At 64.8% G+C, this 55,381-nt stretch carries 56 protein-coding genes (2 of these 56 only partly in view); 31 read left to right on the top strand and 25 right to left on the bottom strand.

Features of this window, described 5'->3' with window-relative positions:
* On the bottom strand, window positions 1–481 hold the 5' portion of the coding sequence (locus tag QU44_RS03795) for a class I SAM-dependent methyltransferase (RefSeq protein WP_033920155.1). It extends 251 nt beyond the left edge of the window; only the first 481 of its 732 coding nucleotides appear in the window; its start codon is at window positions 479–481; its stop codon lies beyond the left edge, outside the window.
* A gap of 89 nt (window positions 482–570) precedes the next feature.
* On the opposite strand from QU44_RS03795, the gene mutM reads away from it, so the two are divergent.
* The 3 genes from mutM to dnaA all read left to right on the top strand — a co-directional run bounded on the left by mutM (window position 571) and on the right by dnaA (window position 3,561).
* A complete protein-coding gene (gene mutM, locus QU44_RS03790; protein ID WP_033920154.1) occupies window positions 571–1,383 on the top strand; it encodes a bifunctional DNA-formamidopyrimidine glycosylase/DNA-(apurinic or apyrimidinic site) lyase in 813 nt (270 codons plus the stop codon).
* 97 nt (window positions 1,384–1,480) lie between these two features.
* Complete coding sequence (gene rpsT, locus QU44_RS03785) at window positions 1,481–1,744, top strand: 30S ribosomal protein S20 (protein ID WP_033920153.1); 264 nt, start codon at window positions 1,481–1,483, stop codon at window positions 1,742–1,744.
* 389 nt (window positions 1,745–2,133) lie between these two features.
* A complete protein-coding gene (gene dnaA / locus QU44_RS03780) occupies window positions 2,134–3,561 on the top strand; it encodes a chromosomal replication initiator protein DnaA (protein WP_081987853.1) in 1,428 nt (475 codons plus the stop codon).
* Between the two features lie 241 nt (window positions 3,562–3,802).
* Here the strand turns inward: dnaA and trpS are convergent, their stop codons facing one another.
* From trpS to secB, 3 genes are read right to left on the bottom strand one after another with little or no spacing between them, the layout of a single operon-like run.
* Entirely contained in the window at window positions 3,803–4,810 is a 1,008-nt protein-coding gene (gene trpS / locus QU44_RS03775) for a tryptophan--tRNA ligase (RefSeq protein ID WP_033920152.1), read from the bottom strand.
* 16 nt (window positions 4,811–4,826) lie between these two features.
* Window positions 4,827–6,386: a murein biosynthesis integral membrane protein MurJ gene (gene murJ, locus QU44_RS03770; protein ID WP_033920151.1), complete on the bottom strand. Its 1,560-nt coding sequence runs from the start codon at window positions 6,384–6,386 to the stop codon at window positions 4,827–4,829.
* A gap of 51 nt (window positions 6,387–6,437) precedes the next feature.
* Window positions 6,438–6,959, bottom strand: a complete 522-nt coding sequence (secB, locus tag QU44_RS03765; protein WP_033920150.1) for a protein-export chaperone SecB — start codon at window positions 6,957–6,959, stop codon at window positions 6,438–6,440.
* A gap of 206 nt (window positions 6,960–7,165) precedes the next feature.
* Between secB and QU44_RS03760 the strand changes: the two genes are divergently transcribed.
* The 4 genes from QU44_RS03760 (at window position 7,166) to QU44_RS03745 (ending at window position 11,389) form a co-directional block, all read left to right on the top strand.
* On the top strand, window positions 7,166–7,786 hold the full coding sequence (locus tag QU44_RS03760) for a Tim44 domain-containing protein (RefSeq protein WP_033920149.1): 621 nt from the start codon (window positions 7,166–7,168) through the stop codon (window positions 7,784–7,786).
* Window positions 7,787–7,811: 25 nt separating this feature from the next.
* A complete protein-coding gene (mltA, locus tag QU44_RS03755) occupies window positions 7,812–9,068 on the top strand; it encodes a murein transglycosylase A (protein WP_033920148.1) in 1,257 nt (418 codons plus the stop codon).
* A complete protein-coding gene (locus QU44_RS03750) occupies window positions 9,049–9,633 on the top strand; it encodes a Smr/MutS family protein (RefSeq protein ID WP_033920147.1) in 585 nt (194 codons plus the stop codon). Before mltA ends, QU44_RS03750 begins: the two co-directional genes overlap by 20 nt.
* A gap of 91 nt (window positions 9,634–9,724) precedes the next feature.
* On the top strand, window positions 9,725–11,389 hold the full coding sequence (locus QU44_RS03745) for a putative bifunctional diguanylate cyclase/phosphodiesterase (RefSeq protein WP_033920146.1): 1,665 nt from the start codon (window positions 9,725–9,727) through the stop codon (window positions 11,387–11,389).
* Here QU44_RS03745 and dapE read toward each other — a convergent pair.
* From dapE to QU44_RS03730, 3 genes are read right to left on the bottom strand one after another with little or no spacing between them, the layout of a single operon-like run.
* Entirely contained in the window at window positions 11,367–12,503 is a 1,137-nt protein-coding gene (dapE, locus tag QU44_RS03740; RefSeq protein ID WP_033920205.1) for a succinyl-diaminopimelate desuccinylase, read from the bottom strand. The two genes, QU44_RS03745 and dapE, sit on opposite strands and share 23 nt — an antisense overlap.
* A 60-nt stretch (window positions 12,504–12,563) precedes the next feature.
* On the bottom strand, window positions 12,564–14,330 hold the full coding sequence (locus tag QU44_RS03735; RefSeq protein WP_033920145.1) for a sensor domain-containing phosphodiesterase: 1,767 nt from the start codon (window positions 14,328–14,330) through the stop codon (window positions 12,564–12,566).
* Between the two features lie 57 nt (window positions 14,331–14,387).
* Window positions 14,388–15,056, bottom strand: a complete 669-nt coding sequence (locus tag QU44_RS03730) for a glutathione S-transferase family protein (RefSeq protein WP_033920144.1) — start codon at window positions 15,054–15,056, stop codon at window positions 14,388–14,390.
* 78 nt (window positions 15,057–15,134) lie between these two features.
* On the opposite strand from QU44_RS03730, the gene ccmC reads away from it, so the two are divergent.
* From ccmC to QU44_RS03700, 7 genes are read left to right on the top strand one after another with little or no spacing between them, the layout of a single operon-like run.
* Window positions 15,135–15,947, top strand: a complete 813-nt coding sequence (gene ccmC / locus QU44_RS03725; RefSeq protein WP_081987846.1) for a heme ABC transporter permease CcmC — start codon at window positions 15,135–15,137, stop codon at window positions 15,945–15,947.
* On the top strand, window positions 15,944–16,072 hold the full coding sequence (locus QU44_RS18835; RefSeq protein WP_269429158.1) for a hypothetical protein: 129 nt from the start codon (window positions 15,944–15,946) through the stop codon (window positions 16,070–16,072). Before ccmC ends, QU44_RS18835 begins: the two co-directional genes overlap by 4 nt.
* Entirely contained in the window at window positions 16,069–16,503 is a 435-nt protein-coding gene (gene ccmE, locus QU44_RS03720; protein ID WP_033920143.1) for a cytochrome c maturation protein CcmE, read from the top strand. Before QU44_RS18835 ends, ccmE begins: the two co-directional genes overlap by 4 nt.
* Complete coding sequence (locus QU44_RS03715; RefSeq protein WP_033920142.1) at window positions 16,500–18,458, top strand: heme lyase CcmF/NrfE family subunit; 1,959 nt, start codon at window positions 16,500–16,502, stop codon at window positions 18,456–18,458. The genes ccmE and QU44_RS03715 overlap by 4 nt, the downstream gene beginning before the upstream one ends.
* Window positions 18,455–18,982, top strand: coding sequence for a redoxin family protein (locus QU44_RS03710; protein WP_033920141.1), 528 nt, complete (start codon window positions 18,455–18,457; stop codon window positions 18,980–18,982). Before QU44_RS03715 ends, QU44_RS03710 begins: the two co-directional genes overlap by 4 nt.
* Window positions 18,983–18,993: 11 nt before the next feature.
* Window positions 18,994–19,386: a cytochrome c-type biogenesis protein gene (locus tag QU44_RS03705; RefSeq protein WP_033920201.1), complete on the top strand. Its 393-nt coding sequence runs from the start codon at window positions 18,994–18,996 to the stop codon at window positions 19,384–19,386.
* 37 nt (window positions 19,387–19,423) lie between these two features.
* Window positions 19,424–20,071, top strand: coding sequence for a tetratricopeptide repeat protein (locus QU44_RS03700; RefSeq protein ID WP_033920199.1), 648 nt, complete (start codon window positions 19,424–19,426; stop codon window positions 20,069–20,071).
* A 20-nt stretch (window positions 20,072–20,091) separates the two neighbouring features.
* Here the strand turns inward: QU44_RS03700 and QU44_RS03695 are convergent, their stop codons facing one another.
* Entirely contained in the window at window positions 20,092–20,883 is a 792-nt protein-coding gene (locus tag QU44_RS03695; RefSeq protein WP_033920140.1) for a DUF2189 domain-containing protein, read from the bottom strand.
* Between the two features lie 111 nt (window positions 20,884–20,994).
* Window positions 20,995–21,471 carry a TspO/MBR family protein gene (locus tag QU44_RS03690; protein ID WP_033920198.1) on the bottom strand — a complete coding sequence of 159 codons (477 nt, stop codon included), beginning with the start codon at window positions 21,469–21,471 and terminating at the stop codon, window positions 20,995–20,997.
* Between the two features lie 53 nt (window positions 21,472–21,524).
* Here QU44_RS03690 and QU44_RS03685 point away from each other — a divergent pair, with 53 nt between their 5' ends.
* From QU44_RS03685 to QU44_RS18115, 4 genes are read left to right on the top strand one after another with little or no spacing between them, the layout of a single operon-like run.
* Complete coding sequence (locus QU44_RS03685; protein WP_033920139.1) at window positions 21,525–22,496, top strand: ATP-binding protein; 972 nt, start codon at window positions 21,525–21,527, stop codon at window positions 22,494–22,496.
* Window positions 22,493–24,184, top strand: coding sequence for a magnesium chelatase subunit D (locus tag QU44_RS03680; protein ID WP_033920138.1), 1,692 nt, complete (start codon window positions 22,493–22,495; stop codon window positions 24,182–24,184). Before QU44_RS03685 ends, QU44_RS03680 begins: the two co-directional genes overlap by 4 nt.
* Window positions 24,181–25,065, top strand: coding sequence for an alpha/beta fold hydrolase BchO (gene bchO, locus QU44_RS03675; protein ID WP_033920137.1), 885 nt, complete (start codon window positions 24,181–24,183; stop codon window positions 25,063–25,065). Before QU44_RS03680 ends, bchO begins: the two co-directional genes overlap by 4 nt.
* A complete protein-coding gene (locus QU44_RS18115; protein WP_156140907.1) occupies window positions 25,062–25,202 on the top strand; it encodes a hypothetical protein in 141 nt (46 codons plus the stop codon). Before bchO ends, QU44_RS18115 begins: the two co-directional genes overlap by 4 nt.
* On the opposite strand, the gene QU44_RS03670 is transcribed toward QU44_RS18115, so the two are convergent.
* Both QU44_RS03670 and QU44_RS03665 read right to left on the bottom strand, forming a co-directional pair.
* Complete coding sequence (locus QU44_RS03670; RefSeq protein ID WP_231621600.1) at window positions 25,194–26,096, bottom strand: hydratase; 903 nt, start codon at window positions 26,094–26,096, stop codon at window positions 25,194–25,196. The genes QU44_RS18115 and QU44_RS03670 overlap by 9 nt on opposite strands.
* On the bottom strand, window positions 26,027–27,295 hold the full coding sequence (locus QU44_RS03665; RefSeq protein WP_033920136.1) for a phytoene desaturase family protein: 1,269 nt from the start codon (window positions 27,293–27,295) through the stop codon (window positions 26,027–26,029). Before QU44_RS03665 ends, QU44_RS03670 begins: the two co-directional genes overlap by 70 nt.
* 74 nt (window positions 27,296–27,369) lie before the next feature.
* Between QU44_RS03665 and QU44_RS03660 the strand changes: the two genes are divergently transcribed.
* From QU44_RS03660 to QU44_RS03610, 11 genes are all read left to right on the top strand, one after another.
* Window positions 27,370–28,476: a methyltransferase gene (locus QU44_RS03660; RefSeq protein WP_033920135.1), complete on the top strand. Its 1,107-nt coding sequence runs from the start codon at window positions 27,370–27,372 to the stop codon at window positions 28,474–28,476.
* Between the two features lie 105 nt (window positions 28,477–28,581).
* Window positions 28,582–29,508 carry a chlorophyll synthesis pathway protein BchC gene (gene bchC, locus QU44_RS03655; protein ID WP_033920134.1) on the top strand — a complete coding sequence of 309 codons (927 nt, stop codon included), beginning with the start codon at window positions 28,582–28,584 and terminating at the stop codon, window positions 29,506–29,508.
* The gene (locus QU44_RS03650; RefSeq protein ID WP_033920133.1) at window positions 29,505–30,488 is read left to right on the top strand and encodes a chlorophyllide a reductase iron protein subunit X; all 984 of its coding nucleotides are present in this window, start codon (window positions 29,505–29,507) and stop codon (window positions 30,486–30,488) included. The genes bchC and QU44_RS03650 overlap by 4 nt, the downstream gene beginning before the upstream one ends.
* Entirely contained in the window at window positions 30,478–32,034 is a 1,557-nt protein-coding gene (gene bchY / locus QU44_RS03645; RefSeq protein WP_052134296.1) for a chlorophyllide a reductase subunit Y, read from the top strand. The genes QU44_RS03650 and bchY overlap by 11 nt, the downstream gene beginning before the upstream one ends.
* The gene (gene bchZ / locus QU44_RS03640) at window positions 32,031–33,473 is read left to right on the top strand and encodes a chlorophyllide a reductase subunit Z (RefSeq protein WP_033920132.1); all 1,443 of its coding nucleotides are present in this window, start codon (window positions 32,031–32,033) and stop codon (window positions 33,471–33,473) included. Before bchY ends, bchZ begins: the two co-directional genes overlap by 4 nt.
* A 139-nt stretch (window positions 33,474–33,612) precedes the next feature.
* Window positions 33,613–33,846 carry a light-harvesting antenna LH1, beta subunit gene (pufB, locus tag QU44_RS03635; RefSeq protein WP_052134304.1) on the top strand — a complete coding sequence of 78 codons (234 nt, stop codon included), beginning with the start codon at window positions 33,613–33,615 and terminating at the stop codon, window positions 33,844–33,846.
* 12 nt (window positions 33,847–33,858) lie between these two features.
* The gene (pufA, locus tag QU44_RS03630; protein ID WP_033920130.1) at window positions 33,859–34,041 is read left to right on the top strand and encodes a light-harvesting antenna LH1, alpha subunit; all 183 of its coding nucleotides are present in this window, start codon (window positions 33,859–33,861) and stop codon (window positions 34,039–34,041) included.
* Window positions 34,042–34,183: 142 nt separating this feature from the next.
* Entirely contained in the window at window positions 34,184–35,023 is an 840-nt protein-coding gene (gene pufL, locus QU44_RS03625) for a photosynthetic reaction center subunit L (protein ID WP_033920129.1), read from the top strand.
* A gap of 11 nt (window positions 35,024–35,034) precedes the next feature.
* Window positions 35,035–36,006 carry a photosynthetic reaction center subunit M gene (pufM, locus tag QU44_RS03620; RefSeq protein ID WP_033920128.1) on the top strand — a complete coding sequence of 324 codons (972 nt, stop codon included), beginning with the start codon at window positions 35,035–35,037 and terminating at the stop codon, window positions 36,004–36,006.
* Entirely contained in the window at window positions 36,003–37,151 is a 1,149-nt protein-coding gene (gene pufC, locus QU44_RS03615) for a photosynthetic reaction center cytochrome PufC (protein WP_052134295.1), read from the top strand. Before pufM ends, pufC begins: the two co-directional genes overlap by 4 nt.
* A gap of 171 nt (window positions 37,152–37,322) precedes the next feature.
* On the top strand, window positions 37,323–38,585 hold the full coding sequence (locus tag QU44_RS03610) for a DUF3422 domain-containing protein (protein ID WP_033920127.1): 1,263 nt from the start codon (window positions 37,323–37,325) through the stop codon (window positions 38,583–38,585).
* Between the two features lie 126 nt (window positions 38,586–38,711).
* On the opposite strand, the gene hemA is transcribed toward QU44_RS03610, so the two are convergent.
* From hemA to bchF, 14 genes are read right to left on the bottom strand one after another with little or no spacing between them, the layout of a single operon-like run.
* The gene (gene hemA, locus QU44_RS03605; protein ID WP_033920126.1) at window positions 38,712–39,932 is read right to left on the bottom strand and encodes a 5-aminolevulinate synthase; all 1,221 of its coding nucleotides are present in this window, start codon (window positions 39,930–39,932) and stop codon (window positions 38,712–38,714) included.
* A gap of 15 nt (window positions 39,933–39,947) precedes the next feature.
* Window positions 39,948–40,730, bottom strand: a complete 783-nt coding sequence (puhE, locus tag QU44_RS03600) for a putative photosynthetic complex assembly protein PuhE (RefSeq protein ID WP_033920125.1) — start codon at window positions 40,728–40,730, stop codon at window positions 39,948–39,950.
* On the bottom strand, window positions 40,727–41,788 hold the full coding sequence (acsF, locus tag QU44_RS03595) for a magnesium-protoporphyrin IX monomethyl ester (oxidative) cyclase (RefSeq protein ID WP_033920124.1): 1,062 nt from the start codon (window positions 41,786–41,788) through the stop codon (window positions 40,727–40,729). Before acsF ends, puhE begins: the two co-directional genes overlap by 4 nt.
* On the bottom strand, window positions 41,785–42,075 hold the full coding sequence (locus tag QU44_RS03590; protein ID WP_033920123.1) for a hypothetical protein: 291 nt from the start codon (window positions 42,073–42,075) through the stop codon (window positions 41,785–41,787). Before QU44_RS03590 ends, acsF begins: the two co-directional genes overlap by 4 nt.
* Window positions 42,072–42,545, bottom strand: a complete 474-nt coding sequence (puhC, locus tag QU44_RS03585) for a photosynthetic complex assembly protein PuhC (protein ID WP_033920122.1) — start codon at window positions 42,543–42,545, stop codon at window positions 42,072–42,074. The genes QU44_RS03590 and puhC overlap by 4 nt, the downstream gene beginning before the upstream one ends.
* Window positions 42,542–43,174 (bottom strand): photosynthetic complex putative assembly protein PuhB, encoded by a 633-nt coding sequence (puhB, locus tag QU44_RS03580; protein ID WP_231621599.1) that lies wholly within the window; start codon window positions 43,172–43,174, stop codon window positions 42,542–42,544. The genes puhC and puhB overlap by 4 nt, the downstream gene beginning before the upstream one ends.
* Window positions 43,171–43,944 carry a photosynthetic reaction center subunit H gene (gene puhA, locus QU44_RS03575; RefSeq protein ID WP_033920121.1) on the bottom strand — a complete coding sequence of 258 codons (774 nt, stop codon included), beginning with the start codon at window positions 43,942–43,944 and terminating at the stop codon, window positions 43,171–43,173. The genes puhB and puhA overlap by 4 nt, the downstream gene beginning before the upstream one ends.
* 13 nt (window positions 43,945–43,957) lie before the next feature.
* Entirely contained in the window at window positions 43,958–45,385 is a 1,428-nt protein-coding gene (locus QU44_RS03570) for a BCD family MFS transporter (protein WP_033920120.1), read from the bottom strand.
* Window positions 45,382–46,068 carry a magnesium protoporphyrin IX methyltransferase gene (gene bchM / locus QU44_RS03565; protein WP_033920119.1) on the bottom strand — a complete coding sequence of 229 codons (687 nt, stop codon included), beginning with the start codon at window positions 46,066–46,068 and terminating at the stop codon, window positions 45,382–45,384. The genes QU44_RS03570 and bchM overlap by 4 nt, the downstream gene beginning before the upstream one ends.
* The gene (bchL, locus tag QU44_RS03560) at window positions 46,065–46,964 is read right to left on the bottom strand and encodes a ferredoxin:protochlorophyllide reductase (ATP-dependent) iron-sulfur ATP-binding protein (RefSeq protein ID WP_033920118.1); all 900 of its coding nucleotides are present in this window, start codon (window positions 46,962–46,964) and stop codon (window positions 46,065–46,067) included. Before bchL ends, bchM begins: the two co-directional genes overlap by 4 nt.
* A gap of 11 nt (window positions 46,965–46,975) precedes the next feature.
* Complete coding sequence (locus QU44_RS03555; RefSeq protein ID WP_033920117.1) at window positions 46,976–50,590, bottom strand: magnesium chelatase subunit H; 3,615 nt, start codon at window positions 50,588–50,590, stop codon at window positions 46,976–46,978.
* Window positions 50,580–52,124, bottom strand: coding sequence for a ferredoxin:protochlorophyllide reductase (ATP-dependent) subunit B (gene bchB, locus QU44_RS03550; protein ID WP_033920116.1), 1,545 nt, complete (start codon window positions 52,122–52,124; stop codon window positions 50,580–50,582). The genes QU44_RS03555 and bchB overlap by 11 nt, the downstream gene beginning before the upstream one ends.
* A gap of 4 nt (window positions 52,125–52,128) precedes the next feature.
* Window positions 52,129–53,412, bottom strand: coding sequence for a ferredoxin:protochlorophyllide reductase (ATP-dependent) subunit N (locus QU44_RS03545; RefSeq protein WP_033920115.1), 1,284 nt, complete (start codon window positions 53,410–53,412; stop codon window positions 52,129–52,131).
* Window positions 53,409–53,912, bottom strand: a complete 504-nt coding sequence (gene bchF, locus QU44_RS03540) for a 2-vinyl bacteriochlorophyllide hydratase (RefSeq protein WP_033920114.1) — start codon at window positions 53,910–53,912, stop codon at window positions 53,409–53,411. Before bchF ends, QU44_RS03545 begins: the two co-directional genes overlap by 4 nt.
* A gap of 301 nt (window positions 53,913–54,213) precedes the next feature.
* Here bchF and QU44_RS03535 point away from each other — a divergent pair, with 301 nt between their 5' ends.
* The gene (locus QU44_RS03535; RefSeq protein ID WP_156140905.1) at window positions 54,214–55,026 is read left to right on the top strand and encodes a cobalamin B12-binding domain-containing protein; all 813 of its coding nucleotides are present in this window, start codon (window positions 54,214–54,216) and stop codon (window positions 55,024–55,026) included.
* Window positions 55,027–55,067: 41 nt separating this feature from the next.
* Window positions 55,068–55,381 carry the beginning of a transcriptional regulator PpsR gene (gene ppsR / locus QU44_RS03530; RefSeq protein ID WP_033920112.1) on the top strand. 1,120 nt of this gene lie beyond the right edge of the window, so only the first 314 of its 1,434 coding nucleotides appear in the window; it begins with the start codon at window positions 55,068–55,070; its stop codon lies off the right edge, out of view.

Here is a 55,381-nt window from a genome sequence, read left to right as displayed (position 1 = left end):
GGCAATAGAAACGCCCGCCGCGCTTGAGCACGCGATGTGCCTCGCGCAGTGCCAGCGGAATATCGGTGACGTTTCGGATGCCGAACGCGATCGTATAGGCATCAAAGAATCGATCGGGGAAGCGAAGCGTCTCGGCATTCGCCTCGGTCCATACCAGCCCCGAGATGCCGCGCTTGGCGGCGCGCTGCATGCCTACTTCCAGCATCGCCGGGTTGATGTCGGCAACGGTGATCGCTGCATCCGATTCGATCATGCGAAAGGCGATGTCGCCGGTGCCGCCCGCCATGTCGAGGATCGTCTCGCCCGCGCGTGGCTTCACGCGGCGGACGAACACGTCCTTCCACACGCGATGCATGCCCGCCGACATGGCGTCGTTCATCGCATCATAATTGCTGGCGACATTGGTGAAGACTTCGCCGACTCGGGCAGTCTTGGCGGTAGCGGCGATGTCTTCATAGCCGAAGGATACTGTGTCGGTCATGCCTGCCCAAATGGCGGTTTGCGGCTGTCCTGCCAAGCCCAATGGCGAGACTTGTCGCGGCACGCGCGTGCGCCTAGCTCAAGGCCGGTATGCCAGAGCTTCCCGAAGTCGAAACCACGGTGGGTGGGCTGCGCCCCGTGCTGGAGGGACGACGAATCGTCCGCGTCATTGCCAACCGCCCCGATTTGCGCCGGCCGATGCCGGTCGATCTGGGGCAGCGGCTGACCGGTGCGCGGGTGACGTCGCTTGGGCGGCGCGCGAAATATGGCCTGGTCGATACCGATCGCGGCGACACGTTCGTCTTTCACCTGGGCATGTCGGGCCGATGGCGAGTCGATCCAAGCGAAGCCTTGCCGCACGACCATCTGGTGCTGGAAACCGACGAGGGGCGGCGGCTGGCGCTGAACGATCCGCGACGCTTCGGATCTGTCGATCTGGTGCCGACGGCTGAATTGACCGGCTGGGGTCCGTTTGCCGCGCTTGGGCCGGAACCGCTGGGCGCTGAATTTACAGCCCGGCATCTGGCAAAGGTGTTTGCCGACCGCATTTCGCCGGTGAAGGCATTGCTGCTCGATCAGCGCAATGTGGCGGGGCTGGGCAACATCTATGTGTGCGAGGCGCTGCACATGGCCGGGATCGCGCCGAGCCTGGCCGGCGGGCAAATCGCCACCCGCCGAATCGCGCCGCTGGTCGCGGCGGTGCGCGAGGTGTTGGCGGCGGCGATCGAAGCGGGCGGATCGACGCTTCGCGATTATGCGCGGCCCGACGGCGAGCTTGGCTATTTTTCGAAGCAATGGCGCGTTTATGGTCGTGAGGGCGAGGCGTGCGGCTGTGGAACGACGATTTTACGGCGTGCAGAGGCAGGGCGATCGACCTTCTTTTGTCCGCAATGCCAGCGGTAAAGGTTGACCGCTGTGGCCAGCTTCGGTAAGGGCCGCGCTTTCCCGGGCAACGGAGCTTCGTTCCACGCCCATCCCAATTAGCAGGTTCGAGGACGGCATGGCGAATACGCCACAGGCGAAAAAGCGTATCCGGCGCAACGAGCGTCGTGCGGAAATCAACGGTGCGCGCGTCAGCCGCATCCGCACCTTCGTAAAGAAGGCCGAAGCAGCGCTCGAATCGGGCGACAAGGTTGCGGCCACCGCCGCGATGGCAGCGATGCAGCCTGAACTGGCGCGCGGCGTTGCAAAGGGTGTGCTGCACCGGAACACGGCATCGCGGAAATATTCGCGCCTGACCAAGCGACTGAGCGCACTCGCCTAACAGCGATTAGCGTTGAAAGACGAATAAGCCCTGCCGGTTCGCCGGTGGGGTTTTTTGTCGTGCCTGAAAGCTTGCTGCCATTTTCAGTTGCGTTTTGCGATCGATAATCCCGAAACGAGGTTCGTCCACGAGTCGATTGGTGTCGGCTTGCTTGACAGTAGACAAAACCACATAAAAACAGCAACTTAAGGCGGATTTCCAGCATTTCCGCCACAGCACTGAGTCAAGCGTTTTATATTTCATTTTCTTGACGTCGCAGGGTTGCTCGACTCACGATCGAGTTTCTAAACAGACCTCCCGCAGCGACGATGTTGCAGGCGGGGTTCAGCGAATCTTCGCAACCAGACGGGATATAATTTCCCGGCTGAGGGGGTTTTTGACTGTTGATGATGCGTAACCGGAAGCATGTGCTTTCCGGCAAGGAAGGGGCTGTCCGCGTGAACGAGCATGACGAGGCTGGCCGATCGGCGACGCTGGCAACCGCCTGGGAACAGGTGCGTCGCAACCTGCGTGCCCAGTCGGGTGCGAAGGTGTTCGACCAGTGGCTGAAGCCGGCGGTGCTCGCTGAAACATCCGATCTCGACTGCATCCGCATCGCGCTGCCTTCGCCGTTCATGACGAACTATGTGAAAGGCCATTATGCCGAGCGGCTGCTGCTCGAGTTCCGCACGACGCTGCCCGGGGTCCGTGCGGTGTCGGTGGAGACGCTGAGCGCCGCGCCAGCGCCGCGCCGGGTGTTGAGCGAGGCCGCGCCCGTTGCTGCCCCGGTTGCGCAGGTAGTGCCCGTTGCCGAGCGGTTTGCCTTTGATCCGCGCTTCACCTTCGATCGCTTCGTTGCCGATACGTCGAACCGGGTGGCGCTTAACGCTGCCAAGGCGCTGGCCGATCGCAATCCGCCGCAGTTCAGCCCGCTCTACATCCACAGCGCGACGGGCCAGGGTAAGACGCATCTGTGCCACGCGATCGGCCATGCCTTCCAGGAAGCCAATCCGGGCGCGACCGCGATCTATATGCCCGCCGAGCGGTTCATGTTCGAATTCGTCAAGGCGGTGCGCGCGCGCGACACCTTCAGCTTCAAGGAGCGGCTGCGCGGCGTCGACCTGCTGATGATCGACGACCTGCAGTTCATCGCGGGAAAGGATTCGACGCAGGAAGAATGCTTCCACACCGTCAACGAATTCATGACGATGGGCAAAAGGCTGGTGATCGCCGCCGACCGCTCACCCCAGCATCTCGACGGGGTCGAGCCGCGGCTGGTGAGCCGGCTGGGCGCGGGGCTTGTCACCGACATCAAGCCGCCCGAGTTCGGGCTTCGCCGAGCCATATTGGACACCAAGCTGCGCGAGATGCCGCAGGTGGCGGTGCCCGATGAAGTGCTTGAGCTGCTGGCGATGCGGATCAACACCAATATCCGCGAGCTGGAGGGCGCGCTTAATCGGCTGGTCGCCTATGCCCAGTTGATCGGCGAGACCGTGACGATGGACTTCGCGCTCCAGACCTTGGGCGAAGTGCTTCGCGGGGCACAGCGTCGCGTGACGATCGACGACATCCAAAAGGCGGTGTCGGCGCATTTCGAAATGAAGCAGCTCGACCTGATCTCGGACCGCCGCGCAGTAGCGGTGGCGCGTCCGCGCCAGATCGCGATGTACCTCGCCAAGCGGTTGACGACGCGCAGCCTGCCCGAGATCGGCCGCAAATTCGGCAATCGCGACCATTCGACGGTGATCCACGCGGTCAAACGGATCGAGGATTTGCGCGGCAAGGACCGCGAGATCGACGGTGCCGTCCGCAGCTTGATGCGGCAGCTCGAGGGCTGATCGACCATAGCGTGATGGCATGACGGCGTCTTGCTAACCCATCTCGTCCGTCATTCCCGCGAAGGCGGGAATCCATAACCCCTGTACCGAATATGGATTCCCGCCTTCGCGGGAATGACGAAGAGAAGACCGTTGTTTCCGCGTAATAGTACTCGATCTGGGGGCTCGCAGCAGGCGCTACGGATTGATCCTCACCAAACGGTGCGTTGGGGTACGCCCCCTCTCCAGGGAGGGGGGTAGGTTACGCTACTTGAAGCCCCAGCGCTTCCTGCGCCGCGCGCAGTGTCGGTGCCGCCAGCGTCCTTGCCTTGTCAGCGCCCTTGCGTAGCTCGGCCGCCACTTCGTCGCGGTTCGCCAGCAACTGCTTCAGTCGATCGCGGATCGGGCCGAGCGTCGCCACCGTCAGGTCGGCCAGTGCCGGCTTGAACGCGCCGAAGCCCTGGCCTGCGAACTCGGCAGCCACCTCGTCGGGTGTCTGTCCTGCCAGCGCGGCATAGATCGTCAACAGGTTGCGCGCTTCGGGGCGCTCGGCGAGACCCGCCATCGTTTCGGGTAGCACATCGGCGTCGCTCTTGGCCTTGCGAAGTTTGGCGACGATCGTGTCGTCATCGTCGATCAGGTTGATCCGGCTCATATCCGATGGGTCGGACTTCGACATTTTCGCGGTGCCGTCGCGAAGCGACATGATGCGCGGGGCTGCGGCCGAGATCAGCGGCTCGGGCAGCGGGAACAGCTCGACGGCGAAATCGGTGTTGAACTTGGTTGCGACGTCGCGCGCGAGTTCGAGATGCTGTTTCTGGTCCTCGCCCACCGGCACGTGCGTGGCGCGGTACAGCAATACGTCGGCGGCTTGCAGCACCGGATAGGTGAACAGGCCGACACTGGCCCCTTCGCGGTTCTTGCCCGCCTTGTCCTTCCACTGCGTCATGCGGTTGAGCCAACCCATCCGCGCGGTGCCGCCGAGCAGCCAGGCAAGCTCGCTATGTTCGGGTACGCGCGCCTGATTGAACAGGATCGCGCGGTCGGTGTCGATGCCAGCGGCGATCAGCGTGGCCGCCATCTCGACCGTCGTACGCGCCAGCTCCTTGGGGTCTTGGGTTACCGTCAGTGCGTGGAGGTCGGCGAGGAAGAACAGGCAATCGTCACCGGCTTGCAGCGCGTCCTGCATCGCTACCCATTGGCGGATCGCGCCAAGATAGTTGCCGAGGTGGAGATTGCCGGTGGTCTGGATTCCCGAGACGATTCGCATGGGTTCTTCTTCTGGTTCAAACGGGGCGGCGGCGGAGCGCCTTGAGGTCCGACGGGCGATAGGCACCCGTCGCGAAACACGCAGCGGCATAGACCAGCCCGCCGCCCGCGACCAGCGCGCCGAGCCCGGCGATGCGGACCAGCACGCTGCCGGTGGTGTAGGGGTCGATCAGCCAGTCGAGCATGTAGAGTGCGCCGCCCATCACCAGCGCGGCGACCGCGAGGCGGGGCAGGCGGCGCTTGAGCTGCGCGTCGGCAACGAAATGCCCGCGCCGGCGCAGCATCCAATAGAGCAGCGCCATGTTGACCAGTGCCGACAACGCTGTTGCCAGCGGCGGCCCCATAAAGCCGATCGTGGGGATGAGGATGAGATTGCCGATCAGGTTAACCGCCACCGCGATCATCGCAAACCGCACCGGCGTTCTGGTGTCGGCGCGCGCGTAAAATCCGGGGGTGAGTACCTTGATCATCACATAGGCGGGCAGACCAATCGAGAAGGCCGACAGCGCAAGGGCGGCAGCGCTGGTATCTGCGGCGGTGAACGCACCGTGCTGGAAGATACCGCGAACGATCGGCTCGGCGGCAACCAGGAATGCAACGGTCGCGGGGAGGGTGAGGAACAGCGCGAGTTCGATTCCACGATTCTGCGTCTCCATCGCCGCCTGATCATCGCCAGCGGCGAGCATCCGCGAGAGGGTGGGCAATAGGATAGTGCCAAGGCCGATGCCGATCAGCCCCAGCGGCAACTGGTTCAGCCGGTCGGCGTAATAGAGATACGAGATCGAGCCCGCTTCGAGCAGCCCGCCTGCCAATGCGGTCGAGACCGCCAGATTGATCTGGGTCGCGCCAGCGCCGATCGCCGCTGGCAGGATCAGCCGCAGCAACTCGCGGACGTCGTTGTCAATTCGCGGCAGCCGCAGGCGAAGGCTGATGCCGGCGCGGCGGCAGGCCAGGATCAGCCACAGCAATTGCAGCGCACCGCCGACGGTAACCGCGATCGCCTGTGCGCGGGCGGTTTCATAGGGGTTGTCGCCGTGGAAAAACCACAGCGCCGCGATCATCGCGATGTTGAGCAGGATCGGTGCGGCGGCGTTGGCGGCGAACTTGCCGAGCGAGGTGAGGATACCACCGAGCAGCGAGACGATCGAGATCAGGGCCAGATAGGGAATGGTGATCCGCGACAGCGTGACGGCGAAGGCGAATTCGTCGGCGGTTGGGTCATCGAACCCGCCCGACAGCGCCAGCGTCAGCGGATCGGCGGCGATCATCAGCAGCGCGGTGAAGCCGATCAGGATCGGCAGCAGCAACGCCAACGCGCGGCCGGCAAAGTCATAGGCGGCGGCATAATCGCGTTCGGCCCCGACCTTGCGGTTGAACAGCGGGATGAACGCCGCGTTGAACGCACCCTCCGCAAACAGCGCGCGGAACATGTTCGGCAACTTGAACGCGACCAGGAATGCGTCCGACGCGAAGCTCGCGCCGACAAAGGTCGCCTGCAGCGAATCGCGCACCAGCGCGAGCACCCGGCTCACGAGCGTCAGGCCGCCAACCGATCCGAGCGCGCGGGTGAGGTTCATGGAAACCTTTGCTGAACTAAGCCCCTCCCTGCCAGGGAGGGGCAAGAGCGGTCAGGCGTGACCGATGCCGTCGCCGGCGATTTCGCCGGTCTGGGCGGCGGCTGCCTGTGCCTGCTGCTGGAAATACAGCGCGCCGAAATCGATCGGTTCGAGCAGCAGCGGCGGGAAGCCACCGTCACGCACCGCATCGGCAAGCACGCGGCGCGCGAAGGGGAACAGGATGCGCGGCGCTTCGCCCAGCAGGAAGGGCTGAAGATGCTCGTTCGGGATGTTCCGCAGACCAAACAGGCCGGCGAACGACAATTCGCACAGATACATGACCTGGCCTTCGATCTCGCCGCGTGCTTCGATCTTCAGCACGACTTCATGAACGTCCTCGCCCACCTGTGCCGCGCCGATATTGAACTGCACGTCGAGCTTGGGGGCACCCTGCACCTGATAGATGGCCGGGGCGTTCGGATTTTCGAACGACAGATCCTTCACATATTGCGACAGCACATTGGCCATCGGTGCGGTATCTTCGCCATTGGCTGCGGGCTGGCCGAAGCCCTCGGCATTCTCCTGCGCGTCCATCGGATAGGCCCTTTCTTCATGGTGGCGGGCACGCCAGGCGCGCCGAATATTGGAAAGCGCGGCGACTAGCAGGGCCGCCCCGCCAGTTCAACGGCAAGAGAGGTGCCGAAGGACATGGGCGACGCCATTTGAATCCAGCGCCGCTTGCGCCTATGTTGAGGATCGAACTCGTCGGAGGCACGGTGCTCTACGTTATTCTTCTTGCAATGGTCGCGGGCTTTTTAGCGCTGCGACTCTATTCGGTACTGGGCAAGCGCACGGGCCACGAACAGCCTTTGCCCAAGCCGGCCGAGGATCGCGTCGCCACATTGCCGGTGCCGCGATCGATCGACCTGCCCGCCGAAACGCGCGACACGGTCAATCGCCTGATCGAGCCAAAGGCAGAAAACGGTATCCGCGCGCTGGTCGCCGCCGATCCGTCGTTCGACCTGACGCAGTTCGTCGAAGGGTCGAAATCGGCCTATCGCATGATCCTGGAAGCCTATTGGAAGGGCGATCGCGAGACGCTCGACTGGCTGGTCGAGGCCGATGTTAAGGCGGCGTTTGAAGGTGCGATCGACGCGCGCGCCGCCGCCGGCGAAACGCTGGAAAACCGGCTGGTGTCGATCGAGCGCGCAGTGGTTTCCGATGCCGCCGTTGACGGCGGCGTTGCGCGAGTGACGGTTCGCTTCGATGCCGACATCGCTGCGGTAACGCGCGGGGCCGAGGGCAATGTCGTGGCCGGATCGCTGAGCGATGCAGTGGAAACCCATGACGTGTGGACCTTCTCCCGCAGCCTTCGCAGCGATGATCCCAACTGGAAGCTGGCCGAGACTGACGAAGTCTGACGCGGGCGGCGGGAGCTTGATCGACATGCGCGCCCTTGGGGGGATCGCGCTGGCTGTTGTGCTGGCGTCTTGCACCAACGCCATCGTTCCCAACGGGATCGAGCCCGGTCGAGCGGTTCTGCCGGGTGGCCCCGCGGCTGGTGCCGATGTGGCGCGCAATCCGGTGGCCGCCCGACCTTTGGCTCCGGTCGATGCCCCCGAAGCACCTGCTGCGGCATCGAGCGCCAGCGTGGCGGGCGTGGTTGCCGGGCCTTTGATCGCATCGCTGCCGATCGATGTTGCGGGTGCGGAGCGCGCGCTCGCGGCGTTTCGCATCAGTTGTTCTTCGCTGCAAAAGCGGAATGATGCGAGCGGCCTGACCCGGGGAGCCGATTGGGCCAAGCCCTGCGCCGAGGCACAGCGTGCGGGTAATGCCCGCGCCTTTTTCGCCGCCAATTTTGAAACCGTGCAGATTGCTGACGGCCGCGCTTTCGCGACGGGCTATTATGAGCCGGAAATTCGCGGCGCGCGGGTGCGACAGACGGGCTATGAAACGCCGGTCTATGCCAAGCCTGCCGATCTGATCGAGGCCGATATGGGGCTGTTCGCGTCCGACCTGGCCGATCGCAAATTTCGCGGGCGGGTGCGGAACGGTGCTTTCGTGCCCTATTACGATCGAACCCAGATCGAGTCGGGTGCGCTGGCGGGCAAGGGGCTGGAGATCGCCTGGGCCGCTGATCCGATCGAGTTATTCTTTTTGCAGGTGCAAGGGTCGGGGCGGCTGCGCTTGCCCGACGGATCGGTGATGCGGATCGGCTATGCCAGTCAGAATGGCCAGCCTTATACCGGCATCGGCAAGCTGATGCGCGATCGCGGGCTGTTGCAGCCGGGACAGGCATCGATGCAGGGGATCATGGCGTATCTGCGCGCCAACCCCGCCGAAGGTCAGGCGGTCATGCGCGAGAACAAAAGCTATGTGTTCTTCCGCGAATTGACCGGACCGGGGCCGCTAGGGGCATTGGGGCTGCCGGTGAGCGCGCAGGCGAGTGTTGCCGCCGATCCGCGCTTCGTGCCGCTGGGCGCGCCGGTATTCCTGTCGATGGATCGCCCCGATGCCAATGGCATCTGGGTGGCGCAGGATACCGGCGGCGCGATCAAGGGGGCAAACCGCTTCGATACCTTTTGGGGCGCGGGCGAGGACGCGCGCGCGATCGCCGGCGGCATGTCGGCACGCGGCACCGCCTTTATCCTGGTGCCGCGCGGTACATTGGCACGGCTGCGCAGTGCCCAGCCGACACCTTAGCCCCGAGGAAGCTGCGCTGTGGGCGCGGGTGATGGCATCGGTGCGCCCGATCGAGGGCAGGGCCAAGCCAGTTGCGCCGGCGGCAGTGCCCGCAGTTCTGCCCAAGCCGGTGGTGGCTAAAGCGCCACCGGGCAAGCTGGTCAAACCGAAACCCAAGGTGGTCGCCGCGCCGATCGTGGCTGTCCGGCCGCCCGCTACGCCCAAAGCGGCAGCGCAGGCCACGCTCGATGGAGGTTGGGACCGGCGATTGTCGCGCGGGCTGGTATCGCCCGAAAGCTCGATCGACTTGCATGGCCACACGCTGGCGACGGCCCATCGGGTGCTGGATGCCGGGCTGGCGGACGCGGTTGCGCGGGGGGACCGGGTGTTGCTGCTCGTCACCGGCAGGCCGCCGCGCGCCGATGCCGAGCGACCCTATGGCCGGGGAGCGATTCGCGCCGCAGTTGGCGACTGGATCGCAGGGTCGCACCATGCCGAGCGAATCGCGGCGGTGCGGGGGGCACATCCCCGTCATGGTGGTGCAGGAGCGCTGTATATTGTATTGCGGCGAAAACGGACGTTATAATAGCCGATAATTTATTAATCTCTTTCTTTGATATACTGGAGCGCGAGCAGCCGTTTGCAGTAACGGCGGGCAAGGGGAAGTACCGCAACGGATGAAGAGCTTCTCGCTCACGAGCAGGGCGATTCCTTTCGCTATGTGTGCGGGCGGAATGGTTGCGTTGCTGACTTTGTCTGCGGCTGCCAGTCCATTGTCACCGATTGTTATCGCTATCTGCTGCGCCTTGTTCTGCTGGGGCGCGGCGAAGCAGGCTTCATCGGTCCAGGCAGGTGCGCTCGACGCCGCGATCCAGCGACTGACCCGTGCGGCGCATGGCGATCTGCAAAGCCCCGTTCCCGCTGAAGTCGGTCGAGCGGAACCGGCACTGGCCGGCGCGATGGCCAAGCTTTTCCGGCAGCTCCACGGCAGTTTCGAAGATGTACACCGGCTGGCGATGTACGATCCTGTGACCGCGCTGCCTAACCGCGTGAGCTTTCAGCGGTCGTGCGAGCGGCTGTTGGCCGAGGGCCATCCTCAGGCTGTCGCCGCGCTGTTCTTCATCGACCTCGATCGATTCAAGGCGGTCAATGACACGCTGGGGCATGAAACCGGCGATATATTGCTGGGGATGGTGGCGGATCGGATTCGCGCGATTGCCACCGGCTATGCCGCGCCCACGCCCGAATCGCAGCCGCTGATCGGTCGGCTGGCGGGCGATGAATTCACGATGTTCTTTCCGGCGCTTGCCGAAACGGTCGAGGCAGAGCGGATCGGTCGAGCGATCCAGCTTGCGCTTGGCGAACCATTTGAAGTGACGGATCAGGAGGTGCGGATCGGGGCGTCGATCGGGATCGCGATCCGACCGCAACATGGCGAAGACTTGGCCGATCTCATGCGCGCCGCCGATGCGGCGATGTATTATGCCAAGGCGCAAGGGCGCGGCCGCGCCGAATATTTCACCGATAGCCTGGCCGCCGACATTGCCAACCGGGCGCAATTGGAAAGCGATTTGCGCCAGGCGGTGGGCAAGGATCAGTTCGCGTTGGTGTTTCAGCCGCAGGTCAGCGCCCGCGACGGGCGGATCGTGGGAGCCGAAGCGCTGCTGCGTTGGCGGCATCCCGATGGGTTGAAGCTTCCCGCTGCTTTCATCCAACGCGCTGAGGAAACCGGCTTGATCGTTGAAATCGGCGACTGGGTGGTCGAATCGGTTGCGGCGACCATCGCGCGCTGGGCGCGGTTGGGAATACAGCAGCGAATGGCGGTGAATATCAGCCAGCGCCAGATCGATCATGTGCTGTTCTTTCGCCGCCTGCGAGCGGCGATGCATGCAGCGCAGGCCCCAGCGTCGCTGCTTGAGCTTGAGATCACCGAGACGTTGGCAATGAATTGCAGCGCCGAGGTGATCGCCGCGATTGGCGCGATCCGCACCGATGGCGCGACGGTGGCGATCGATGATTTCGGCACAGGCTATTCCAATCTGGCGCGCTTGCGCGAACTGCCGGTCGACCGGATCAAGCTGGACCCGTGCGTGATTGAAAAGGTGGCGACCGATCATGCGGCGAGGGCGATCGCGCAGGCGGTGATCGCGCTGATTCACGGCCTGGGTTGCGAAGCGGTGGCCGAGGGCATCGAAACCGCAGCGCAGGCCGAGGTGTTGCGGATTATCGGCTGCGACGTGTTGCAGGGCTACGCCATCGCCCGGCCGATGGACGAGCGATCGTTCCTCGCCTGGGCGCAGACGACGCGCGTGCCGTTGCTCAGCCCAGCGTTTGGCGGATGATACCCGCGTAGATCGCGCGGAGGGTGACCAGGTCATCGACCGCGACTGCCTCGTCCAGCTTGTGCATCGTCGCGTTGCACAGGCCGAATTCGACCACCGGGCATAGTTTCGACAGGAAGCGCGCATCCGACGTGCCACCGCTGGTCGATAATGCAGGCCGGATGCCGATTTGCGCTTCGACCGAGTCGCCGATGATGGTCGACAGCTTGCCCGGCTGGGTGAGGAAGGCTTCGCCCGAAACGCGGGCGACGACGCGGGCTTTGGGGGCGTGGCGATGGACCAGCGCCTCGATCAAGGTCGCCAGTTCGTTGCCGCGATGCAGATCGTTGAACCGGATGCTGATCCGTGCCGATGCCTGTGCCGGGATGACATTGGTCGCCGGATTGCCGACGGTGATGTCGGTCACTTCGATGTTCGACGGCTGAAACCAGTCGGTGCCGTGGTCGAGCACGATCGAGTCGATCTCGGCCAGAATCGCTATCAGCCGCGGAATCGGATTGTCGGCCAGATGCGGGTAGGCGACATGCCCCTGTCGACCCGGAACATCGATCCAGATGTTCACCGAGCCGCGACGACCGATCTTCATCATGTCGCCAAGGCGATCGACGCTGGTGGGTTCGCCGACGATGCACAGGTCGGGCGCGATGCCACGCTTGGCCATGCGATCGATGAGCGCGAGCGTGCCGAAGGTCGCCGGGCCTTCCTCGTCGCCGGTGATGATGAGGCTGAGCGTGCCGCTGGGTTGCGGATCGGCGCAGGCGGCGACGAACGCACCGATCGCGCCCTTCATATCGACCGCGCCGCGCCCGTATAGCAGCCCGCCGCGAATCTCGGGGGCAAAGGGTGCGCTGGTCCAGCCGATACCGGGGGGAACGACATCGAGATGGCCGGCAAAGGCCAGATGGGTGCCACCTTCGCCGCGAATCGCCAGCAGGTTTTCGACCGGACCGTCGGGTGCCTCGCCGACGACGAAGCGATCGACGGCGAAGCCCAGTGGCAGCAGCATCGCCTCCAACACGTCGAACACCGCCCCGCGCGCGGGCGTCACGCTGTCAGCCGCGAGCAGCGCGGTGGTAAGGACGATCGGATCGGGCAAAATGGCGGTGGTCTGCATCCTATCGCGCATCGCCCAAGCATCGACGCGGCGCAATCCCGGCAATGGCATCAGATGGCATCAGGCGGCAGCGCGCTCGGCTTGCTGGTCGGCGAACCATTGTTCGAACGCCGCCGCTTCCATCGGGCGCGCGAAATAATAGCCCTGGGCTTCGTCACAGCCCATCGCCGACAGCAGGTCGGCCTCTTCGGCGGTCTCGACACCTTCGCTGACAACCCGATAACCAAGGTCGTGCGAAAGCGAGATCATCGATCGCACCAAGGTCTGCTCGCGCGCTCCCAGCGTCAGACGCCGGATGAAGGATTGATCGATCTTCACGATCTTGGCGGGCAGGCGTTGCAAATAGGCCAGGCTGCTCTGGCCGATGCCAAAATCATCGATCGCCAAATTGACGCCGACCGAATCGATCGCGGTCAATTGGCCGAGCGCGCGGGCGGCATTTTCCATCGCCGCGCTCTCGGTCACTTCGATTTCGAGCATCGCCGGGAGGATACGGTGCTTGAGCAGATATAGCTGCACCCGCTGGGCGAAATCGCTTTCATCGAGATTGACGGCCGACACGTTGATCGAAAGCTGTAGGTCCATCCCCGATGCCAGCCAGGTCGCCAGTTGCGCGAGACCCGTATCGAGGACGCGGGCGGTGGTCGGCCGCGCCAGCGACGTCTGCTCGATGATCGGGATGAACTCGGCGGGGGAAACCTCGCCCAATATCGGGTGGTTCCAGCGCAGCAGTGCCTCCGCCCCCACGCAACGGCGCGAGGCAAGATCGATCCGCGGCTGATACACCAGCCGCAATTGTTCGGGCGATTCGAGCGCTGCACTGAAATCCTCGAGCAGCGAGAAACGACGGCAATGCGTCGAATCCTCGAGGGCCGAATAAAAACTGATCGCTGATTCGGCCTGGCGTGCATCGAGCGCGGCGCTGTGTGCAGTTCGCATCACGTCACTGGGCGGCGTCTCGCCAGTCACGAAGGGGGCAATGCCGATCACCGCAGTGACCCCGAATCGCATTTCCGATCCCTTTTGCAGCCGCGTCAGCAGCGATCCGAGCCTTCGGATGTAATAGCGCTCGTCGACATCGGGCGGAGCCAGGAACGCGAACTTGGTCGAGGCGACGTGGTAGGCGGCCCGTTTTGGTCCGAGCACCGATCGCAACACGCGGGCGCTTTGCTGTACGATCGTATCGAGATACCCCGAACCCATCGCCCGCACGCCGTTGTTCAGCTGTTCGATTCGAGCGAGGTCGAGCAACACGACCAAGCGTCGCACGCCAGGGGTGTCGCGACCCAGATCATCAAGGTCGTCGCTGAACTGGATCCGGTTGGGCAGGCCGCTGAGCGCGTCGACCCGGCCGATCGCGTGGCTGAGCTCGATCTGCGCCATCACCATTTGCGCCAAATCGTCGAGCGCAGCCATTTCCGCTTCACTGGCGGCGCGGGGGTCGGGGCCAAGCACACAGAGCGAACCCAAGCCGAACCCTTCGCGCGTCACCAATGGCGCGCCGGCATAGAAGCGGATGCCCTGTTGGCTCAAAATGCAGTCGTGATAGCGTTCATCTAGCAGCAGATCGGGAATGACCATCGACTGATTGTTTTCGGCAACCTCCGCGCAAGGTGCCTGATCGCGGGGGATCGAGTCGTACGTGCAGCCGACGCGCGATTTAAACCATTGGCGATCGTGATCGGTGAGCGAAACCGCCGAAATCGGCAGGTTGAAAATCTGGCTGGCCAGCCGCGTGATCCGGTCGAACGCTTCGCTGGGCGCGGTGTCGAGCAGGTTCAGGCGATGCAATGCGTCGAGGCGCGCTTCCTCAATTCGATTGGCCATTTTCCTATCATAGGTCGATGGCGATTGATGCGATGCGTGTCGGCTGTTTTATGAACTTCAGGCGGCGGGGGTTTGCTCATATTGTTCGAGCACCCATTCCTCCTCCTGCGCGCAGGCGATCCAATCCTGCATGCAAGGGTGGGCGATCACCGCGTTCATATATGGCCCGGCAAAGCGGGCGAAGGGCAGCGAATAGGTGATGATCCGTGTCACCACCGGCGCGAACATGATGTCGACCGCGCCCCAGGTGCCGAACAGGAATTCGCCGTCACCGCCGAAGCGCGCTCTGGCTTGTGCCCAAAGCTCCATGATCCGGCCCAGATCGGCCAGCACATCGGCGTCGGGTTGGCCGGGTTCATATACCTGGCGGATATTCATCGGATGCTTGCGGCGTAGCGCGGCATAGCTCGAATGCATTTCGGCCGCCATCGACCGCGCCATCGCGCGCGCGGCGGCATCGGCGGGCCAGAAACGATCGTCGCCGGTCTTTTCGTTGAGATATTCGATGATCGCCAGGCTGTCCCAGATCACCACATCGCCATCCCACAGGATCGGCACTTTGCCCGATGACGGCGCGAATTCATCGCCCTCGCGGCGCTGTTCCCATGCCTGATCGTACAGCGGCACGACGACTTCCTCGAAAGCCAGCCCCGCATGTTTTACCGCGAGCCAGCCGCGAAGCGACCAGGATGAATAGGCCTTGTTGCCCAGGATCAGCTTTAGCATGTCGTGGAGGTAGCCGGGCGAGGGCGGTGCGGCAACCGGGGAAGATGTCGTTCTGCCTTGCCGCCAAGTCGAAGACGGATGGATCGATGTTGCGCCGCAGCGTCGATTTGTGATGCTACCGCCCCAGAGGCCAGTAGATTCGCTGCGTATTTCGCTTATGGTCAGGGTATCGTGATTCACGCGCTAGCCAATCCTGTCCGCTTTCTGAAGATTGCGAAGCCGTTGACGCCGGTATTGATATGGGGCGGGCTGGCGCTGTTGCTGTTCGGCGCATGGGCCGGGCTCACGCAAACACCCCCCGATTACCTGCAGGGCGAGACGGTGCGTATCCTGTATCTGCATGTTCCCGCCGCTTGGCTGGGCATGGGCGGATGGAGCGGGATTGCGATTTCGAGCATCGCCTATCTGGTGTGGCGGCATCCCTTGGCTGCAGTTTCGGCCCGCGCATGTGCGGTGCCGGGAGCGCTGTTTGCCGCGATCTGCCTGGCCACCGGATCGATCTGGGGGCGTCCGACCTGGGGGACGTGGTGGCAATGGGACGGTCGGCTGACGTCGATGCTGCTGCTGTTTTTTGTCTACCTTGCCTATATAGCGCTTTCGCGGGCCGATGCGGCGCGCGGCGGTGATGCGCGCATCCCGGCATTGTTCGGGGTGGCGGGCACCGTATTGCTGCCGATCATCCGCTATTCAGTGGTATGGTGGAACACGCTGCACCAAGGACAGAGCCTCAGCTTGACCAAATCGACGATCGACAATGCTATTTTGTGGCCGCTGGCGTTTACGCTGACGGGCTTCAGCCTGTTGTTCGCAGGGATCGTGTTGATGCGGATGCGGGCGATCCTGGCTTCCTCGAAAGTTGAGGCGCGGATGCGCCGGATGGCAGCGGCATGAGTCAGTGGTTTTTCGTGATCGCCGCCTATGGCGTCGCGGTGGTGGGAACGGGGGCGATCCTGATCGACAGCTACCGTTCGATGCGCCGCGCCGAGGATGCGGCAGATAAGGTGCGCCGGCGATGAAAGCGAAACATCAGCGATTGCTGCTGGCCGGGCTGGGACTGGTCGCGGTCATGGGGGCAAGTGGCCTGGCATTGTCGGCGTTGCAGGACGAGGCAGCGTTTTTTTATGCCCCGGCGGATGTTGCGGGCAAGGCACCGCCGGTTGGCCGCGCGGTTCGACTGGGTGGGATGGTCGAGGCGGGATCGATCAAGCCGCAGCCCGATGGCGTTTCGATCCATTTCGTGGTGACCGATGGCAAGGCGACAGTGCCGGTGCGCTTCAGCGGTATCGCGCCCGATTTGTTCAAGGAAGATTCGGGCGTGGTCGCTGAGGGGATGTTCCAGCCCGACGGCAGCTTCACCGCCACCAACCTGTTGGCGAAGCATGACGAACGCTACATGCCGCCCGAAATGGCGGGCAAGATGGCTGCTGCCGAGACACTGAAACCATGATCGCCGAAGCTGGACTTGCGGCGCTGTGGCTCGCCGCAGCGCTGGCCCTGCTGCAACTGGTGCTGGCAGGGCTTGGGTTATGGATGGGGCGACCGGACGGGGTGTCGGCAGAGCGGGCGGCAACCGCCGCGCAGCTTATCGCCGGGGTTCGCCCGGTCGCGATCGTTCAGGGTTTGCTCGCGGCGTTGTCGTTCGGGTTGCTGATCGTGCTGTTCGTCCAATCCGACATGTCGGTCGTGCTGGTCGCGCAAAACAGCCATTCGGCCAAGCCGCTGATGTACAAAATTGCCGGTGCCTGGGGCAATCACGAAGGCTCGATGCTGTTGTGGGTCACCGTGCTGGCGATCGCCGGCGGGGCGATCGCGATTGTCGAGCGGCGACTGAACGAAGGTACGTTGGTCGCAACGATGGCGGCGCAGGCGGCGATCGGGCTTGGCTTCTATGCCTTCCTGCTGATCGCGTCGAACCCGTTTGCTCGGCTGAACCCGGCGGCGGCCGAGGGCGCGGGGCTGAACCCGCTGCTGCAAGACCCCGGCCTCGCCTTCCATCCGCCGACCTTGTATTTCGGCTATGTCGGGCTGTCGGTGGCGTTTTCATTCGCGGTCGGTGCGCTGGTGATGCGCGATGTCGGGCCGGCCTTTGCGCGCGCGATGCGCCCTTGGGTGCTCGGCGCTTGGGTGTTCCTGACGATCGGGATCACGGCGGGCAGCTATTGGGCCTATTACGAGCTGGGCTGGGGCGGCTGGTGGTTTTGGGACCCGGTCGAGAACGCCTCGCTGATGCCGTGGCTGGCGGCGACCGCGCTGCTACATTCGGTGACGGTGCTGGCGACGCGCGACGGGCTGCGATCCTGGACGATCATGCTGGCGGTGGTGGCGTTCAGCATGTCGATGATCGGCACCTTCCTGGTCCGGTCGGGCATCCTCACCAGCGTCCATGCCTTTGCCGTTGATCCTAGCCGGGGTAGCTTCATCCTGGCGCTGTTGATCTTGTATATCGGCGGCGCGCTGGTGCTGTTTGGCTTGCGGATCGGCAGTGTGAAGCAGGGTTCGACCTTTGAACTGGTGAGCCGCGAAGGCGGGCTTATCTTCAACAATCTGTTGTTGTCGGTGATCCTGGGGATAGTGTTGATCGGCACGTTGTATCCGATCGTCGCGCAGGCGATGGGGACGCAATTGTCGGTGGGGCCGCCGTTTTTCAACAAGACCACCGCGCCGATCGCGCTGCTGCTGATGCTGGGCATGGCGGTGGGGCCGATGATCCGCTGGCGGCGCGACGAGGGCAAGGAATTGATCGGGCGGATGACCGCGCCACTTGCCGCCGGGCTGGCGGGGCTGGTGGCGGTGTTCGTGATCGCCCCCGATACCGCGATCCTGCCGCTGCTGGGGTTGGGCTTTGCCTTCGGGCTGGCGGTGGCGAGTGTCGCGCCGCTGTGGAAGCGCAACCTGCGCCGCACACCGTTGTTCACCTATGGCATGGTCGTCGCGCATCTGGGCGTTGCGGTGAGCGTGGCGGGGATGGCGAGCGAAGCCGCCTTCACGCAGGAGAAACTGGTTGCGGTGCGGGTGGGGCAGGTGACGCAGGTCGGACCCTATTCGGTGGTCCTAGAAGGGATCAAGCCCGCGATCGGGCCGAACTGGTCGGCGCTGGAAGGGCGGCTGCGCGTGCAGCGCGGCGATGCTGCGCCGTTCATCATGGGGCCGCAGAGCCGCTTTTTCTCCGCGCCGCCGACGGTGACCAGCGAAGCCGCGATCGAAACAGTGTTCGACGGGCAGCTTTACACCGTGCTGGGTCAGCCCGATGGCGAGGGGCGCTGGCAGCTTCGTTTATGGTGGAAGCCGTTCGTGACGCTGATCTGGCTAGGCGGCGTGTTGATCGGGTTGGGCGGGCTGTTGTCGCTGATCGGCCGGGTGGTGCGGGAACGGCGGTTGCCCGCGCGGATGGCGACGGCATGAAGAAATTGCTGTTGTGGGTGCCGTTATTGGTGTTCGCCGGGCTGGTCGCGCTTGCCGTGCACGGGCTGTACCGCCCGAACGACCCGACGATCCGGTCGGCGCTGGTGGGCAAGCCGCTGCCCGATGTGACGCTAAAGCCGATGCTGCCGGGCAAGCCGGGGTTGGCGCTGAACGACGATCCCGGCGGCAAGCCCCGGCTGGTGAATGTGTTCGCAAGCTGGTGTGTGCCGTGCATTGCCGAAGCGCCGCAACTGATGCGGCTGAAGGCGGCGGGGGTGGCGATCGACGCGATAGCCATTCGCGATACCGCCCCGGCGATTACCCGCTTTCTGGCCGCGCATGGCGATCCGTATCGCCGCATCGGCGACGATCCCCGAAGCGCGGTGCAGCTGGCGCTGGGATCATCGGGCGTGCCCGAAACCTTTGTAGTCGATGCCAAGGGGTTGATCACGATGCAGCATATCGGCCCGATCAATGAGGGCGATGTGCCGGTCATTCTGGCGGCACTGGAGGAGGCACGGTGAAGCGGCTGACGATGCTGGCCCTGCTGGCCGCGACTCCGCTGGCAGCGCAGCAATCGGCGGTGCCGCAGGCCGAACTGGCCTGGAAACAGCTGCCCGACCCCGCCAAGGAAGCCGAGGCGCGGGGGCTGATGGAGGAGCTGCGCTGCCTAGTGTGTCAGGGCCAGTCGATTGCCGATAGCGACGCCGACATGGCGGGCGACATGCGAGCGTTGGTGCGCGAGCGGGTGGGGCAGGGAGAAAGCGCTGCCGAGGTCCGCGCCTGGCTGATCGAGCGTTATGGCGATTATGTGAGTTACGATCCGCCGGTGAGCGGCGCTTCGGTGCCGCTGTGGATCGCGCCGATCGTGTTGCTGATCCTGGGTGCGGGTATTGCCGCGCGCAGTTTTCGGCGGCGCTCAAGATGATGGGCAAGATGACGCGCAAGATGGTGGGACAGCGCTGATGGGCTGGCTTGCGCTTGCGGTGTTGGGCCTTGGCGCGGGGGCGGCCTTGTGGTGGCTCGGCGCGCCGCGGATGTTGTCGACGTTGATGGCGGCGGCGCTGCTATTGGGTGCCACCGGCTATGCGCTGCAGGGCCAGCCGATGCAACCGGCAGCGCCAGTGGCGACCGGCGATCAGGGATTGCAGGTCGATCCCGGGCTGATCGATTTCCGCGCAGCGATCCTGGGCGAACGCCATCGCGCGGCGATGAGCCTGGCCGACGCGGCGATGGCGCGCGGCGACAAGGGCGAGGCGGTGCGTATCCTGATCGACGCAGTACGCCGCTCGCCGAACGATCCCGGCACCTGGACGGCGCTGGGCACGATGCTGGCGGTGCATGACGGCCAGCAATTGTCGCCGGCGGCGCGATTTGCCTTTGCACAAGCGGTGCGGCTCGATCCCAAGGCACCGGGGCCGCCGTTCTTCCTGGGAATTTCGCTGTTGAACGCGGGCGAGATCGATCAGGCGCGGACGGCCTGGGCGCAGGCGCTTGCGCTTACCCCCGCCAATGCCCCTTATCGCGGTGACATCGTCGAACGGCTGGCGGTGGTCGATCGCTTTCGCGCGATGATGCAGGGTGCCCCGCGTCAGGTGCCGCCCGCGCGCTGACGCAGACGGCCCCGGTCGCTTTAGCGGACGACCAGCCGGGTGTATAAATGCCAGGTGGCATAGCCGAGCCAAGGCAGCACCACCGCCAGCCCCACGCCGAACGGGATGGTGCCCAACACCAGCAACGCGGCTACGCGCAGCCCCCAGCCGATGGTTTCGCCCGGATTGCGCCGTGCCGCAGCGATCGAGGTGGCGACTGCAGTGTGCGCTTCGACCGGCTGGTCGACCACCATCGGGAAAGCAACGAACGAAACGGTGATCGCAACCAGCGCGAAGCCGAGGCCGACCAGATTGCCGATCACGATCATCGCCCAGCCCGATTCGGTGGTGAAGATGCGGCTGATCTCGCTGGCGCGCATCGGGCCGTCTGCGCCGAAGGTGAGGGCATAAATGGCATAAGCCGCCGCCAACCAGCCGATGAACAGCCCGGTCAGCATCAGCGTGAGCATCGCGATCGGCGTTCGGCTGCGCCCTTTCAGCGGATCGAGAAAGTGCCACCAGGTCGAATCGATCCCCGCTTCGCGTCGCCGGGCCAGCTCATAAAAGCCTGAAGCGACCGCAGGGCCGGCGATCGAAAGCCCTGCGACGAGCGGGAAGAATAAAGGAAACAGCGAATCGTTGAACGTCACCACTGCCGCGACGAAACACACCACCGGATAGATCACGCCGATGAACAACAAATCGCCGCGCTTTGCCCGGAAATCGCGCCACCCTTGCGCAAGCGCCCAATCCATATCCGCCTTTCCGATGCGTCGGACCTCAGCGATCGGCACGGCAGGAGACAAGGATTCCGGATGCACGGTGATTGCCATTGCGACTTCCTTTCTTGGGTTGGACTTTTTACTTTCCGGGCAGTGCGAACTTTCTTCTGGGTTGCTACGGGATCGGCGGCAGTCGATCGCTGCCGCCGCATATCGGTATAATCAGAACGGCAGGTTGCGGACCACGATCGCGCGGTTGAGCGCCGAGGCGAAACTGACCCAGGCGAGATAGGGCAGGACGAAGAACGCGGCGGTGCGCGAGATTGGCCACAGGCCGATGAACAGCGCCAGCACCGATGCCCACAGGAACACCACTTCGATCAGCGCCCAATCGGGCCGCCGGGCCATGAAGAATAGCGGGCTCCAGGCCAGGAAGAACACCGCGTTGACGCCGAACAGGATCAGGATGTCGCGCCGGGCGGCGGCATCGGGGGCGGCGTTCCACGCCATCACCGCCGCCGTGGCGGCGCAGGCCAGGATGATCGTCCAGGCGGGGCCGAATGCCCAGTTGGGCGGCTGCCATTCGGGCTTGGCGAGTTCGCGATACCAGCCGCCGATCGGTGTCGTGGCCCCGCCGGCAATGCCCAGCAGCAACGCCGCGCCGCCCGCAATCCAAACCGGTGCCCAACTGCTGCTCATCATATTCCAGTGTCCGTACTTGTGGAGTGTCCAACGCATGGTACACCTTTGGGATGCGAACACCTTTCCCTTTTTCGGCAATCGTCGGCCAGGACGAAATGAAACTGGCGCTGCTGATCGCGGCGGTCGATCCCCGCGTTGGCGGCGTGATGGTCTTTGGCGACCGGGGGACGGGCAAATCGACGGCAGTGCGGGCGCTGGCGGCATTGTTGCCGCCGATTGCTGCGGCGCGCGCGGGTTATCAGATCGCCGATGCGCCGCCGCCCAAGGGCAAGGTGCCGGTGCCCTTTGTCGACCTGCCGCTTGGCGCGACCGAGGATCGCGTCGTCGGTGCGCTCGATCTCGAAGCCGCGCTGGGACGCGGCGAGAAGCGGTTCGAGCCGGGGCTGCTAGCACGCGCCAATGGCGGGTTTTTATATATCGACGAGATCAACCTGCTTGAGGATCATATCGTCGACCTGCTGCTCGACGTTGCGGCATCTGGTGAAAATCTGGTCGAGCGCGAGGGGTTGAGCGTTCGCCACGCCGCGCGCTTCGTGCTGATCGGCAGCGGCAATCCCGAAGAAGGCGAGCTGCGGCCGCAATTGCTCGATCGTTTCGGGCTGTCGGTCGAGGTGCGGACCCCCAAGGGCATCCCCGAGCGCGTCGAAATCCTGAAACGCTGCGATGCGTTCGAGCGCGATCCGGCAGGCTTTACCGAGCATTGGGGCGCGTCGGAAAAGAAGACGTTGAAGCGGATCGCCAAGGGCCGCGATCTGGTGGGCGCGATCGAAGTGCCCGATGCGGTGCTCACGCGCGCGGCGCTGCTGTGCAGCACGGTCGGGGCCGATGGCCTGCGCGGCGAATTGACGCTGATGCGCGCGGCGCGCGCGCTGGCGGCGCTGGAGGGAAACAAGATCGTCGAGGCGACGCATCTCGATCGAGTCGCGCCGATGGCGCTGCGGCATCGGTTGCGGCGCAATCCGCTAGACGACAGTGGATCGAATGCGCGGATCGAGCGCGCCCTGGCCGAGCTGGCGGCATGAGCGGGTCGGGCCAGAGCGTGCCCGATGTGTTTGCCGATGCGATGCTGGCGGTGCGGCTGTTGCGGGTCGATCCGGCGCTGGGCGGTATTATCCTTCGCGGCGACGGCGCGGCGCGTGATGCGGTGGTCGCGGCGCTGTGCGAGGGCGCGGTAGTGCGGCGGGTGCCGCGCAATGTCGATCTCGATCGGCTGGTGGGCGGGCTCGATCTGGGCGCAACGCTGGCGGCGGGGCGACCGATCGCGCAGCGCGGGCTGCTGGCCGAAGCTAATGGCGGCGTGCTGGTGATGCCCGGTGCCGAGCGCGCCGATGACATGGTGGTGAGCCAGCTTTGCGCGGGGATGGATAGCGGCATGGTGGTGGTCGAACGCGACGGCGTGGCGCTGCGCGATGCGGCGCGGTTCGCGGTGGTCGCGCTCGACGACGGGATCGAGGAGGAGCGGATCGCCACCGGGCTGGCCGAGCGGCTGGCGTTCCGGTTCGACCTGTCGGGGGTCGCGGCAGATGCGTTTCGATTGCCCGACGCCGCTCCGACCGGCGAAGTCGCGGTCGATGACGAGCAACTTCGCGCAATCGCGGCTACGGCGGCGGCGCTGGGGGTCGAATCGGCCCGCGCCGCGCTGCTGACGCTGCGCGTGGCCAAGGCGATTGCGGCGCTGGGCGGATGGGAGGCGGTGTCCGATCTCGACATCGCTACTGCCGCGCGATTGGTGCTGGGGCCGCGCGCGACTCGGATGCCGGCTGCTGAGCCGGATGCCGATAGCGAACCGCCGCCACCGCCGCCGCCCGACGATCATCCGGGCGAGCAGGGCAATGGCGAAGTCCGCCGGCTCGACGACATGGTGCTTGAAGCGGCGCTGGCCAGCCTGCCGCGCGATGTCCTGGCGGCGATTGCGGCGGGGCAGGGGCGCGGGCCGATCAGCCGTTCGCGCGGCAAGGGGGCCAAGCGCAAATCGCCGACGCGCGGGCGCGCGATCGGCGTGCGCGCCGGGTTGCCGAGCGGCGGGCTGCGGCTGAGCCTGATCGATACCTTGCGTGCGGCGGCACCGTGGCAGCGGCTGCGCGGTCGCGATGATTCGCGGATTCGGGTGCGGCGCGACGACCTGCGTATTCGCCGGTTCGAAACGCGCGCCGAAGCGACGACGATCTTCGCGGTTGATGCCTCGGGATCGTCAGCGGTGGCGCGGCTGGCCGAGGCTAAGGGCGCGGTCGAGCTGTTGCTTGCCGAAGCTTATGTGAAGCGCGCGCAAGTCGCCTTGGTGGCGTTTCGCGGTGAGGGGGCCGAGATATTGCTGCCGCCGACGCGCAGCCTGGCGCGGGCCAAGCGCGCGCTGGCCGAACTGCCCGGCGGCGGGGGGACGCCGATCGCGGCGGGGCTGGCAGCGGCGCATGACCTGGCGCTGGCGGCGGCGGCAAAGGGGCGGACGCCGTTCGTGGTGGTGCTGAGCGACGGTCGGGCCAACATCGCCCTGGACGGCAGCACCAGCCGCGCGGCGGCGGCGGGCGATGCCGAGGCCGCGGCCAAGGCGATCGGCGAATCCGGGATTGCGGGGGCGTTCGTCGATATTTCGCCGCGCCCGCGTGCCGAAGGCGAGCGGCTGGCGGCGGCGATGGGCGCGCGATACCTGGCGCTGCCGCGCGCCGATGCGGGCACCATGCACGCGGCGGTGCGCGCGGTGGCTCCGGCATGACGCTGCGGTTCGACATCGAGGGTCGCGACTGGCCCAATCGCGTGGCGAGCCGGTTCGTCAATGTCGGGCGGATTCGCTTTCATGTGCAGGTGATGGGGCAGGGGCCGGCGCTATTGCTGCTGCACGGCACTGGTGCTGCGACGCATAGCTGGCGCGATCTGGCACCGATATTGGCGCAGGATTTCACGGTGATCGCGCCCGATCTGCCGGGGCATGGCTTTACCAGCGGGCGGCCGGTGGGCGGGCTGGCGATGCCGGCGATGGCGGGGGCGGTGGGCGATTTGCTCGACGCGATGGGCGAGCAGCCGCAGCTAGTGGTCGGCCATTCGGCGGGCGCGGCGATTGCGGTGCGCATGGCACTGGATGCGCAGGTTGCGCCCGAAGCGCTTGTCGGGCTGAACCCTGCGTTGCTGCCGTTTCCGGGCCTTGCGGCCAAATTATTCCCGACGCTGGCCAAGCTGTTGTTCGTCAACCCATTTGCCCCGCACATCTTCGCGCAGATTGCACGGGGATCGGGCGAGGTCGGGCGGTTTCTCGCGCGCAGCACCGGATCGACGATCGCGCCCGAGGGGGTCGAATGCTATGCGCGGCTGTTTCGCGATCCAGGGCATATCGGCGGCGCGCTGGCGATGATGGCCGAATGGGATCTCGACAGCTTCGCCGCGCGCCTGCCCGAATTGCGGGTGCCGTTGCTGTTGCTCCACGGCGATCGCGATGCGGCGGTGCCGGTGAAGGCAGCGACCGACGCCGCCGCGCGCGTGCCTGGCGCGGTGGTCGAGATCATTTCCGGCGCGGGCCATCTGGCGCATGAAGAACAGCCGGCGCAGATTGCCGCACGAATCCTGGGCTTCGCACGGCAACAGCGGGAGGTAGCGACATGAACAATCTGTACGGGCTGCTCGATGCGGCGATCGTCGTCATCCCGGTAATGGGCTTTGCCATCTGGCAATGGATGTCGGTCAGCCGCGAGATCGAGCGCGGTAAAGCAGCCAAGCCAAAGCCCACGCAATCAGAATAAAGCGCGCGGCATCCGATAGGGCAGCATGGCCTGGACCACCGTCGATGCGAACCGATTGAGCGACAGGCTTTCATGGACCGCAAACGCATCCTCGCCGAACAGGCGGGTTTGTAGGCCTGATCGTGCGTAGAAGGGTGCGTCGATCCAGGTCTTTCGCACCCTGGCCGCGTGGCCGACATCGACCCGCGTGCGGCGATCGACCAGCCAGCCCGATCGCGTCAACCGCTGCACCGGCGGTGCCTCGACATCGCGCCAGCGCCCTTGCCGATCGCAGAGCAGCGCCAGATCGAAGGGGCGACCATCGCGGCGAATCCCCTCATACAGCACCGCCACGTCGCGGCTTAGATGCGCGCGCGACCAGTGCCAGTCGCGAAAGCCGGTTTCGAGCGGCTCATCGCCGAAATTCGAATCGATATAGCCATTGCCGGTCCAACTGGTCCCCGGCCGGTCCATCTCCACCTCGATCCGCGCGCGCGGCGCGATCGGTTGCCAGCGGTGGCGCGCGGCGGGGTCCAGCGCGAAGCCGGTGTTGGTGACCAGGTCGGGGTAGAGCTTCACCCGCCCGCGCACCGGATAGGGGATCGGTGCCGAAATCTCGTTGATCTCGATCGTCAGGCAATCGCCGTCCCAGTGCATGGCGCTGGGGCCGACGGCGAAATGGTCGCGGTCGCGGGTGACATGTTTTGCGCCGCGCTCGGTCATCGCCCAGGCATTGGCGCGCGGGCCGCACAATGCGATGTTGATCGCGCAATGGTTATCGGGACGCTTGCGCCCCATCAGCTTGTAATAAGGCGAAAACACGCTGCCGATAAAGGCGATGATCGTCAGCCCGTATTGGCCGTCATCGCTGGTGGCGTCGATATACCACCAGGCATAGCCCTGCGGCGAAACCACGACGTCGAAGCGTGGTCCGCCGCCAGGCAATCGACGGCAAGGCTGGCGGACAAGGGGGCCATCGGCAGGCCCGCCGCGCCCGGATGGCAGCTCCCGCCCGCGCAATAGAGCCCAGGGATCCGCGTCCGGCTGCCCTGGCGCAGGAAGGGCACCGCCCACCCGCGCGAGGCCCGTCCATAAAGGGCTCCACCCGTCGACGGGCACAGCACTTCGAAGTCGGTCGGGGTTAGTAGCCGGGTTTCCCCAACTGCCGAACCGAGCGAAAGCCCGGCTTGCGACAGTCGTCGATGCATCGCCTGCGTGCATGATTCGATCTCCTGAGGGGGCAGCTTTTGCGTGTCGCCGATGGGCGGGGCGTTGACGTTGATCTGGAAGCGTTCGGGGCCGGCGGGGGCGTTGCCCAGATCGTCGCGGTCCTGCGCACAAACATAGACGCTCGGGTCGGCGGCGGGGCGTTGCGCTGCGAGCGCGTTGAATTCCGCCGGGTAATCGGGTGAGAAAAACACGTTGTGGCGCGTCAGCGGGAAGCCCGATGCCTGCGCCGTGGTCAGCCAAACCATCGCGCCAAGCGGCCGGCGCTCGGCGGGGCAGGCGAAGGGCGACGAGCCGCAATAGGTGGCATAGCGGCCGAAAAGCTGTTGCAGCCGGGGATCGGCGAAATGCTCGCCCAATGCGCGCCAAAGCGATTCATAGGGGCGAAGCGCAAAGGCGTCACCGACTCGCCGCATGGCAAGCCGCGCGGCGAGCGTCAGCGGATCGGCACGCGGGCGGCGCATGAAGGCGGGATCGAGCGCGTCGAAGATACGGGCGGCTTCGGTGCGGAAGCTACGGTAGTCGCGCGCCGCCGAGGCACCGGCGAAATCGCCGATCGCGGCTTCGCTGCGGGCGGGGTCGGCGAACAGATCGAGGCGATCATCGCTCCAGGCGTGGCGCGCGAGGATCGTCGCCGGTCGCAGCGTCAGGGGATCGTCGATCGCACTGCCGCAAGCGGTGAAAATATCGGCGAAGACATCACGCAGGGTGAAGACGGTCGGCCCGGCGTCGATCGCGTTGCCCACGACATCGATCGCGCGCAGCTTTCCGCCGGGCCGTGATTGGGCCTCGACCACCGTCACCGCATAGCCCCGCGCGCCAAGCAAGGCGGCGGCGACCAAGCCGCCGATACCGGCACCGATGATGACCATTTGATCGCGGGCCATGCCGCCTGCCTCTCTGCTCCAGTTGACTGCATCCTAACACCTGTCCAGAACAATGGACATATGGATTGTCCGAAATGATAGACGGATGGCGCGAGGGCTTTATCGCCCGGCGCAATCGCGTCCTCACCAGCCCGCGCTTCCAGCGATTTGCTGCGCGCTTCTGGCTGACCCGCCCGGTGGCGCGCAGCAAAGCGAGTGCGCTGTTCGATCTGGTCGCCGGCTTTGTCTATTCGCAGACACTGGCGGCGTTTTTGGAAGCGGGGATGCTCGATTGCCTGGCCGCAGGGCCGCGATCGGCCGGCGATCTGGCCGAGCGCGCCGATTTGCCGATCGAGGGGGCAGAACGTTTGCTGCGGGCGGCGGCGACGCTCGATCTGGTCGAGCCGCTGGCGGGAAATCGCTGGGTGCTGGGCAGTACAGGGGCGGCGTTGCTGGGCAATAGGGGCATCGTCGAAATGGTGGCGCACCACCGGCTGCTCTACGCCGATCTCGCCGATCCGCTGGCCTTGCTGCGCAAGGGTGGGGGCGGGACGCTGGGTGCCTATTGGCATTATGCGGGCGCATCGGGGCAGGGCGATGCTGCCGAGGTCGCGGCCTATTCGGCGCTGATGGCAGCATCGCAGCCGTTGGTCGCCGATCAGGTGATCGATGCCTATCGCTTTGATCGTCATGCACGAATCCTCGATGTGGGCGGCGGCGAAGGGGCGTTCGCGCTGTCGCTGGCCAGGCGAGTCGCCGGGCCGAAGCTGGCGATGTTCGACCTGCCGGCGGTGGCCGAGCGCGCCACTGCCCGATTCGCGGCGGCGGGGATGGCCGATCGGATCGCCAGCCACGGGGGTGATTTCATCGCCGGGCCGCTGCCATCGGGGCATGATTGCGTGTCGCTGATCCGCATTTTGCACGACCATGACGATGCGCCCGCGATGCAATTGCTGCGCAACATCCATGCGGCGCTTCCCCCCGGCGGACGGCTGGTGATCGGCGAGCCGATGGCCGATGCGGCGGGCGCGAGGCGGATGGGAGATGCCTATTTCGGCTGGTATCTGCTGGCGATGGGATCGGGTCGACCGCGCACCGCCGAAACCATTGTCGCGATGACAAAAGCGGCGGGTTTCAAGGAGTCATGGGCAGTGCCCACCGCGTTGCCGCTAACTACCGGCGTAGTTGTCTCGCAAAGTTGACATAAAAAGCGTCCAGAAGAATTGACATTAATCAACGTCGGGATAGAGTGACAGGTGCAGTAAGAGCTCAACCGGGGCTCTTGGCAAACCAACGGGGAGCGCGCGATGAAGGCGCTGGCAGTAATATTGGAGGCACCTGAAAGCCTCTCGCTGCGCCCGGTCTCGCTGCTGCCGATGGGCCATGGTGACTTGACCGTTGAAATCGCCTGGAGCGGGGTCAGCACCGGTACTGAAAAACTATTATGGACCGGCCGGATGCCGCCCTTCCCGGGCCTGGGCTATCCGCTGGTGCCTGGCTATGAATCGGTCGGTCGCGTTGTCGATGCCGGGCGCGATGTGCGCGGGCGGATCGATGAATGGGTCTTTGTCCCCGGTGCGACTTGCTATGCCGATGCGCGTGGCCTGTTCGGCGGCAGCGCGCGGCGGGTGATCCTGCCATCGGCGCGGGCGATGCCGGTTGCGGAATCGCTGGGGCGCGACGGCACCTTGCTCGCGCTGGCGGCCACCGCGCATCATGTGGTGGTGGGTGGCAATGCCCCCGACCTGATCGTCGGGCATGGCGTATTGGGTCGCTTGATCGCCCGGATCGCCATCGCGCTGGCAGCCGACGCACCGACGGTGTGGGAAACCAACCCCGACCGCCGCGATGCCGACGACTACACCGTGATCGACCCCGCCAGCGATGAGCGCCGCGATTATGCGGTGATCTGCGACGCCAGCGGCGCGGGCGAACAGCTCGACATGTTGATCGGTCGGCTGGGGCGGGGGGGCGAGATCGTGCTTGCCGGTTTCTATGACCGGCTATCCTTCGCTTTCCCCAGCGCCTTCATGCGCGAGGCGCGGCTGCGGATCTCGGCCGAGTTCAAGCCCGCCGACGTTACCGCCGTCACCGAATTGATCGAGGCGGGGCTGCTCTCGCTCGACGGGCTGATCAGCCATGTCGAGCCAGCCGCGCGCGCCGCCGAAGCCTATCCAATCGCTTTCACCGATCCCGCGTGCCGCAAGATGGTGCTCGACTGGAGTGCATTATGACCATGTTCGATGCCGGTATTCTGCGCGAAGAAGCGAGCCATGAGCCCGATCCCGTTCCAACGGGGCCGGTGACCAAGGAAACGCAGATCATCGCGATCTATGGCAAGGGCGGATCGGGCAAGTCGTTCGCGCTGGCCAACCTAAGCTATATGATGGCGCAGCAGGGCAAGCGCGTGCTGCTGATCGGCTGCGATCCCAAATCGGACACGACCAGCCTGTTGTTCGGCGGCAAATCGACCCCGACGATCATCGAGACGTCGAGCGCCAAGAAGCTGGCAGGCGAGGAAATCGGCATCGAGGATGTCTGTTTCCAGCGCGACGGCGTGTTCGCGATGGAATTGGGCGGCCCCGAGGTCGGGCGCGGTTGCGGCGGGCGCGGGATCATCCACGGTTTCGAAACGCTCGAGAAACTGGGCTTCCATGAATGGGGCTTTGATTACGTCCTGCTCGATTTCCTGGGTGACGTGGTGTGCGGCGGCTTTGGCCTGCCGATCGCGCGGGACATGTGCCAGAAGGTGATCGTCGTCGCGTCGAACGACCTCCAGTCGCTCTATGTCGCCAATAACGTCTGCAAGGCGGTCGAATATTTCCGCAAGATGGGCGGCAATGTCGGCGTCGCGGGCATGATCATCAACAAGGATGACGGCACCGGCGAGGCGCAGGCCTTTGCCGAGGCGATCGGTATCCCCACGCTGTGCTCAATCCCCGCGAACGAGGACATCCGCCGCAAATCAGCGAATTACCAGATCATCGGCACGCCCGAGAGCGAATGGGGTTCGCTGTTCGCCGACCTCGCCGCCAATGTCGCCAGCGCCCCGCCGGTCCAGCCGCGCCCGCTCGACCAGGACGGGCTGCTGGGGTTGTTCAAGCCAGAGGATACCGGCGGCAATTACACGCTGAAGCCCGCGACTCAGGCGGATATGCGCGGGAAGCCGTTTGTGACCAAGCCGAGCCTTGAGGTCGTGTACGATGCGGTCTGACGTGGCCCTTCCGGTGGCCACTCCCGTTGCGGGAGGCGATGTCAGAAGCCGCGACCGTATCGTCGTTGCCGAGGGCGGCTGCGCTTCGGGCGACACGCTTCGGGCGGCTGCGATCGGCGCGGGCAAGTCCGACATTCTCGATCGCTATGCCGCCGATTATCCGGTCGATCGCAGCGCCGGCCCGCACGATCAGCCGCAGTCGATGTGCCCCGCCTTTGGCTCGCTTCGCGTCGGTCTTCGGATGCGGCGTACCGCGACGATCCTGTCGGGCTCTGCGTGCTGCGTCTATGGCCTGACCTTCACCAGCCATTTCTATGGGGCAAAGCGCAGCGTCGGCTATGTGCCGTTCAGCTCGGAAACGCTCGTCACCGGCAAGCTGTTCGAGGATATTCGCGACGCGGTGCATCAGCTCGCCGATCCGGCGCTGTACGACACCATCGTCGTCACCAATTTGTGTGTGCCCACTGCCAGCGGCGTGCCGCTGCAATTGCTGCCCGACGCTATCAACGGCGTGCGGGTGATCGGTATCGATGTGCCGGGGTTCGGGGTGCCGACGCATGCCGAGGCCAAGGACGTGCTCGCCGGCGCGATGCTCAATTATGCGCGCAAAGAGGCCGAGGCCGGCCCTGTCGCGGCACCGCGCGATCGCGCCGCCAAGCCGACGATCACGCTGCTGGGCGAAATGTTCCCCGCCGATCCTCCGGGGATCGGCCAGATGCTCGAGCCGTTGGGGCTTGCCGCCGGGCCGGTGGTGCCGACGCGCGAATGGCGCGAGCTGTATTCGGCGCTCGATTGCGCGGCGGTCGCGGCGATCCATCCTTTCTATACCGCCAGCGTTCGCGAGTTCGAAGCCGCCGGGCGGCAGGTAATCGGTTCGGCCCCGGTGGGCGCCGAAGGGACGGCGGCGTGGCTCGACGCGATCGGGCAGGCCTGCGGTATCGCGCAAACCAGGGTGGATGCGGCAAAGAACCGCTTCGTCCCCGCCATCCGCGCCGCGCTCGCCGCCCGACCCATCAAAGGCCGGATCACGGTTTCGGGCTATGAAGGCTCGGAGTTGCTGGTCGCGCGGCTGCTGATCGAAAGCGGGGCCGACGTGCCCTATGTCGGCACCGCGTGCCCGCGCACGCGCTGGTCCGATCCCGATCGCGAATGGCTCGAAGCCAGGAGCGTGCGAATCCAGTTCCGCGCCAGCCTGGAGCAGGACATTGCGGCGGTGCATGAATTCGGCCCCGATCTGGCGATCGGCACGACACCGGTGGTGCAGCACGCCAAGTCGCTGTCGATCCCGGCGCTCTATTTCACCAACCTCATCTCGGCGCGGCCGTTGATGGGACCGGCGGGAGCGGGGAGCCTGGCGATGGTGGTGAACGCCGCTATGGCCAATCGCGATCGCTTCGAGCGGATGACCGCGTTCTTCGAGGGCGTGGGCGCAGGACCAAGTGCCGGAGTGTGGGAAACCACGCCGGTCGACCGGCCCGAATTCAAGGCGAAGTTCGCAGCGCGCAGGATTGCGGCGGCGAAGGCTGCCGAGGCGGTGGGCGTATGACGCTCATCATCGATCATGATCGCGCCGGCGGTTATTGGGGCGCGGTCTATGCCTTTACCGCGATCAAGGGGCTGCAGGTCATCATCGACGGCCCCGTAGGCTGCGAGAATCTGCCGGTTACCTCGGTATTGCATTATACCGACGCGCTGCCGCCGCATGAATTGCCGATCACCGTTACTGGCCTGTCCGAACAGGAATTAGGCCGCGACGGCACCGAAGGCGCGATGCGGCGGGCGTGGAAGACGCTCGATCCCGATCTGCCCGCCGTGGTGGTGACCGGATCGATCGCCGAGATGATCGGCGGCGGGGTGACGCCTGAGGGCACCAACATCGTCCGTTTCCTGCCGCGCACCATCGACGAGGATCAATGGCAGGCCGCCGATCGGGCGCTGACCTGGCTGTGGACGCAGTTCGGCCCGAAGAAAGTGCCGCCCGCGCGCCGCAAGGAAGGCGCGCGACCCAAGGTCAATATCATCGGGCCGATGTACGGCACGTTCAACATGCCCTCTGACCTTGCCGAAATCCGGCGACTGATCGAAGGGATCGGGGCCGATGTCGGCATGGCGTTTCCGCTGGGCAGCCATCTTGCCGATGTCCGCCGGCTGGCCGAGGCCGAAGTGAATGTCTGCATGTACCGCGAATTCGGTCGCGGGCTGTGCGAGACGCTCGAACGCCCGTTCCTGCAAGCGCCGATCGGGCTGGAAAGCACCACCTTGTTCCTGCGCAAGCTGGGCGAGTTGCTTGGGCTAGACCCCGAACCGTTCATCGAGCGCGAGAAGCATACGACGATCAAGCCGCTGTGGGATCTGTGGCGGTCGGTGACTCAGGATTTCTTCGGCACCGCCAGCTTCGGCATCGTCGCGACCGACACTTACGCGCGGGGCATCCGCAATTTCCTGGAAGGTGACTGTGGGTTGCCCTGCACCTTCGCTTATTCGCGCGGGGCCGGGGTGAAGCCCGATAATCACGCGATCAAGGATTCGATCCGCGACAATCCGCCCTTGGTGCTGTTCGGCAGCTTCAACGAGCGGATGTACATGGCCGAGGCCGGCGGGCGCGGGATGTATATCCCGGCTAGCTTCCCCGGCGCGGTGATCCGCCGCCACACCGGAACGCCGTTCATGGGCTATTCGGGCGCGACCTATCTGGTGCAGGAAGTGTGCAACGCGCTGTTCGATGCGCTGTTCAACATCCTGCCGCTGGCCGGGCAGCTCGACGCGGTCGAGGCCACGCCGGCGCGCGATCAGGCCGAGATAAGCTGGGACGACGCCGCCAAGGCCGGGCTCGACGCAGCAGTCGAGCGCGAGCCGGTGCTGGTGCGGATTTCCGCCGCCAAGCGAATCCGCGACGCCGCCGAGCGCGCCGCGCGCCGCTCCGGCGAAGCACAGGTTACCGAGCGCCGGTTGGCCGACGCGCTGGCACAGGGCCAGCCGCGATGACCCCCCGCATCCTTTTCCGCGAGTTCCCGACCGGGTTCTTCGCGGCAACCCCATCGCTGCCGGGTTTGCCCGACCGCGATACCGCCTGGGAGCTAGTTCCGGGCTCCCGTCCTTGTCGGGAAACATGGAGACGACAGACATGAGTGACATCAGAGACGAAAGGATGGGGCCAGGAACCTACCTGACCCCCGAAGAAGCCAAAGAGTTTCATAAACTCTTCCTCGCAAGCTTCATCGGCTTCACCATCGTGGCGATCATCGCGCACTTCCTGTTGTGGAGCTGGCGGCCCTGGTTCCCCGGTCCCAACGGCTATGCCGCGCTGAGCGATGGCGTCGCAGTGGCGCAAGCCACGTTTACCGCCCTCTTGGCATAAGGAGCGTCCGTCATGTGGAGAACCTGGCTGATCTTCGATCCGCGGCGCACACTCGTCGCGTTGTTCATCTTCCTGTTCGTGTTGGCGATCGTGATTCATTTCATCTTGCTCAGCACCGACCGGTTCAACTGGCTTGACGGCCCCAAGAACACACCCGCCGCGATGAGCGCGCCGGCTGCTGCTCCGGGTAGCTGATGTCGAATATCCCGCGTGCCATCCCGGCGCGCGGGGCAGGGCAGGCGAGGTCGCGTCCTTCAGGGACGTGAACTCGCCACCCACCAATTACTGAAACCGCAACGACGCCGGGACGATTGCCCGCGCGCGGGAGGAATGGCTCATGGCGCTGCTTAGTTTCGAGCGGAAATACCGCGTGCGCGGGGGGACGCTGCTTGGCGGCGACCTGTTCGACTTTTGGGTCGGGCCATTCTATGTCGGCTTTTTCGGGGTGACGACCGCGTTTTTCGCGGCGCTCGGCACCTTGTTGATCTTTTACGACGCATCGCTCGGGCCGACGTGGAACCCGTGGCTGATATCGATCGAGCCGCCTGACCTCAGCTATGGCCTGTCGCTTGCGCCGCTGCGCGAGGGCGGCTTCTGGCAGATCATCACCGTCTGCGCGATCGGGGCGTTCGTGTCCTGGGCACTGCGCGAGGTCGAAATCTGTCGCAAGCTTGGTATGGGCTATCATGTGCCGGTCGCCTTTGGCGTCGCGATCTTTGCCTATATCAGCCTGGTAGTGATCCGCCCGGTCTGGCTGGGCGCCTGGGGACATGGTTTCCCTTATGGCATCTTCAGCCATCTCGATTGGGTGTCGAACACCGGATACCAGTATCTACACTTCCATTATAACCCCGCGCACATGCTGGCGGTGACCTTCTTCTTCACCACCACCCTGGCGCTTTCGCTCCACGGGGCACTGGTGTTGTCGGCGGTAAACCCGGCACGCAATCGCGACGGGACATTGGGCGAGGTGAAATCGCCCGAATATGAGGACAGCTTCTTCCGCGACACGATCGGCTATTCGGTCGGTACACTTGGGATCCACCGCGTCGGCCTGTTCCTGGCGCTGTCGGCAGGGTTCTGGAGCGCGGTCTGCATCATCATCTCGGGACCATTGTGGACACGCGGCTGGCCCGAATGGTGGACGTGGTGGCTCGACCTGCCGATCTGGAGCTGAGGAGAAACGACATGGCACGCTATCAGAATCTCTTCACCCAGGTACAGCTTCGCGCAGCGCCCGAAATGGGCCCACCGATGCACGATGCTACCTTTGGCCGCACCGGACTGGGTAGCTACTCCTATTGGATGGGCAAGTTCGGCAACGCCCAGCTTGGCCCGATCTATCTGGGACCATTGGGCATGGCATCGCTGATCTGCGGTTTCCTGGCCTTTGAGATCATCGGCCTGAACATGTGGGCTTCGGTCAACTGGGACCCGGTGCAGTTCGCCCGCCAATTATTCTGGCTGGCGCTCGAGCCGCCAGGGCCGGAATGGGGCTTCAGCCCGTTCGTGCCGCTGGCGCAGGGTGGCTGGTGGATCCTTGCGGGGCTGCTGATGACCACCAGCGTGCTGTTGTGGTGCGTTCGGACCTACCGGCGTGCCAAGGCGCTTGGCATGGGAACGCATGTCGCCTGGGCTTTCCTTAGCGCGATCTGGCTGATGCTGGTGCTGGGCTTCATCCGCCCGATGCTGATGGGCAGCTGGGCTGAGGCGGTGCCGTTCGGCATCTTCCCTCATCTCGATTGGACCGCCGCTTTCTCCATTCGGTACGGCAATCTGTTCTATAATCCATTTCATGCGCTTTCGATCGTGTTCCTCTACGGATCGACGCTGTTGTTCGCCATGCATGGTGCGACCATCCTGGCGGTGGGCCGCTATGGCGGCGAGCGCGAGATTGAACAGATCACCGATCGCGGTACTGCATCCGAACGTGCCGGCTTGTTCTGGCGCTGGACGATGGGCTTCAACGCCACGATGGAATCGATCCATCGCTGGGCATGGTGGTTCGCGGTGCTGACGACGATCACCGGGGGTATCGGCATCTTGCTGACGGGTACGGTGGTTGATAACTGGTATCTATGGGCCATCCAGCATGGCTATGCGCCTGCCTATCCCGGCACCGGCGTGGTCGATCCCTCACTTTCGGGAGCACCGCAATGAGTATGCGCCATCGTCCCTTCGCCCTATGCGCCGGCGTGGCCGGCGCGGCGATCATGCTTTCCGGCTGTGATCTCGGGCCTAAAAAAGTGGTCCAGACCGGCTTTCGCGGCACCGCCATGGCGCAGATCACCGACGTGACCAACATCAAGGAACAGGTGCCGATCCCGGACGATCCCTATCCGCTGCCGCCCGACACCGGGCCAAAGGCAAGCGAGGTGTATGAAAACGTCCAGGTGCTGGGCAATGTGTCTGCCGAGCGGTTCAACCATTTGATGGCGCAGATCACGCAGTGGATCGCGCCGCCAGAACAGGGGTGCAATTATTGCCACAACCCCGCCAACATGGCTTCCGATGAAGTCTATACCAAGCTGGTCGCGCGCCAGATGCTGTTGATGACGCAGGAAGTGAACTCGAAATGGTCGAGCCACGTCCAGCAGACTGGCGTTACCTGTTACACTTGCCATCGCGGCAATGCGGTGCCCGAGTATGTTTGGGCGGCGGAACCTGGCGCGGCCAATCCCAATTCGATTTTGGGCAACAAGCGCGGGCAAAATACGCCAAGCCCGGCAGTCGCCTATTCCTCGCTGCCCAATGATCCGTTTTCGATGTATCTGACGGGCAAGGGCAATTCGCGGGTGGCGGGCAAGACGATCTACCCCGCCTATGGCGAGGGCATGGGCAAGTCGACAAAGGAAGCAGAGGCCAGTTACGGCTTCATGATGCACCTATCCACCTCGCTTGGGGTAAATTGCACCTTCTGCCATAATTCGCAGTCGCTCAGTTCCTGGAATATCAGCCGTCCACAGCGGGTTACGGCCTGGTACGGTATTCGGATGGTCGGCAGTATCAATGATGCCCATATCACGCCGCTGACGCCGATCTTCCCCGCCAACCGCAAGGGACCGCAGGGCGATCCGTATAAGGTGAACTGCATGACTTGCCATCAGGGCCTGCAAAAGCCGCTGGGCGGGGTGAGCATGATCGCGCGGTCGCCGACCTTGCGTGGGCCGTCAGGACCGGTGGCCGTTGCCAAGAATGGCGGCGGCGTTGCTGGCCAGGCCGTAATGACTCCGGCGGTTGCTTCGACCGAGGCGGTAACTGCCAGCCCTGTGGCCGATCAATCCAGTGCGCCGGTGGCGCGATAAGGGTTGCATCGATCCGGTTGCGGTTCGTGTTGCGCCTGAAGGTGCTGGCTGTCCTTCCCGGCTTGGGCGGGCGGATACAGTCCTTCGTATAGCGCAACACGAGCGCGATAAGATGCTAACGCCGTTGCAGGGAATATCTTAGCCTCTTCCCGGGGGCGGACCGGAGGGGCGATGCACGACCTTAGCGACCGCAGCCATCCGCTGCGCGCGAGCCTCTCCGCCGAAATGCATGTCCGGCGGCTGCCGCGCTTTTCCAGCCCGTGCCGATTGTTGCAGGTCGTGACCCTGCTGGGCGGTGCGGCAGCGCGCGAGAGCCGCGCCTATATCGAGGATGTTGCCACCGCCCACGGGCTGAGCATCGCGCCGGCTTCGCGCTATGCTGTGCTGCCGATCGGGCCGTTCACCTTGGTGTGGGAGGGGCATACCGAGTTTGCGAGCTTCACCCTCGTCCTGGAGGGCGCGTTCGACGACCCGTTTGACACCGGGGTGTTCGATGGCGAGGCCGCATCGATCCTGATCGGCCTGCCGGGCGAAGTAATCCGCGCGACCCAGATCGCGGTGCTGCGCCATGCGGCGGGGATGCCGCCGCGCGAGACGCTGTCGACCTGGTTCGATGCGTCGGCGATCGTGGTATGCGACGTTGCCGATGGCAAAGCGCGGATCGCGTCGGATTTCATGCTGCATCCCGACGGCTTTGGCCGGTTGTTGATCGACGATATTTCGTTGGAAGGCGATGAGGCGGCGCAACTGGTGGTTCGATTGCAGGAGCTTGGCAATTATCGCAACATGGCGTTGCTCGGCCTGCCGATGGCGCAGCGGTTGACGCCCGAGGTGACCGCGATCGAGGCCAGGCTGTCGGCGCTGACGCATGAGGTGTCCGAGCGCAGCACCAATGACGACTCGCTGCTCGACGAACTCACCTTCGTTGCTGCCGAGCTTGCCCGGTTGGTCGCTGAGACGCGCTATCGGATGAGTGCCACCCGCGCCTATTCCGAGCTGAGCATGGAGCGGCTGCGGAGCCTGGGGATCGGGCCGGTGCGCGGGTTTCAGACCCTGGCCGATTTTACCGAGCGCCGATTGGTGCCGGCGGTGCGGACCTGCGCCAGCTTTTCGAACCGGCTGGAGGATTTGTCGCAGCGCACCGCCTGGACCAGCTCGCTGCTGCGCACCCGGATCGACATCGCGCTGGCGAAACAGAATCGCGACTTGCTCGAGTCGATGGACCAGCGCACCAAATTGCAGTTGCGGCTGCAACAGGCGGTCGAGGGGCTGTCAGTGGTGGCGATCAGCTATTATCTCGTGTCGCTGATCGGCTATCTCGCCTATCCGGCGGGGGCCGAAGCCAAGCCCTATATCGTCGCTGGCGCGGTGCCGCTGGTGATGGGGCTGGTGTGGATCCTGGCGCGGCGGTTGCGCAAGGGATTTGAGGAATAACCGCGCCCTGGCTTGAGCGTTCGCCGAGCCTTTCAGCCGCTTAACAAAACGCAGTTTCGCCTTTGGTCTAGGCCGTCGCCCCAAGCCTGAGCGGTGTCGGATCGCCTCCGGCACCACTGCCTTGAGTCACGCCGCCATTTCGCGCCGTGCCAGTTCGCACATCGACCAGATTTCGCTCAGGCCGCGAACCAGCCGGTCGACATCGTCGTCCGAATGCACCGGCGAGGGCGTGAGGCGAAGCCGCTCGGTGCCGACCGGGACGGTTGGATAGTTGATCGGTTGCACATAGATGCCGTGATGCTCCATCAGCCAGTCGCTGATGCGTTTGCACTTCTTGGCATCGCCCACCATCACCGGGATGATGTGGCTGGGGTTTTCGATCGTCGGGATGCCGATCGCGTCGAGGCGGCGGCGGACATAGGCGACCCGCTCCTGATGCTTCTCGCGCTCGACCTGGCTAACCTTGAGGTGGCGGATGCTGGCGGCGGCACCCGCGGCCAGCGCGGGGGGCAGCGCTGTCGTGAAGATGAAACCGCTGGCGAAGCTGCGAACGAAATCGCAGACCGCTGCTGAACCCGCGATATAGCCGCCCATCACGCCGAACGCTTTGCCCAGCGTCCCCTCGATCACGGTGATCCGGTCCATCAGACCGCGCGCCTCGGCGACGCCGCCACCGCGTGGGCCATAGAGGCCGACGCCGTGGACTTCGTCGATATAGCTCATCGCGCCGTGGCGTTCGCACACGTCGAGGATTCCCTCGATCGGGGCGATGTCACCGTCCATCGAATAGACGCTTTCGAACACCACCAATTTGGGGCGGGCAGGGTCCATCGCCGACAGGCGGCGGTCGAGGTCTTCGGGGTCGTTATGCGCGAAGCGGTGGCATTCGGCGCGGCTGTGGCGGATGCCTTCGATCATGCTGGCGTGGTTGAGCGCGTCGGACAAGACGATGCAGCCGGGGATGCGCGCGGCAAGCGTCGACAGCGCTGCCCAGTTCGAAACATAGCCGCTGGTGAACAATAGCGCCGATTCCTTGCCATGCAGATCGGCGAGTTCACGCTCGAGATCGACATGCGCGTGGGTGGTGCCCGATATGTTGCGGGTGCCGCCCGATCCCGCGCCGCAGCGATCGAGCGTTTCGTGCATCGCGCTGAGTACCGCCGGATGCTGGCCCATGCCGAGATAGTCGTTCGAACACCATACGGTGACCTTATCGACCCCGGCGTGATTGAAGCAGGTGGCGTTGGGGAAAGCGCCGGCCTTGCGCTCCAGCTCGGCAAACACCCGATAGCGACCGTCTTCGCGCAGGACATCCAGTTCCGACTGGAAAAACGCTTCATAGTCCATGCGATACCTCCCCGTTCAATCCAGTGTGGCGGTTCGTACCGCCGTTGTTTTGGGCTTTGTGGCCGAGGCCCAAACCCACATCTTCCCGTCACGCAGTGGCAGGACCAGAAACAGATGCTCGACCACGCCGAGCGCGCCGAGGCCAACCAGCAGCATCGCGGTGATCGCCGCGCCCCCGGCTGATGCTTGCGCGAAATGCCACGCCCAGATCACCTGCGCGACGCCGAGCGCCACCGACACGGGATACCAGACGTTGATCGGCCGCTTGCCGAAATAGGACTTTAGATAGGCCAGGTGCGCCGGGAAAATCTCGTCCGACAGATTTGCCACGCCCAGGAACAGATTGATCTTCGCCGAAAGCCGCAACACGAACAGCAGCGCGAAGGTGAGCGGAGCGGTCTGGTTGGGCTGGCCCCAGCACAGCGCGAAGAGCACCAGCACCGTCGCCGCCAACGCCAGTTCGTGATGGATCACCGTTCCGGTCGCCGCGCGAAACCGCGCCATGCCGGTGATGCCCGGTGGGCAAGGCGCGCGGCGCGGGCCGGCGACGAAGCCCATCAGGAACCCCATTTCATGCCAGCCCCAGATGACGATCGCTGCGGCAAAGCTGACATAAGCACCGCCCGCGCTTGCATCGCCCGCTACCCACCAGACCGCAACCGTTGCCGCCAGTGCCGCCAGCCCGGCCAGCCGGAAGCTGGTGCGGAACGTGGCGTGCGCGCGGCTGTCGAGCCACACCACCGCAGCGGTGCCGACAAACCACATGAGCAGGGCAAACAGAAGCGGTGGAAAGGTCACCAGGCGGGCACCATCCGAACGCTTGCGGGTGCCTCGTTCCGTTCGGCGCGGTGGCAATATAGCCGGGCGAAGGCGAACCCCGCCGCCGCCATGCCGGTTACCCGTTTGAACATGCCGACCACGCCGCCCTGGCGCTTGCCCGCTTCGATCCGAAGCGAGGCGAGGCGGATCGCTTCCAAGCCGCCGCGAAAGCCTGCGCTGTCGGTATCGAGCACCACCGGGAACACCTGCCGCGTGATCGCCGAACAGACGCGATAGACCTGAAGGTCATAATCGGTGGGGTCGATGCCAAGTCCCTGATGGAACAATGGCCGATTATGGTCGCGGATATACATCGTCGAATAGACCGCCACCAGGAAGAAGCGGATCCACAGCTTGTTGGTGCCCGCCAGCAGCTTGGGATCGGCGCGCATCAACAGCGCGAATGCCTCGCCATGGCTGAACTCGTCGTTGCACCATTCCTCGAACCAGTTGAAGATCGGGTGGAAGCGATGTTCCGGGTGGCACGCCAGATGGCGGAAGATCGTGATGTAGCGCGCATAGCCGATCTTTTCGGACAGATAGGTCGCATAGAAGATGAACTTCGGCCGGAAATACGTGTATTTCTTGGCGCGCGTGAGAAAGCCAAGGTCGATACCGATGCCGGCATCCTTGAGCGTGTCGTTGATGAACCCGGCATGGCGGCTTTCATCGCGGCTCATCAGCCGGAAAAGCTGCTTCATGTCGGGATTGTTGGTCCGCTTCGCGATTTCGGCATAGAGGATGCAGCCTGAAAATTCGGCGGTGAGCGAGCTGACCAGGAAATCGATGAACTCTTCGCGAAGCCCGTCGGGCAGGCTTTCGATCACCCCTTCAAACGCGCGGGTGCGCTTGAAATGCGCCTTGCGCGGGTCGGCCGCCAATTCGCCGATCAGCACGTCCCACTCGGCGCGCACGCTCGACACGTCGATCGCATCGAGTGCGTCGAAATCGGTGGTGTAGAAGCGCGGCGACAGGACGGTGTCCTGGCTCGCGATCGCCATCGTGTCTGCGGCGGCAAGGCTGGTGGTCGCGTTCATGTGAGGCTCCTCGGGCTGAAGCTGACTTCGTATAATTCGGTCATTTCGAAATGGCCGGCGAATTTGGTCCAGAGCCGCTCGACCAGCCCCGCGCGCTCGACGGTGGCGATCCGGTCGAAGCTGCGGCGCTGGCCGAAATCGACATGGATCGGTTCGCCATGGACATGGACACTGTCGCCAGGTTCAAGCGCGACACCGCCCGCCAGGTGGACATGCGCGCAAAGAAACTCGTCGCTATGCTCGACTTCGATGCGGCAGGGGGTGTCGAAACGCTTGCGGGCGATCATGTGGTCGGTCCCTTGTCCAGCAAGGCCGCAAAGGCGGCGCGGTTGTCGCTACCAAAACCGTTCAGTTCCACCACGCGCCCGGTCGACGGATCGTCCAGCGACAGGCCGCCATTGGCCCAGGAGGTAAGCCTGAAGGGTGGTTCGTTGCCGATCCCGCGCATCCGCCGGTCGCGCGCCATGCCGCGCATGACGCCGCGAACGAAGCCGGTCTGCTGGCCCGGCTCGATCACCGCAGGGGTGTCGCCGATGCGTTCGATCAGCACGCCGCCATCGGCGCGATCGGTGAAGCGAAGCATCTTGCTATCCACCATAGCCACTTGCCCGGCGGTGCGCTCGGCAACCGGCGACGCGGTCGGCGGCAATTGCGCGATGCGAAAGCCGGCGGTCATCGCGAGTGCGATCCCGACCAGGCCGGCGACCATCGCCAGCGCGCCGCGCGGCACCGTGGTTTCGTGGCTATCCGTGCTCATGCTGCCACTGCCTCGCCATAGCCATGATCGGCCTGTTGCGGCACCACGGCGGGGGTCAATTGCCCTTGCGGATTGGCTGACAGGCACATCCGCGCGATCAATGCGCCGACCTTGTCGGCATCGGCGATGCTGCGCAGCATCGGCTGTGGCTTCGAAAGCTTCCACGGACGAGCATGGGGCCAAAGCGCAACATAACCAAGGTTCTGCGCCCCGGTGACATGCAATGCAACATCTCCCGTACCATCGGCGCGCGGGGCAAGATCGACCGATCCGACCAGCGTCAGCGGCAGGTTGATGCACTTGGGCAGCGCAATGCCGATCCGCAGCACGAGCCGCTTGTCGGTGAGCGTATACACCGCGCCGCGGGCGGTGCCCCAGGCGAGGAGCGATAGGAGGCCGACGCAGACCACGCCAGATGCCGCGGTCATCGCGGTGCCGAACAAGGCACCGCCCGATCCGATTGCTGCAGCGATCGTCAGCAGCGTGAAATACACCGCAACCAATCGCGTGTGAAACGCGGTTCGGGCCAATTGGCGCCATTGCGGCTTGCCCTGCCAGATGATCCGCTCGCCCCGGGGCAGCGGTGCGGGAAGGCCGGGGACCGGCTCGATGTCATATTCAGTGATCACAGGATTGGCTCCTGACGTTCGCGGTTGGCATAGAGGTAGCCGCCGCCGTAATAGGCCTGGATCCGCTCTTCGTCGTACAGCGTGAGCGTGCCATCGGCTCCGGCATCGGGAACATTGGCGAATTGCGCGGCGGTGATCGCGTCGATCACGACCCGGCTTTTGCGCCGTTCGATCGTCGACATGAACATCGGGGCGAGGACCGATTTGCCCGGCACGGTGGCAAGATCGACGGTGAGATAGCGGATCAGCCGGTCGGCCTTGTCGATCCAGATTTCACTGATCTTGCCGACCACTTGGCCATCGGCCGACACCACGTCGAACCCGCGCGGATCGGGATCGCCCTTGACGATCCAGAAGTCGCTGTTGCTGCCCAGCGGCACGATCCGCGGATGGCCTTCATAATCGAGGTCGGGGCGCTTGGCGCGCTCGGCCCAGGCCGCGGGGCCGATCCCGTCGACCAGCGGGTCACCCGTCGGGGCATAGGGTGCGCCGGCGAAGCGATCGGTGCGATAGGCGGCGATGTTTACCGGCTCGCGTCCCTGGGTCGGGGTGGATACGACGCCGTGGCCGAACGGCAGTTTGAAACGCTTGGGATCGGCACTGAAGAAACCGCCGGGCGCGTCGATCCGCCCGGTCATTTCGTCTTCCATCGGATAGCCTTCGCGGCGATCTTCGCGCCGCAGGTAAACGATCAACCCCAGGAAAAAGAGGAAGAATGTATACAGACTAAGCAATGCCACGTCGAAATATGGCGTGATGAGGACGTTCACAGGCCTTCTCCCTTCAAATCGGAAACTGGCCGAGCCCGAAGCGATCGGGGGCAGGGCGGGGGGCATCGATGCGCCCCCTGACCAACGGCCCGAGCGCGACGAGCGTGCCGAGGAGCAACAGAATTTCTACGCAATAAACAACACCATAGCCGGTGGCCGGATTGGCCAGCGTCGATCCGAAATCGGTGGCGACGGCGGCGGTGGAGATCACATCGCGGGCAATGCCGCCGATCGCGATCGCCGCACCCGCGCAGGTCGCCTGCACCGAACCCCAGGCGCCGAGCGCAAGGCCCGAGCGGCCGTCTTCGGCCATGCCCATCGCCTCGACCATCGTGCCGACCGAGAACAGGCCGCCGCCAAGCCCGATCATCGCTGCGCCAAAGCCAAGCAGCGCGACCGAATTGAGCGGCGCGGCAAACAGCACGCACAAGAATGCGCCGATGCCGACTACCCCGCCGAAACCGGCAAGGCGCAGCGGATCGACCTGGCTGGCCATCGCGCGCGCCGCCAAGGTGAAGCCGGCAAGCATCCCCGCCGCCCATAGCGCGGTCAGCGACGTGGTCGCACCGACCGAAAGTCCTAGGATCGATCCGCCATAGGGTTCGAGCAGCACGTCCTGCATGCTGAAAGCGGCGGCACCCATACCGACTGCGACCAGCAGCCGCGTGGCGCGCGGGCGGGCGATGAATTCGGCCCAGAGCGCGGCAAAGGCGGGACGGGGCAGGTCAGCCGACGTCGCGGTGCGATTGCGCACCTCCTGCTTCCACAAGGCGATGACGTTGAGCACCATCGTCGCCATCGCAACGCCTGAGATGACCTGCACCAGCTTGGTCGGCGAAAATTCGCGCAGCAGCTGGCCGATGACGATCGCGCTGACCAGCATGCCGACCAGCAGCATGACATAAAGCAGGGCAACGACGCGCGGCCGCGCTTCGACCGGGGCGAGGTCGGTCGCGAGCGCTAGCCCTGCGGTCTGCGTCATGTGCATGCCCGCGCCGACCATCAGGAAGCCCACGGCGCTGCCGATATGCCCTGACCAATCCGCGCCCGGCCCGGCTCCGCCGCCCGCCATCACCAGCATCCCGAACGGAAGCATGGCGAAGCCACCAAACTGCAACAGGCTGCCGAACCAGATATAGGGCACCCGCTTCCAGCCCAGCACCGAGCGGTGATGGTCCGAACGATGGCCGATCAGCGCACGGAAGGGCGCGAACAACAGCGGGATCGCGACCATCGCCGCGACCAGCGATACGCTCATGCCGAGTTCGACGATCATCACGCGGTTGAGCGTGCCGGTCAGCAACACCGCCGCCATGCCGACCGAAACCTGGAACAGCGACAGCCGCAGCAATCGCCCAAGCGGCAATTCCAGCGTCGCTGCATCCGCGAACGGCAGGAACTTCGTGCCGATCCGGCTCCAGAAGGCGGCCCCGGCGATCATTGCGCGACGATTTCCATCGCCTGGCTGGTGTAGAAACCGCTCGAGATGCGCTGGGTACGGCCAACGCGGGCGGTGGGGATCGCATTGGCGACCAGCGTCCGCAGCAATCGGTCACGCGCCGGAATGATCGCCGGCGCGCGATCACTGCGCGGGAACAGCTTGCCCGTTGCGTGCATGACGTTGAGCATCGGCGTGGCCGGGGCGAAGGTATAGACGATCGATCCGCTGGTGCGTTCGGACAGGGTTCGCAGCACATCGACGATGTCGAAGGCCGGATAATGGATCAGCGAATCCATCGCCACGACATGATTGAACCGGCCAAGTGCGGGATCGAGCATGTCACCCACTTTCCAGTCGATCGAAAGGCCAGCCGGCGCGCGATCGCGGGCGACGTGCACCAGGCTGCCGGCGATGTCGATCGCCACGACATCGGCCCCGCGCCGCGCCGCTTCGACCGCGAGCGATCCGGTGCCGCAGCCGGCGTCGAGCAGCCGCAGCCCGGTCATGTCGGCGGGCAGCCAGGACAGCAACGTTTCCCGCATCCGATCGCGGCCGGCGCGCACGGTGGCGCGTATCCGGCTGACCGGCGCGTCCGACGTCAACTGCTCCCATGTCTTCGACGCGGTACGGTCGAAATAGGTTTCGAGCTGGGTTCGGTACTGGGCATAGGAAGCGGCCATCATTCGAACCCCAGAAATTCGAAGATGTCGCGATCCTTCATCGCCTTGGCATCGAGCGCGTCGGTGCCCGCCCATAGATGCGCGGCGAGGCGCTTATATTCATCGCAGGCGGCGGCGACTTCGGGGGTCTGTTCCATCTCGAACAGCGTGCATTTCTTGAGCCGGCTGCGGCGGATGGCATCGAGATCGGGGAAATGCGCCAGCCGCTTGAGCCCGGTGGCCTCGTTGAAACGGTCGATCTCGTCGGTCGCTGCCGAGCGATTGGCGATCACGCCGGCCATTCGCACGTCGTAATTCTTCGACTTCGCCTGGATCGCCGCGACGATCCGGTTCATCGCGAAGATGCTGTCGAAATCATTGGCGGCGACCACCACCGCGCGCTCGGCATGTTGCAGCGGCGCGGCAAAGCCGCCGCATACGACATCGCCCAGCACGTCGAACAGCACGACATCAGTATCCTCGAGCAGGTGATGCTGCTTGAGCAATTTCACCGTCTGACCGACGACATAGCCGCCGCAACCCGTTCCCGCAGGCGGTCCGCCTGCCTCGACGCACATCACGCCGTTGAAACCTTCGAACATATAGTCCTCGGGCCGCAATTCCTCGTGATGGAAGTTCACCGTTTCGAGCACGTCGATGACGGTGGGCATCAGCTTTTTGGTCAGCGTGAAGGTGCTGTCATGCTTGGGATCGCACCCGATCTGCAGCACGCGCTTGCCCAGCAGCGAGAGGGCCGCCGACAGATTCGACGAGGTGGTCGATTTGCCGATGCCGCCCTTGCCATAGACGGCAAAAACCTTGGCATTGCCGATGCGGTCGACCGGGTCGAGCCGGACCTGAACGCTGCCGTCGGCGCCCGATTCTTGGCGTGCGGGGCGGATTGGGTCGTGAAGTGCCATGTTGGTTCCTTTCAGGCCGCCGCCGCCACGCCTTCGAGCATGTCTTCAATCTCGTCGCTCGCAGCATGGAGGGCAGCCAGGGTTTCGGCATCAGGTTGCCAGAAATCGCGTTCGCTCGCCTCGATCAGCCGGCCGGCGACACGCGCCGATGCCTTGGGATTGAGTGTCGCGAGGCGCTGGCGCATCGCGTCGTCGAGCATGTAGGTCTCGGAAATCTTTTGATAGACCCAGGGGGCTACCTGGCCGGTGGTGGCTGACCAGCCCATCGTCGTGGTCACATGCCCCTCGATCTGGCGGACACCCTCGAAGCCGTGCTTGAGCATCCCTTCGTACCAGACCGGGTTGAGCATCCGGGTGCGGGTTTCGAGATCGACTTGCTCGCCCAGCGTCCGCACCTTTGCCGTCCCTTGCGTCGCATCGACGATATAGACCGGGGCCGCCTTGCCCTTGGCGCGCGCGATCGACCGGCTCATGCCGCCCAGCGCATCGACATATTGGTCGATGTCGGTGACGCCGAGTTCGACCGAGTCCAAATTCTGGTAAGTCGCATCGACTCCCGCCAGTGCCGATTTGAACAATTCGGCGCGGCGCTCGGGCGCGCCCTTGCGGCCATAGGCGAAGCCCTTGTTACGCTCGAACATCTCGGCGAGTTCGTCGGGGTCGCTCCAGCCGCCAGCGTCGATCATCTGATTGACGTTGGCACCATAGGCACCCTCGGCATTTGAGAAGACACGAAGCGCCGCGGTTTCGAGGTCGCAGCCATGTGCCGCCTGATGTGCCAGCGTGTGCTTGCGGACGAAATTCTGGTCGAGCGGCTCGTCGGCGCTTGCCGCCAGCCATGCTGCCTCGGCGATCATCCGCGTTTGCAGCGGCAACAAGTCGCGGAAAATGCCCGATAGCGTAACGACCACGTCGATCCGGGGGCGGCCAAGCTCAGCCAGCGGGATGAGTTCAGCCCCGCTCAACCGGCCATACCCATCGAAATGTGGCCGGGCACCCAGCAGTGCCAGTGCCTGTGCGACTTGCTGGCCTTCGCTTTTCAGATTGTCGGTGCCCCACAGCACCATCGCCAAGGTTTCGGGGAAGGGCGCGCCATCGGCGATATGCCGCGCGATCACCCCTTCGGCGGCGCGTGCGCCTTCGATACAGGCATAGGCACCGGGGATGCGGAAGGGATCGAACCCATGCAGGTTGCGCCCGGTCGGCAATATTTTGGGATTGCGGATCAGGTCGCCGCCGGGAGCCGGGGCGATGAAGCCGCCGTCGAGGGCGTGGATAACCCCGCCCAACTCGTCATTGGTGGCCAGCATCCGGTCGATCTCGGCAATGTCGCTGTCGGGATTGCCGGCGGCGATCTGGGTAGCCCAGGCGCGGCGCTCGGCAGGATCGAGCCGCTTGCCGATGACATGCAGGCCGTGCGGGATGAGTTCGCATTCCAGCTCGTACAGGCGCGCCGCCAGCGCTGCGATGTCGAAGCTATGCCCGTTCTCGGCATTGCCGCACAGCAAGGGCGGCGAGGTGGTCAGGTCGAGTGCGAGCGCGGCGTCAGCGATCATCGGCTCAAGCCCGGCGCGCTCGGCACCCTCGGATGACGAGCGCCAACGCTCGATCAACGCCTTCAGCTCGTTCAGCCCTTTGTACAAACCGGCCTGGGCCAGCGGCGGGGTTAGATAGCTGATGAGCGTCGCGCCCGAGCGGCGCTTGGCGAGCAGCCCTTCGGACGGATTATTGGCGGCATAGATATACAGGTTGGCCAGGTCGCCGATCAGCCGCTCGGGCCAGCAAGCGCCCGACATGCCCGCCTGTTTGCCCGGCATGAATTCGAGCGCGCCATGCGTGCCGAAATGCAGCACCGCATGCGCCGCGAAATCCTCGCGCAGCCAGCGATAAAAGGCGCTGAAGGCGTGGGTGGGGGTGAAGCGCCCGTCGAACAGGATCCGCATCGGATCGCCTTCCCAGCCAAAGGTCGGCTGGATCCCGACAAAAACGTTGCCGAATTGCGCGCCCAGCACCTGGATGCTGCTGCCGTCGGCCTGAACCTTGCCAGGGGCTGGTCCCCAATTGGCCTCGATCTCGGCCAGCCAGCGTTCGCGGCGCACATGATCGTCGGTGCTGATCCGGGCATGGACATTGGCGTCGGTGCCGAAGCGTTCGGCATTCCCCTTCAACACCGCGTCGCGCAGCGTGTCGACATCGGCGGGAACATCGACCGTATAGCCCTCGTCGTGCATCCGCGTGAGCGTGGCGTGAAGCGATTCCCAGACTGCCAGATGCGCCGCGGTGCCGGTGGCACCGGCGTTGGGCGGGAAGTTGAACAGGATCGTCGCGACCCGCCGCTCGGCGCGCGGGGTGCGGCGAAGCAATACGGTGCGTGCGACCTTGGCGGCGAGCGCCTGCGCGCGCTCGGGGCACGAATGCATCGTGCGGACCAGCCCTTCGGTGGGGAAGGAGCAGCCGTGGTGGCAACCCGAGCAGGCGACGCCCGCGCCATCGGAGCGACCGCCAAAGATCATCGGCGCGGTTGCCCCGTCGAGTTCGGGGATCGCGACCATCATCGTCGCTTCGAGAGGCAACAGGCCCTGACGCCCCGCGCCCCATTGTTCGAGCGACTGGAACTCGACCGGATGCGCGGCGATGTAGGGCACGTCGAGCTTCGACAGCGTTATTTCGGCAGCGTCCGAGTCGTTATATGCCGGCCCACCGACGAGCGAGAAGCCGGTCAGTGAAATCACCGCATCAACGATGGTCGCGCCGTCCCGGACGAAGAACTTCTCGATCGCCGGACGCGAATCGAGGCCGCCGGCAAAGGCGGGAATGACGCGAAGCCCCTTGGCCTCCAGCGAGCGGATGACGCCGTCATAATGGCCGGCATCGTGCGCCAGGATGTAGGAACGGAGCATCAGCACCCCGACGGTGCCGATCGTTTCGCCCGGCGCAGCCAGCGCGTCGACACGCTCGGCCATGCGGCCGGGCAGATCGGGGTGATAGACGCCGACTTCGGGATATTCGCGCGGTGCCTGCGCCCGCTCGCCGCCGCGTTCGCCAGTGGCATAGCGATCGACCAGGGCGCGGATCATGTTGACGACATTGTCGTCGCTGCCCGCCAGCCAATATTGCAGCGTCAGGAAATACGCCCGCACATCCTGTGCGGTGCCGGGGATGAAGCGCAGGATCTTTGGCAGCCGGCGCAGCATCTTCATCTGCTTGGCACCTGCCGATGCACCCGGCTTTGACGAACCACGCAGTTTCTTCAACAGCGCCAGCGGCCCCTTGGCCGGGGCGTCCATGCGATAGCTGCCCATCTTGGTGAGCTTCACCACCTCGGCACCCGACATCATGCCGATGGTCGCCTTGGTATGGTCGCGCCGGGCGACAATGGCGGGCATCACCGCGCGGATGTGATCGTCGAGAAACAGCATCGTCGCAACGACGATGTCAGCGCGACCGATGTCGGCGATGGTGGTTTCGAGGGCGTGCGGCGATGCGTCCCAATCGGAGGCGGCGTGGAAGCCGATGGTGATTCCGCTGCCATCCTGAGCGAAGCGTGCCGCTGCACGTTCGACCGCGCCCGACAGATGATTGTCGAGGGTGATGATGACCACATGGATCGGTGCGCTATCGGGCATAATGCGCCTTCGCGTCATAGAGGGTATCGAGGCCAACGGTCGGCAGGCCGTGGTCGGCGGCATAGGCTTCGGTGTTGCGGCGTGCCTTGCCGCGCACGAAGAACGGGATTTTGCGAAGTTCGCGCTCGGCCTCGGCAGTCCAGCCGATCGCCGCCGCGTCGGTCGCGGCGGGGGCATGATCGACTGGCGGCGGCGCTGGCGCTGCGACCTTGCCATGTCCCAAATGGCTGGCGCCTGCATCGTCGGCGAATTCGAAATCGTCGCGGAACATCGTCAGCAGATGCTCCTCCAGCCCCATCACCAGCGGATGGACCCAGGTGTCGAAGAGCACGTTCGCGCCCTCAAACCCCATTTGCGGGCTGTAGCGCGCGGGGAAATCCTGGACATGGACCGGCGAGGAAATGACCGCGCAGGGAATGCCAAGCCGCTTGGCGATGTGGCGCTCCATCTGCGTGCCCAGCACCAATTCGGGCTGAAGCTCGGCAATCGCCGACTCTACCTCAAGATAATCGTCGGTGATGAGCGGTTCGACACCATATTCGGCGGCGGCTGCGCGCAAGTCGCGCGCTAATTCGCGGTTGTAGCAGCCAAGGCCGACTACCTTGAAACCCAGTTCGTCGCGCGCGACGCGGGCGGCGGCGATGGCGTGGGTGGCGTCGCCGAAGATGAAGACGCGCTTGGCGGTGAGATAGGTCGAATCGACCGAACGGCTCCACCAGGGCAGAAGCGAGGTGTCGAGCGCAGCGGAGGGATCAATGCCCGCGACGGCGGCGACTTCGGCGATGAAGTCGCGAGTCGCGCCATAGCCGATCGGCACGGTGCGCACGATCGGCTGACCGAAGCTCTTTTCCAGCCAGCGTGCGGCGGTGTCGGCGGTTTCGGGATAGAGCGAGATGGTGAAGTCGGCAGCGCCCAGCGTCGCGATGTCGGCGGGGCTGGCCCCCAGCGGTGCGACGCAATGAACGTCGATCCCCATGCTATCGAGCAGCCGGGTGATTTCGATGACGTCATCGCGGTGGCGAAAGCCGAGTGCAGTCGGCCCCAGCAGATTTGCGCGCGGGCGGCGACCTTCGCGCGGCGCGGGGCGGACGTCGCGATCGGCGAGCGTGCGGACGATCTGGTAGAAGGTTTCCGAAGCGCCCCAGCTTTCCTTGCGGCTATAGCTTGGCAATTCGAGCGGGATCACCGGGATCGGCAGGTGCATCGCCTGCATCAGCCCCGAAGGATCGTCCTGGATCAACTCGGCAGTGCACGAAGCACCGACGATCATCGCCTGCGGCTGGTAACGCTCAAATGCTTCGCGCGCCGCGGTCTGAAAAAGTTCGGCGGTGTCCTTGCCCAGATCGCGCGCCTGAAAGGTGGTGTAGGTGACCGGGGGACGCTTGGCGCGGCGTTCGATCATCGTGAACAGCAGGTCGGCATAGGTGTCGCCCTGCGGCGCGTGCAGGACGTAATGCACACCCTCCATCGCGGTCGCGACTCGCATCGCGCCGACATGGGGCGGTCCTTCATAGGTCCAGACGGTCAACTGCATCGCTCTACACCCGCAACACGTCGCGCCGCCGCAGCGGGCGCGCGAACAATTCGGCAAGGTCGCCGGCCTGGTCGAAGCCGTGGATCGGCGAGAAGACGAGCTCGATCGCCCATTTGGTCGTCAGCCCTTCGGCTTCGAGCGGGTTGGCCAGGCCCAGGCCGCAGACGGTGAGATCGGGGCGCTCGGCACGCACGCGATCGAGCTGGCGATCGACATCCTGCCCTTCGCTGACCAACGTGCCCGGCGGCAGCAATGCGAGTTCGCCCGCCAGATGCGCGCGGTGGAGATAGGGGGTGCCGACCTCGACCGGGATCATGCCCAGCTCGTTCGACAGGAAGCGCGCGAGCGGCACTTCGAGCTGCGAATCGGGCAGGAAGAAGATGCGCTTGCCGCTGAGCTTCTCGCGGCAATGTTCGATCGCGCGCTTGGCACGTTCGCGGGCGGGCGCAACCACCCGGCGGAAGTGCATTTCATCGATGCCAAAGGCTTGCGCGGCGGCGTGGACCCAGGCGGTAGTGCCCTCTGCGCCGAAGGGGAAGATCGAGTCGATGCGAGTCGCGCCGCGCTGTTCGAGCGCCAGTGCGGTGGCTCCCAGAAAGGGCTGTGCCAGCAGGAAGCGGGTGTTCGGCCCGACCGGTGGCATCGCATTGGCTTTGCGCGCGGGCAGGCAATGGACCGGGCCGATGCCGAGTTCGGCGAACAGCCGCAGGAATTGATCCTCAACGATGTCGGGCAATGCGCCGACGATCATCAGCGCTGGAGGAGCACTGGCGGGTTCGGCCGCAAGCTCGGGAACCAGCGCGGCGAGGCACGCATCCTCGCCCTCGGTAAAGGTCGTTTCGATGCCGCTGCCCGAATAGCTTAGGATGCGGACATTGGGGGTGTGCTTGGCCGTCAGCCGCTGGGCGGCGCGCGAGAGGTCGAGCTTGATGACTTCGCTGGGGCACGAGCCGACCAGGAACAGCATCTTGATGTCGGGACGGCGCACCAGCAGGCGATCGACGACTCGGTCGAGCTCTTCATTGGCGTCGGCAAGACCCGCCAGGTCGCGTTCTTCGATGATGGCGGTGCCGAAGCGCGGCTCGGCGAAGATCATCACCCCGGCGGCCGATTGCAGCAGATGCGCGCAGGTGCGCGATCCGACGACCAGGAAGAAAGCATCCTGCACCTTGCGATGCAGCCAGACGATGCCGGTCAGGCCGCAAAATACCTCGCGCTGGCCGCGTTCGCGCAGCACCGGCGGGCAATCGATCGCCGATCCGGCGGGCAGGGGAAGCGCCGGGCTCATGCCGCGACCATTACGGGCTGCTCAAGCCGGGCGACGCGGAGCTTCCACAGGAACTGACCGGCGTTGATGACATAGGCGAGATACCCCGCCAGCGCGACCGCCATCTGTTGTTCAAGCGTGCCGATGCCGGCGAACAGCATCGCCAGATAGGCGGTGTGCAGCGCCAGCACGACCATGCTGAACATGTCTTCCCACCAGAAGCCTTCGGCGAACAGCCATTTGCCGAACACCATTTTTTCCCAGATCGAGCCGGTGATCATGATGGTGTAGAGTGCAATCGTCTTGACCACGATCGAAGCCGTCGCAGCACCCGCGCCCTCGCCAGTGGCGAAGTAGCGCAGCACCAGCGCGAGGCTGACCAGGAAGATCAGGAACTGCACCGGGGCGAGCAGCCCCTGCACCAAGGTCCAAGGGCTGGAGTCGCGGCGGGCGCGCTGCTCGGGCGTATAGAGCGCCGGGCTGCGCCGTTCCTGTCCGGCCGATCCTGCGCGCTGTACCATTACCGCCTCACCTCATCATTCGCTGGTTGCATGATGAGCTTGACGCAAAAGAGTGTCAAACAGAATTGACGTCCAATTATTTTTACAAGTGTTGCGCCGCAGCACGTTTGGCGGGTTGTGATGTGCGGGCAACAGGCATAGCATCGGGGATGTCGACGGACCCAAAAGTGGGACGTCGGTAGCATCGTATATGCTTCGATGGGGACAGGAGACCACGCGGATGGCATCGACTTATCCTTCCAACCAGGCCAATCCAGCCATGGTTCATCGGGAGCGCGGCGGGCAGCGATTGATGTCGGGCATGCGACGTCCTCCGCAATATTTGCATCAGCGCGCTGACCCGGTGGCGCTATCGGCGCTGATCGAATGCGAAGTGATTCCCCGACTGATGGGCGCGCGCCATCGCAGCGCCGGGCAAGCGATTCCGGTAGAAATGCCGGTCATCTCCCCCGACGAGGTTGAGGCCTTCACGCCATTGACGCTGCAGGTCGAGGCCGATGAATTATTGGCGCTGGTGGAAACGATGCTGGCACGCGGCCTGACGGCGGAGGCGCTGCTGCTCGATCTGCTTGCCCCGGCGGCGCGGACGCTGGGCGAATATTGGAAAGACGATCGCTGCGATTTCGTTGATGTGACGATGGGGCTGTGGCGGTTGCAGGAAGTGGTGCATGAACTTGCCGCGCGCGTGCCTTCGGCCGGGCGCCGCTCGAACGACGTGCGCCGTGCGCTGTTTGCGGTGGTGCCCGGCGACCAACATAGTTTCGGCCCGCTGGTGATCGAACAGGTCTTTTCCCGCGCCGGATGGGACACCGACCGGCTGATTGAGAGCACCGCGGCGATGTTGTGTGAACGGCTGTCGAGCAGCTGGTTTGATATTGCCGGATTGACCGGGGGCAGCGAGTGCCATATCGGCGCTCTGCCATCGGTTATTCTCGCGATGCGCAGTGTCTCGCGCAATCCGCATCTTCGGGTGCTGGTCGGGGGGGCGGCATTTCTCGAGAATCCGGCGCTTGTCGACGATGTCGGTGCCGATGGAACCGCGCCCGACGCGCGGGCAGCCTTGGAAGTTGCCGATGCAATGGTGCAAGCCGTTGCGTCGGTCTTCGGGGGCTGAAGGCCATTTTCCTCTTATATCCGGAGCGTTGCGGATCGTCGATGACCAGGCATCCCGCCCCTGCCGGCCCTAGCGGCTTTTCGCAGCCGGATCACTATCCGGGGCTGCTCGATTCGAATGCAGCGGCGCAGATGCTGGCGGCTGCCGGCGATGTTTCGCTGGTGCTCGACAGCGCGGGGACCATCCTTGACATTGCGGTAGCCGAGCGTGACCTGGTGGTGCTGGGCTTTGGCACCTGGGCGGGCCGCGACTGGCGCGATACCGTGACTCGCGACAGCCTTCCCAAGATCGACGAAATGCTGGCGGATGCGATCGCTGGGCGACCGGCGCGGTGGCGTCAGGTGAACCAGACGAC

This window comes from Sphingomonas sp. 37zxx (assembly GCF_000786205.1).
Taxonomy (GTDB): domain Bacteria; phylum Pseudomonadota; class Alphaproteobacteria; order Sphingomonadales; family Sphingomonadaceae; genus Sphingomonas.
Note: the sequence above shows the minus strand (reverse complement) of the source record. Positions and strands in the feature narration are given on the sequence as shown.

What these genes read in the sequence shown, in the direction of transcription:
- QU44_RS03700 (WP_033920199.1), top strand. Translation starts at nt 19,424, where the DNA reads ATGGGCTGGCTTGCGCTTGCGGTGTTGGGCCTTGGCGCGGGGGCGGCC.
- QU44_RS03650 (WP_033920133.1), top strand. Translation starts at nt 29,505, where the DNA reads ATGACCATGTTCGATGCCGGTATTCTGCGCGAAGAAGCGAGCCATGAG.
- QU44_RS03745 (WP_033920146.1), top strand. Translation starts at nt 9,725, where the DNA reads ATGAAGAGCTTCTCGCTCACGAGCAGGGCGATTCCTTTCGCTATGTGT.
- ccmC (WP_081987846.1), top strand. Translation starts at nt 15,135, where the DNA reads ATGGATCGATGTTGCGCCGCAGCGTCGATTTGTGATGCTACCGCCCCA.
- puhC (WP_033920122.1), bottom strand. Translation starts at nt 42,545, where the DNA reads ATGAGCACGGATAGCCACGAAACCACGGTGCCGCGCGGCGCGCTGGCG.
- QU44_RS03680 (WP_033920138.1), top strand. Translation starts at nt 22,493, where the DNA reads ATGAGCGGGTCGGGCCAGAGCGTGCCCGATGTGTTTGCCGATGCGATG.
- QU44_RS03545 (WP_033920115.1), bottom strand. Translation starts at nt 53,412, where the DNA reads ATGAGCCCGGCGCTTCCCCTGCCCGCCGGATCGGCGATCGATTGCCCG.
- bchC (WP_033920134.1), top strand. Translation starts at nt 28,582, where the DNA reads ATGAAGGCGCTGGCAGTAATATTGGAGGCACCTGAAAGCCTCTCGCTG.
- pufM (WP_033920128.1), top strand. Translation starts at nt 35,035, where the DNA reads ATGGCACGCTATCAGAATCTCTTCACCCAGGTACAGCTTCGCGCAGCG.
- secB (WP_033920150.1), bottom strand. Translation starts at nt 6,959, where the DNA reads ATGGACGCGCAGGAGAATGCCGAGGGCTTCGGCCAGCCCGCAGCCAAT.
- bchB (WP_033920116.1), bottom strand. Translation starts at nt 52,124, where the DNA reads ATGCAGTTGACCGTCTGGACCTATGAAGGACCGCCCCATGTCGGCGCG.
- QU44_RS03690 (WP_033920198.1), bottom strand. Translation starts at nt 21,471, where the DNA reads ATGAGCAGCAGTTGGGCACCGGTTTGGATTGCGGGCGGCGCGGCGTTG.
- QU44_RS18835 (WP_269429158.1), top strand. Translation starts at nt 15,944, where the DNA reads ATGAGTCAGTGGTTTTTCGTGATCGCCGCCTATGGCGTCGCGGTGGTG.
- bchM (WP_033920119.1), bottom strand. Translation starts at nt 46,068, where the DNA reads ATGATGGCCGCTTCCTATGCCCAGTACCGAACCCAGCTCGAAACCTAT.
- pufA (WP_033920130.1), top strand. Translation starts at nt 33,859, where the DNA reads ATGTGGAGAACCTGGCTGATCTTCGATCCGCGGCGCACACTCGTCGCG.
- murJ (WP_033920151.1), bottom strand. Translation starts at nt 6,386, where the DNA reads ATGAACCTCACCCGCGCGCTCGGATCGGTTGGCGGCCTGACGCTCGTG.
- mutM (WP_033920154.1), top strand. Translation starts at nt 571, where the DNA reads ATGCCAGAGCTTCCCGAAGTCGAAACCACGGTGGGTGGGCTGCGCCCC.
- QU44_RS03730 (WP_033920144.1), bottom strand. Translation starts at nt 15,056, where the DNA reads ATGCTAAAGCTGATCCTGGGCAACAAGGCCTATTCATCCTGGTCGCTT.
- QU44_RS03610 (WP_033920127.1), top strand. Translation starts at nt 37,323, where the DNA reads ATGCACGACCTTAGCGACCGCAGCCATCCGCTGCGCGCGAGCCTCTCC.
- hemA (WP_033920126.1), bottom strand. Translation starts at nt 39,932, where the DNA reads ATGGACTATGAAGCGTTTTTCCAGTCGGAACTGGATGTCCTGCGCGAA.
- pufC (WP_052134295.1), top strand. Translation starts at nt 36,003, where the DNA reads ATGAGTATGCGCCATCGTCCCTTCGCCCTATGCGCCGGCGTGGCCGGC.
- acsF (WP_033920124.1), bottom strand. Translation starts at nt 41,788, where the DNA reads ATGAACGCGACCACCAGCCTTGCCGCCGCAGACACGATGGCGATCGCG.
- bchF (WP_033920114.1), bottom strand. Translation starts at nt 53,912, where the DNA reads ATGGTACAGCGCGCAGGATCGGCCGGACAGGAACGGCGCAGCCCGGCG.
- QU44_RS03710 (WP_033920141.1), top strand. Translation starts at nt 18,455, where the DNA reads ATGAAGAAATTGCTGTTGTGGGTGCCGTTATTGGTGTTCGCCGGGCTG.
- QU44_RS03570 (WP_033920120.1), bottom strand. Translation starts at nt 45,385, where the DNA reads ATGATCGCCGGGGCCGCCTTCTGGAGCCGGATCGGCACGAAGTTCCTG.
- pufL (WP_033920129.1), top strand. Translation starts at nt 34,184, where the DNA reads ATGGCGCTGCTTAGTTTCGAGCGGAAATACCGCGTGCGCGGGGGGACG.
- dnaA (WP_081987853.1), top strand. Translation starts at nt 2,134, where the DNA reads ATGCGTAACCGGAAGCATGTGCTTTCCGGCAAGGAAGGGGCTGTCCGC.
- bchY (WP_052134296.1), top strand. Translation starts at nt 30,478, where the DNA reads ATGCGGTCTGACGTGGCCCTTCCGGTGGCCACTCCCGTTGCGGGAGGC.
- QU44_RS18115 (WP_156140907.1), top strand. Translation starts at nt 25,062, where the DNA reads ATGAACAATCTGTACGGGCTGCTCGATGCGGCGATCGTCGTCATCCCG.
- QU44_RS03705 (WP_033920201.1), top strand. Translation starts at nt 18,994, where the DNA reads ATGCTGGCCCTGCTGGCCGCGACTCCGCTGGCAGCGCAGCAATCGGCG.
- ccmE (WP_033920143.1), top strand. Translation starts at nt 16,069, where the DNA reads ATGAAAGCGAAACATCAGCGATTGCTGCTGGCCGGGCTGGGACTGGTC.
- QU44_RS03695 (WP_033920140.1), bottom strand. Translation starts at nt 20,883, where the DNA reads ATGGCAATCACCGTGCATCCGGAATCCTTGTCTCCTGCCGTGCCGATC.
- QU44_RS03685 (WP_033920139.1), top strand. Translation starts at nt 21,525, where the DNA reads ATGCGAACACCTTTCCCTTTTTCGGCAATCGTCGGCCAGGACGAAATG.
- QU44_RS03715 (WP_033920142.1), top strand. Translation starts at nt 16,500, where the DNA reads ATGATCGCCGAAGCTGGACTTGCGGCGCTGTGGCTCGCCGCAGCGCTG.
- QU44_RS03535 (WP_156140905.1), top strand. Translation starts at nt 54,214, where the DNA reads ATGCGACGTCCTCCGCAATATTTGCATCAGCGCGCTGACCCGGTGGCG.
- bchZ (WP_033920132.1), top strand. Translation starts at nt 32,031, where the DNA reads ATGACGCTCATCATCGATCATGATCGCGCCGGCGGTTATTGGGGCGCG.
- bchL (WP_033920118.1), bottom strand. Translation starts at nt 46,964, where the DNA reads ATGGCACTTCACGACCCAATCCGCCCCGCACGCCAAGAATCGGGCGCC.
- QU44_RS03735 (WP_033920145.1), bottom strand. Translation starts at nt 14,330, where the DNA reads ATGGCCAATCGAATTGAGGAAGCGCGCCTCGACGCATTGCATCGCCTG.
- rpsT (WP_033920153.1), top strand. Translation starts at nt 1,481, where the DNA reads ATGGCGAATACGCCACAGGCGAAAAAGCGTATCCGGCGCAACGAGCGT.
- QU44_RS03590 (WP_033920123.1), bottom strand. Translation starts at nt 42,075, where the DNA reads ATGATCGCCCGCAAGCGTTTCGACACCCCCTGCCGCATCGAAGTCGAG.
- QU44_RS03660 (WP_033920135.1), top strand. Translation starts at nt 27,370, where the DNA reads ATGATAGACGGATGGCGCGAGGGCTTTATCGCCCGGCGCAATCGCGTC.
- pufB (WP_052134304.1), top strand. Translation starts at nt 33,613, where the DNA reads ATGAGTGACATCAGAGACGAAAGGATGGGGCCAGGAACCTACCTGACC.
- QU44_RS03555 (WP_033920117.1), bottom strand. Translation starts at nt 50,590, where the DNA reads ATGCCCGATAGCGCACCGATCCATGTGGTCATCATCACCCTCGACAAT.
- QU44_RS03760 (WP_033920149.1), top strand. Translation starts at nt 7,166, where the DNA reads ATGGTCGCGGGCTTTTTAGCGCTGCGACTCTATTCGGTACTGGGCAAG.
- dapE (WP_033920205.1), bottom strand. Translation starts at nt 12,503, where the DNA reads ATGCAGACCACCGCCATTTTGCCCGATCCGATCGTCCTTACCACCGCG.
- mltA (WP_033920148.1), top strand. Translation starts at nt 7,812, where the DNA reads ATGCGCGCCCTTGGGGGGATCGCGCTGGCTGTTGTGCTGGCGTCTTGC.
- bchO (WP_033920137.1), top strand. Translation starts at nt 24,181, where the DNA reads ATGACGCTGCGGTTCGACATCGAGGGTCGCGACTGGCCCAATCGCGTG.
- trpS (WP_033920152.1), bottom strand. Translation starts at nt 4,810, where the DNA reads ATGCGAATCGTCTCGGGAATCCAGACCACCGGCAATCTCCACCTCGGC.
- QU44_RS03665 (WP_033920136.1), bottom strand. Translation starts at nt 27,295, where the DNA reads ATGGCCCGCGATCAAATGGTCATCATCGGTGCCGGTATCGGCGGCTTG.